Source organism: Modestobacter italicus (assembly GCF_000306785.1).
GTDB classification, from domain to species: Bacteria; Actinomycetota; Actinomycetes; order Mycobacteriales; family Geodermatophilaceae; genus Modestobacter; species Modestobacter italicus.
In genome coordinates this window covers 1,357,543-1,412,099 of the sequence record NC_017955.1, presented here as the reverse complement: position 1 = coordinate 1,412,099, position 54,557 = coordinate 1,357,543, and the positions used below count along the sequence as shown (strand labels likewise).

General features: G+C 75.0%; 61 protein-coding genes and 1 tRNA gene (2 of these 62 only partly in view). 24 read left to right on the top strand and 38 right to left on the bottom strand.

Annotation, left to right across the window (positions count from 1 at the left end; all coding sequences use genetic code 11):
• Together MODMU_RS06890 and MODMU_RS06885 are read left to right on the top strand one after the other, a co-directional pair.
• A protein-coding gene (locus tag MODMU_RS06890) for a biliverdin-producing heme oxygenase (protein ID WP_014739482.1) crosses the window boundary here: on the top strand, positions 1–397 show its 3' portion. The gene continues 233 nt to the left of window position 1, outside the view; 397 of the gene's 630 nt are visible here — the last part of the coding sequence; the start codon falls outside the window, past its left edge; its stop codon occupies positions 395–397.
• The gene (locus MODMU_RS06885) at positions 394–2,748 is read left to right on the top strand and encodes a SpoIIE family protein phosphatase (protein ID WP_041795030.1); all 2,355 of its coding nucleotides are present in this window, start codon (positions 394–396) and stop codon (positions 2,746–2,748) included. The genes MODMU_RS06890 and MODMU_RS06885 overlap by 4 nt, the downstream gene beginning before the upstream one ends.
• Before the next feature lie 8 nt (positions 2,749–2,756).
• Here MODMU_RS06885 and MODMU_RS06880 read toward each other — a convergent pair whose 3' ends face one another.
• The 4 genes from MODMU_RS06880 to MODMU_RS06865 all read right to left on the bottom strand — a co-directional run bounded on the left by MODMU_RS06880 (position 2,757) and on the right by MODMU_RS06865 (position 6,013).
• The gene (locus MODMU_RS06880; RefSeq protein WP_014739480.1) at positions 2,757–3,026 is read right to left on the bottom strand and encodes a hypothetical protein; all 270 of its coding nucleotides are present in this window, start codon (positions 3,024–3,026) and stop codon (positions 2,757–2,759) included.
• Positions 3,027–3,062: 36 nt separating this feature from the next.
• Entirely contained in the window at positions 3,063–4,109 is a 1,047-nt protein-coding gene (locus MODMU_RS06875; protein ID WP_014739479.1) for an FAD-dependent oxidoreductase, read from the bottom strand.
• A gap of 96 nt (positions 4,110–4,205) precedes the next feature.
• A complete protein-coding gene (locus MODMU_RS06870; RefSeq protein ID WP_197537393.1) occupies positions 4,206–4,970 on the bottom strand; it encodes a class I SAM-dependent methyltransferase in 765 nt (254 codons plus the stop codon).
• The gene (locus tag MODMU_RS06865; protein WP_014739477.1) at positions 4,967–6,013 is read right to left on the bottom strand and encodes a methylenetetrahydrofolate reductase C-terminal domain-containing protein; all 1,047 of its coding nucleotides are present in this window, start codon (positions 6,011–6,013) and stop codon (positions 4,967–4,969) included. Before MODMU_RS06865 ends, MODMU_RS06870 begins: the two co-directional genes overlap by 4 nt.
• A 131-nt stretch (positions 6,014–6,144) precedes the next feature.
• On the opposite strand from MODMU_RS06865, the gene MODMU_RS06860 reads away from it, so the two are divergent.
• Positions 6,145–7,095: an anti-sigma factor RsbA family regulatory protein gene (locus tag MODMU_RS06860; protein ID WP_014739476.1), complete on the top strand. Its 951-nt coding sequence runs from the start codon at positions 6,145–6,147 to the stop codon at positions 7,093–7,095.
• Positions 7,096–7,104: 9 nt separating this feature from the next.
• Here the strand turns inward: MODMU_RS06860 and idi are convergent, their stop codons facing one another.
• Positions 7,105–7,644 carry an isopentenyl-diphosphate Delta-isomerase gene (gene idi, locus MODMU_RS06855; RefSeq protein ID WP_231851777.1) on the bottom strand — a complete coding sequence of 180 codons (540 nt, stop codon included), beginning with the start codon at positions 7,642–7,644 and terminating at the stop codon, positions 7,105–7,107.
• Positions 7,645–7,737: 93 nt separating this feature from the next.
• Between idi and MODMU_RS06850 the strand changes: the two genes are divergently transcribed.
• The 3 genes from MODMU_RS06850 to MODMU_RS06840 are packed head-to-tail and all read left to right on the top strand — an operon-like array spanning position 7,738 to position 10,795.
• On the top strand, positions 7,738–8,571 hold the full coding sequence (locus MODMU_RS06850) for an alpha/beta fold hydrolase (RefSeq protein ID WP_014739474.1): 834 nt from the start codon (positions 7,738–7,740) through the stop codon (positions 8,569–8,571).
• Positions 8,572–8,599: 28 nt separating this feature from the next.
• Entirely contained in the window at positions 8,600–9,685 is a 1,086-nt protein-coding gene (locus MODMU_RS06845) for a winged helix DNA-binding domain-containing protein (RefSeq protein ID WP_014739473.1), read from the top strand.
• Between the two features lie 30 nt (positions 9,686–9,715).
• On the top strand, positions 9,716–10,795 hold the full coding sequence (locus MODMU_RS06840; protein WP_014739472.1) for an NAD-dependent epimerase/dehydratase family protein: 1,080 nt from the start codon (positions 9,716–9,718) through the stop codon (positions 10,793–10,795).
• 61 nt (positions 10,796–10,856) lie between these two features.
• Here the strand turns inward: MODMU_RS06840 and MODMU_RS06835 are convergent, their stop codons facing one another.
• Positions 10,857–12,011: an acyl-CoA dehydrogenase family protein gene (locus MODMU_RS06835; RefSeq protein WP_041795025.1), complete on the bottom strand. Its 1,155-nt coding sequence runs from the start codon at positions 12,009–12,011 to the stop codon at positions 10,857–10,859.
• Positions 12,012–12,069: 58 nt separating this feature from the next.
• Positions 12,070–12,924, bottom strand: a complete 855-nt coding sequence (locus tag MODMU_RS06830) for an aldo/keto reductase (protein WP_041795023.1) — start codon at positions 12,922–12,924, stop codon at positions 12,070–12,072.
• Positions 12,925–13,175: 251 nt separating this feature from the next.
• Between MODMU_RS06830 and MODMU_RS06825 the strand changes: the two genes are divergently transcribed.
• A complete protein-coding gene (locus tag MODMU_RS06825; protein WP_014739469.1) occupies positions 13,176–13,775 on the top strand; it encodes a histidine phosphatase family protein in 600 nt (199 codons plus the stop codon).
• A 10-nt stretch (positions 13,776–13,785) separates the two neighbouring features.
• On the opposite strand, the gene MODMU_RS06820 is transcribed toward MODMU_RS06825, so the two are convergent.
• Both MODMU_RS06820 and MODMU_RS06815 read right to left on the bottom strand, forming a co-directional pair.
• On the bottom strand, positions 13,786–14,430 hold the full coding sequence (locus MODMU_RS06820; protein ID WP_014739468.1) for a dihydrofolate reductase family protein: 645 nt from the start codon (positions 14,428–14,430) through the stop codon (positions 13,786–13,788).
• Between the two features lie 81 nt (positions 14,431–14,511).
• Positions 14,512–15,591, bottom strand: a complete 1,080-nt coding sequence (locus MODMU_RS06815; RefSeq protein ID WP_014739467.1) for an EAL domain-containing protein — start codon at positions 15,589–15,591, stop codon at positions 14,512–14,514.
• A gap of 124 nt (positions 15,592–15,715) precedes the next feature.
• On the opposite strand from MODMU_RS06815, the gene MODMU_RS06810 reads away from it, so the two are divergent.
• A complete protein-coding gene (locus MODMU_RS06810) occupies positions 15,716–16,336 on the top strand; it encodes a TetR-like C-terminal domain-containing protein (RefSeq protein WP_231851776.1) in 621 nt (206 codons plus the stop codon).
• Between the two features lie 3 nt (positions 16,337–16,339).
• Here MODMU_RS06810 and MODMU_RS06805 read toward each other — a convergent pair whose 3' ends face one another.
• The 6 genes from MODMU_RS06805 to MODMU_RS26810 form a co-directional block, all read right to left on the bottom strand.
• Positions 16,340–18,499 (bottom strand): heavy metal translocating P-type ATPase, encoded by a 2,160-nt coding sequence (locus MODMU_RS06805; protein ID WP_014739465.1) that lies wholly within the window; start codon positions 18,497–18,499, stop codon positions 16,340–16,342.
• A 68-nt stretch (positions 18,500–18,567) separates the two neighbouring features.
• Entirely contained in the window at positions 18,568–18,774 is a 207-nt protein-coding gene (locus MODMU_RS06800) for a heavy-metal-associated domain-containing protein (RefSeq protein WP_014739464.1), read from the bottom strand.
• 26 nt (positions 18,775–18,800) lie between these two features.
• Positions 18,801–19,094, bottom strand: a complete 294-nt coding sequence (locus tag MODMU_RS06795) for a metal-sensitive transcriptional regulator (protein WP_014739463.1) — start codon at positions 19,092–19,094, stop codon at positions 18,801–18,803.
• Between the two features lie 30 nt (positions 19,095–19,124).
• The gene (locus MODMU_RS06790) at positions 19,125–19,622 is read right to left on the bottom strand and encodes a DUF427 domain-containing protein (RefSeq protein ID WP_014739462.1); all 498 of its coding nucleotides are present in this window, start codon (positions 19,620–19,622) and stop codon (positions 19,125–19,127) included.
• A gap of 34 nt (positions 19,623–19,656) precedes the next feature.
• Positions 19,657–19,890, bottom strand: coding sequence for a DUF3618 domain-containing protein (locus MODMU_RS06785; protein ID WP_014739461.1), 234 nt, complete (start codon positions 19,888–19,890; stop codon positions 19,657–19,659).
• 90 nt (positions 19,891–19,980) lie between these two features.
• Complete coding sequence (locus tag MODMU_RS26810; protein ID WP_014739460.1) at positions 19,981–20,484, bottom strand: hypothetical protein; 504 nt, start codon at positions 20,482–20,484, stop codon at positions 19,981–19,983.
• Between the two features lie 62 nt (positions 20,485–20,546).
• On the opposite strand from MODMU_RS26810, the gene MODMU_RS06775 reads away from it, so the two are divergent.
• Together MODMU_RS06775 and MODMU_RS06770 are read left to right on the top strand one after the other, a co-directional pair.
• A tRNA-Leu gene (locus MODMU_RS06775) sits at positions 20,547–20,627 on the top strand.
• Between the two features lie 47 nt (positions 20,628–20,674).
• Positions 20,675–21,286, top strand: coding sequence for a class I SAM-dependent methyltransferase (locus MODMU_RS06770; RefSeq protein ID WP_014739459.1), 612 nt, complete (start codon positions 20,675–20,677; stop codon positions 21,284–21,286).
• A gap of 2 nt (positions 21,287–21,288) precedes the next feature.
• On the opposite strand, the gene MODMU_RS06765 is transcribed toward MODMU_RS06770, so the two are convergent.
• From MODMU_RS06765 to rph, 4 genes are read right to left on the bottom strand one after another with little or no spacing between them, the layout of a single operon-like run.
• Positions 21,289–22,209, bottom strand: a complete 921-nt coding sequence (locus MODMU_RS06765) for a DUF6910 family protein (protein ID WP_014739458.1) — start codon at positions 22,207–22,209, stop codon at positions 21,289–21,291.
• A 42-nt stretch (positions 22,210–22,251) separates the two neighbouring features.
• A complete protein-coding gene (locus MODMU_RS06760; RefSeq protein WP_014739457.1) occupies positions 22,252–22,515 on the bottom strand; it encodes a hypothetical protein in 264 nt (87 codons plus the stop codon).
• Positions 22,508–23,131 (bottom strand): RdgB/HAM1 family non-canonical purine NTP pyrophosphatase, encoded by a 624-nt coding sequence (gene rdgB / locus MODMU_RS06755; protein WP_014739456.1) that lies wholly within the window; start codon positions 23,129–23,131, stop codon positions 22,508–22,510. Before rdgB ends, MODMU_RS06760 begins: the two co-directional genes overlap by 8 nt.
• Positions 23,128–23,850 carry a ribonuclease PH gene (gene rph / locus MODMU_RS06750; protein ID WP_014739455.1) on the bottom strand — a complete coding sequence of 241 codons (723 nt, stop codon included), beginning with the start codon at positions 23,848–23,850 and terminating at the stop codon, positions 23,128–23,130. The genes rdgB and rph overlap by 4 nt, the downstream gene beginning before the upstream one ends.
• A 38-nt stretch (positions 23,851–23,888) precedes the next feature.
• Here rph and MODMU_RS06745 point away from each other — a divergent pair, with 38 nt between their 5' ends.
• From MODMU_RS06745 to gndA, 3 genes are all read left to right on the top strand, one after another.
• The gene (locus MODMU_RS06745) at positions 23,889–24,293 is read left to right on the top strand and encodes a YjbQ family protein (protein ID WP_014739454.1); all 405 of its coding nucleotides are present in this window, start codon (positions 23,889–23,891) and stop codon (positions 24,291–24,293) included.
• Between the two features lie 47 nt (positions 24,294–24,340).
• The gene (bcp, locus tag MODMU_RS06740) at positions 24,341–24,838 is read left to right on the top strand and encodes a thioredoxin-dependent thiol peroxidase (protein ID WP_014739453.1); all 498 of its coding nucleotides are present in this window, start codon (positions 24,341–24,343) and stop codon (positions 24,836–24,838) included.
• A gap of 63 nt (positions 24,839–24,901) precedes the next feature.
• A complete protein-coding gene (gene gndA, locus MODMU_RS06735; protein ID WP_014739452.1) occupies positions 24,902–26,338 on the top strand; it encodes an NADP-dependent phosphogluconate dehydrogenase in 1,437 nt (478 codons plus the stop codon).
• An 80-nt stretch (positions 26,339–26,418) separates the two neighbouring features.
• On the opposite strand, the gene MODMU_RS06730 is transcribed toward gndA, so the two are convergent.
• From MODMU_RS06730 to MODMU_RS06690, 9 genes are all read right to left on the bottom strand, one after another.
• Entirely contained in the window at positions 26,419–26,922 is a 504-nt protein-coding gene (locus MODMU_RS06730; RefSeq protein WP_014739451.1) for a monooxygenase family protein, read from the bottom strand.
• 69 nt (positions 26,923–26,991) lie between these two features.
• On the bottom strand, positions 26,992–27,501 hold the full coding sequence (locus MODMU_RS06725; RefSeq protein WP_014739450.1) for a DUF4262 domain-containing protein: 510 nt from the start codon (positions 27,499–27,501) through the stop codon (positions 26,992–26,994).
• A gap of 114 nt (positions 27,502–27,615) precedes the next feature.
• The gene (locus tag MODMU_RS06720) at positions 27,616–28,572 is read right to left on the bottom strand and encodes a DNA polymerase domain-containing protein (RefSeq protein ID WP_014739449.1); all 957 of its coding nucleotides are present in this window, start codon (positions 28,570–28,572) and stop codon (positions 27,616–27,618) included.
• Between the two features lie 113 nt (positions 28,573–28,685).
• Positions 28,686–29,426, bottom strand: coding sequence for an MBL fold metallo-hydrolase (locus MODMU_RS06715; protein ID WP_041795018.1), 741 nt, complete (start codon positions 29,424–29,426; stop codon positions 28,686–28,688).
• Positions 29,423–30,241: a glutamate racemase gene (murI, locus tag MODMU_RS06710; RefSeq protein WP_014739447.1), complete on the bottom strand. Its 819-nt coding sequence runs from the start codon at positions 30,239–30,241 to the stop codon at positions 29,423–29,425. Before murI ends, MODMU_RS06715 begins: the two co-directional genes overlap by 4 nt.
• A 13-nt stretch (positions 30,242–30,254) precedes the next feature.
• Positions 30,255–30,923, bottom strand: a complete 669-nt coding sequence (locus MODMU_RS06705) for an HAD-IA family hydrolase (protein ID WP_014739446.1) — start codon at positions 30,921–30,923, stop codon at positions 30,255–30,257.
• Positions 30,923–31,873: a PLP-dependent cysteine synthase family protein gene (locus MODMU_RS06700; protein WP_014739445.1), complete on the bottom strand. Its 951-nt coding sequence runs from the start codon at positions 31,871–31,873 to the stop codon at positions 30,923–30,925. Before MODMU_RS06700 ends, MODMU_RS06705 begins: the two co-directional genes overlap by 1 nt.
• A gap of 45 nt (positions 31,874–31,918) precedes the next feature.
• A complete protein-coding gene (locus MODMU_RS06695; protein ID WP_014739444.1) occupies positions 31,919–32,197 on the bottom strand; it encodes a MoaD/ThiS family protein in 279 nt (92 codons plus the stop codon).
• A 172-nt stretch (positions 32,198–32,369) separates the two neighbouring features.
• Positions 32,370–32,843 (bottom strand): M67 family metallopeptidase, encoded by a 474-nt coding sequence (locus MODMU_RS06690; RefSeq protein WP_014739443.1) that lies wholly within the window; start codon positions 32,841–32,843, stop codon positions 32,370–32,372.
• Positions 32,844–32,963: 120 nt separating this feature from the next.
• On the opposite strand from MODMU_RS06690, the gene MODMU_RS06685 reads away from it, so the two are divergent.
• A complete protein-coding gene (locus tag MODMU_RS06685) occupies positions 32,964–33,320 on the top strand; it encodes a hypothetical protein (RefSeq protein ID WP_014739442.1) in 357 nt (118 codons plus the stop codon).
• Here the strand turns inward: MODMU_RS06685 and MODMU_RS06680 are convergent.
• Together MODMU_RS06680 and clpS are read right to left on the bottom strand one after the other, a co-directional pair.
• A complete protein-coding gene (locus MODMU_RS06680; protein WP_041795015.1) occupies positions 33,259–33,756 on the bottom strand; it encodes a DUF2017 family protein in 498 nt (165 codons plus the stop codon). The two genes, MODMU_RS06685 and MODMU_RS06680, sit on opposite strands and share 62 nt — an antisense overlap.
• Positions 33,753–34,049, bottom strand: a complete 297-nt coding sequence (clpS, locus tag MODMU_RS06675; protein WP_014739440.1) for an ATP-dependent Clp protease adapter ClpS — start codon at positions 34,047–34,049, stop codon at positions 33,753–33,755. Before clpS ends, MODMU_RS06680 begins: the two co-directional genes overlap by 4 nt.
• 61 nt (positions 34,050–34,110) lie before the next feature.
• Between clpS and MODMU_RS06670 the strand changes: the two genes are divergently transcribed.
• Both MODMU_RS06670 and MODMU_RS06665 read left to right on the top strand, forming a co-directional pair.
• Positions 34,111–35,406, top strand: a complete 1,296-nt coding sequence (locus MODMU_RS06670; protein ID WP_014739439.1) for a nicotinate phosphoribosyltransferase — start codon at positions 34,111–34,113, stop codon at positions 35,404–35,406.
• A 14-nt stretch (positions 35,407–35,420) separates the two neighbouring features.
• Entirely contained in the window at positions 35,421–35,990 is a 570-nt protein-coding gene (locus MODMU_RS06665) for an isochorismatase family protein (protein WP_014739438.1), read from the top strand.
• Here the strand turns inward: MODMU_RS06665 and serB are convergent.
• Together serB and ctaD are read right to left on the bottom strand one after the other, a co-directional pair.
• On the bottom strand, positions 35,987–37,246 hold the full coding sequence (gene serB / locus MODMU_RS06660; protein WP_014739437.1) for a phosphoserine phosphatase SerB: 1,260 nt from the start codon (positions 37,244–37,246) through the stop codon (positions 35,987–35,989). The genes MODMU_RS06665 and serB overlap by 4 nt on opposite strands.
• A gap of 109 nt (positions 37,247–37,355) precedes the next feature.
• Positions 37,356–39,107 carry an aa3-type cytochrome oxidase subunit I gene (gene ctaD / locus MODMU_RS06655; RefSeq protein WP_014739436.1) on the bottom strand — a complete coding sequence of 584 codons (1,752 nt, stop codon included), beginning with the start codon at positions 39,105–39,107 and terminating at the stop codon, positions 37,356–37,358.
• A 296-nt stretch (positions 39,108–39,403) separates the two neighbouring features.
• Here ctaD and MODMU_RS06650 point away from each other — a divergent pair, with 296 nt between their 5' ends.
• Entirely contained in the window at positions 39,404–39,679 is a 276-nt protein-coding gene (locus tag MODMU_RS06650; RefSeq protein WP_014739434.1) for a GlsB/YeaQ/YmgE family stress response membrane protein, read from the top strand.
• 79 nt (positions 39,680–39,758) lie between these two features.
• Here MODMU_RS06650 and MODMU_RS06645 read toward each other — a convergent pair whose 3' ends face one another.
• Positions 39,759–40,616: a putative RNA methyltransferase gene (locus MODMU_RS06645; protein ID WP_041795013.1), complete on the bottom strand. Its 858-nt coding sequence runs from the start codon at positions 40,614–40,616 to the stop codon at positions 39,759–39,761.
• On the bottom strand, positions 40,613–41,131 hold the full coding sequence (locus MODMU_RS06640) for a metallophosphoesterase family protein (protein WP_041795011.1): 519 nt from the start codon (positions 41,129–41,131) through the stop codon (positions 40,613–40,615). The genes MODMU_RS06645 and MODMU_RS06640 overlap by 4 nt, the downstream gene beginning before the upstream one ends.
• A gap of 77 nt (positions 41,132–41,208) precedes the next feature.
• Between MODMU_RS06640 and MODMU_RS06635 the strand changes: the two genes are divergently transcribed.
• Positions 41,209–42,741: an MFS transporter gene (locus MODMU_RS06635; protein ID WP_014739431.1), complete on the top strand. Its 1,533-nt coding sequence runs from the start codon at positions 41,209–41,211 to the stop codon at positions 42,739–42,741.
• Positions 42,742–42,850: 109 nt separating this feature from the next.
• On the opposite strand, the gene MODMU_RS06630 is transcribed toward MODMU_RS06635, so the two are convergent.
• Entirely contained in the window at positions 42,851–43,867 is a 1,017-nt protein-coding gene (locus tag MODMU_RS06630; protein WP_014739430.1) for a M23 family metallopeptidase, read from the bottom strand.
• Between the two features lie 278 nt (positions 43,868–44,145).
• Here MODMU_RS06630 and MODMU_RS06625 point away from each other — a divergent pair, with 278 nt between their 5' ends.
• From MODMU_RS06625 to MODMU_RS06615, 3 genes are all read left to right on the top strand, one after another.
• On the top strand, positions 44,146–45,327 hold the full coding sequence (locus MODMU_RS06625; protein ID WP_014739429.1) for a zinc-dependent alcohol dehydrogenase: 1,182 nt from the start codon (positions 44,146–44,148) through the stop codon (positions 45,325–45,327).
• Positions 45,328–45,482: 155 nt separating this feature from the next.
• The gene (locus MODMU_RS06620; RefSeq protein ID WP_014739428.1) at positions 45,483–46,721 is read left to right on the top strand and encodes an MFS transporter; all 1,239 of its coding nucleotides are present in this window, start codon (positions 45,483–45,485) and stop codon (positions 46,719–46,721) included.
• A gap of 39 nt (positions 46,722–46,760) precedes the next feature.
• Positions 46,761–47,651 (top strand): oxidoreductase, encoded by an 891-nt coding sequence (locus MODMU_RS06615; RefSeq protein WP_041796101.1) that lies wholly within the window; start codon positions 46,761–46,763, stop codon positions 47,649–47,651.
• Between the two features lie 106 nt (positions 47,652–47,757).
• Here the strand turns inward: MODMU_RS06615 and MODMU_RS06610 are convergent, their stop codons facing one another.
• From MODMU_RS06610 to MODMU_RS06600, 3 genes are read right to left on the bottom strand one after another with little or no spacing between them, the layout of a single operon-like run.
• Positions 47,758–48,975: an MFS transporter gene (locus tag MODMU_RS06610; protein WP_014739426.1), complete on the bottom strand. Its 1,218-nt coding sequence runs from the start codon at positions 48,973–48,975 to the stop codon at positions 47,758–47,760.
• The gene (locus MODMU_RS06605; RefSeq protein WP_051143940.1) at positions 48,972–49,577 is read right to left on the bottom strand and encodes a TetR/AcrR family transcriptional regulator; all 606 of its coding nucleotides are present in this window, start codon (positions 49,575–49,577) and stop codon (positions 48,972–48,974) included. The genes MODMU_RS06610 and MODMU_RS06605 overlap by 4 nt, the downstream gene beginning before the upstream one ends.
• 1 nt (position 49,578) lies before the next feature.
• The gene (locus tag MODMU_RS06600; RefSeq protein WP_014739424.1) at positions 49,579–50,907 is read right to left on the bottom strand and encodes a D-arabinono-1,4-lactone oxidase; all 1,329 of its coding nucleotides are present in this window, start codon (positions 50,905–50,907) and stop codon (positions 49,579–49,581) included.
• A gap of 109 nt (positions 50,908–51,016) precedes the next feature.
• Here MODMU_RS06600 and MODMU_RS06595 point away from each other — a divergent pair, with 109 nt between their 5' ends.
• The 3 genes from MODMU_RS06595 to MODMU_RS06585 all read left to right on the top strand — a co-directional run.
• Complete coding sequence (locus MODMU_RS06595; protein WP_014739423.1) at positions 51,017–52,237, top strand: amino acid deaminase/aldolase; 1,221 nt, start codon at positions 51,017–51,019, stop codon at positions 52,235–52,237.
• Between the two features lie 132 nt (positions 52,238–52,369).
• Entirely contained in the window at positions 52,370–53,347 is a 978-nt protein-coding gene (locus MODMU_RS06590; protein WP_014739422.1) for a glycosyltransferase family 2 protein, read from the top strand.
• Positions 53,344–54,557 carry the 5' portion of a GMC family oxidoreductase gene (locus MODMU_RS06585; protein WP_014739421.1) on the top strand. 421 nt of this gene lie beyond the right edge of the window, so the window shows 1,214 of its 1,635 coding nt (coding positions 1–1,214); its start codon is at positions 53,344–53,346; its stop codon lies beyond the right edge, outside the window. Before MODMU_RS06590 ends, MODMU_RS06585 begins: the two co-directional genes overlap by 4 nt.

The window sequence follows — 54,557 nt, the reverse complement described above, 5'->3', positions numbered from 1 at the left end:
CCTGTTCGCCGACGACCTGACCGCGCTCGGTGCCGGGCCCACCGAGGACGTCCCGGCCCTGCCGGACGTGCCCGGCACCGACGCCGCGCTCGGCCGCCTCTACGTGCTGGAGGGCTCCTCGCTCGGCGGGGTGTTCATCGACCGGCACCTGGCCACCCTCCCCCAGCTGGCCGCCGCCGGGCGGCTGACCAGCTTCTCCCCCTACGGTGAGCAGACCGGCGCCATGTGGCACGCCTTCCGCACGGTGACCCGCGCCCGGGTCGCCGGGGGTGGGGACGCCGACCAGCTGGTCGGAGCCGCCCGGGAGACCTTCAGCGCGCTCGCCTCCTGGTGCGGCGCGCCGTCCTCCGTCGAACAGCGGCGGTCAGCCCCAGCGGGGAGCAGTGCCCAGTCATGACCGACCAACTGCAGACCAGCACCTGGCTGGCGCCCGGCGAGCCGGTCGACCTCACCAACTGCGAGCGGGAGCCGATCCACGTCCCGGGCAGCATCCAGCCGCGGGGCGTGCTGCTCGCCGTCAGCGAGCCGGACATGGTCGTCCGCCAGGTCTCCCGCAACCTGGCCGACGTCGTCGGCACGGCCTGGGACGACGCCCTGGGCCGGCCGCTGGCCGAGGTGGTCGGCACCGTGCCCGCGCAGGCGATCGCCCGGTCGGCCAGCGCGTTCGGCGACCTGCGCGAGCGCAACCCGGTCGAGCTGATCCTCGACTGCGCCGGCAGCCCGTGCCCGGTCGACGCGATCCTGCACCGGGTGAGCCACGCGCCGGAGGGCACCCGCACCGCCGCCGGTCTGCCGGCGGCCAGCACCCTCGTCGTCGAGCTCGAGCCGGCCTTCGGCCCGCGGCCGTTCTCCTTCCCGAACACCTACCAGGCGGTGCGCGGGACGATCGCCGAGCTGAACCGGGCCAGCTCGCTGCAGGAGCTCTACGACATCACCGCCGAGGCGGTCCGCGCGCTCACCGGGTTCGACCGGGTGATGGTCTACCGCTACGACGCCGACTACAACGGCGAGGTCGTCGCCGAGGCCAAGCTGCCCGAGCTGAACTCCTTCCTCGGGCTGCACTACCCGGCCTCGGACATCCCGGCGCAGGCCCGGGCGCTGTACGAGAAGAACTGGGTCCGGCTGATCTCCGACGTGCGCTACACGCCCTCGCCGCTGGAGCCGGTCGACCTGCCCGCCACCGGGCAGCCGCTGGACCTGACCTACTCGACGCTGCGCAGCGTCTCCCCGATCCACTGCGAGTACCTGCAGAACATGGGCGTGGGCGCCTCGATGTCGATCTCGCTGCTGCGCGACGACAAGCTCTGGGGCCTCATCGCCTGCCACCACTACTCCGGTCCGCACGCCCCGCCCTACGCCACCCGGGCGGCCGCGGAGTTCCTCGGCTCGACCCTGTCGCTGCGCCTGGTCGACCGGACCGAGGACGAGGAGCACCGCCGCGCGCTGCGGGTCCGCTCCACCATGGCCTGGCTGACCGCGGCCGCGCTGGACGAGGACCGACCGCTGGCCGAGACCGTGCTCGGCCGGCCGGGGCTGCTCGACGTGGTGCCGGCGGACTCCGTGGTGGTCAGCCTGCAGGGCTCGACCGGCAGCGCCGGGGTGCCGCTGTCGGCGGAGGTCAGCAACGTGCTGGCCGCCTGGGCCGGCCAGCACGGCGGTGACGTGGTGGGCACCGACCGGCTGCCGCTGGTCGCCCCCACCCTCGGCGTCCCCGGGGAGGTCGCCTGCGGCGTGCTGGCACTGCCGCTGCCGGAGGGCCAGTACGTCATCTGGACCCGCGTGGAGAAGGTGCACGCGGTCGACTGGGGCGGCGACCCGCACAACAAGGCGATCGCCGAGCGCGAGGGCGACACCATCCGGCTCTCCCCCCGCAAGTCCTTCGACCGCTGGCGGGAGACCGTCCGCAACCGGGCCGAGCCCTGGACCCCGGCCGAGCTCACCGAGGCCGGCGAGCTGCGCACCCACCTGCTGGAGGCGCTGTACGCCCGGACCCGCCGGGTCGCCCGGACGGCGCTCACCCTGCAGCGCAGCCTGCTGTCGGAGCCACCGGACCCCGACCACCTGGACTTCGCCGTGCGCTACGTGCCGGCGGCCCGGGACTCCCAGGTCGGCGGCGACTGGTACGACGTCTTCCAGCAGCCCGACGGCGCGACCGTGCTGGTGATCGGGGACGTCGTCGGTCACGACACCGAAGCGGCGGCCTGCATGGGGCAGCTGCGCGGGCTGCTGCGCGGCATCGCCTACGACAGCGACGACAGCCCGGCCGGGGTGCTCACCCGGCTGGACCGGGCCGTCGCCGGCCTGCAGCTGACGACGATGGCCTCGGTGCTCGTCGCCCGGCTGGAGCAGACCGACGAGGAGCGGGCGGCCGGGCTCACCCGGCTCCGCTGGTCCAACGCCGGGCACCTGCCGCCGGTGATCGCCGGCCCGGACGGCACCATCTCGGTGCTCGACGACGCCCGGCCCGACCTGCTGCTCGGGGTCGACGCCGGCTCAGCGCGGCAGGACCACGTGCTCACGATCCCGCGCGGGTCGACGGTGCTGCTCTACACCGACGGGCTCGTCGAGCGCCGGGACCAGCTCTTCGACGACGGGATCGCGCAGCTGCGCACCGAGTTCGGCGCGCTGTGGCAGGAGCCGGTCGACGGGCTGGTCGACCAGCTCCTCGCCCGGTTGGTGCCCGGTGGCGCCGACGACGACGTCGCCCTGGTCGCGGTGCGGCTGGACCCGGAGGAGCCCGGCAGCTGACCGCGGGCTCAGCGGTCGGTGAACTCCGGGTCCAGCCCGTCACCGGCCTGCCCGTCGCCGCCGGTGGCCGCCGGCAGCGGCGCGTCGTCCCCGGCCGCCGCGGCCATCTCGGGGCCGTCCTCGACCGCCGGCTCGCCGGACCCGTCGGCCGACCTCTGGAGCTGCGTGAGCAGCTCGCGCTCGTCCTCGGCCAGCGGACGGGTGTCGGGGTGGCCCGGCTCGCCCTCGTCGTTGCCGGTGGCCATCGCGGTGTCGGGGAGTTCGCTGCTCTCGCTCATGCCCCTGTCCTACCTGCGAGGAGCTGCGCGCAACCGTCAGGCCGCGGCGTCGGTGCCGACCAGCGTGCGCAGCAGCTCGCGGGCCGCCCGGGGGCCGGCGCGGTTGGCACCGATGGTGCTCGCCGAGGGGCCGTAGCCGACCAGGTGCAGCCGGGGCTCGGCGACCACCCGGGTGCCGTCCATCGCGATCCCCCCGCCGGGGCCGCGGACGTGCAGCGGCGCGAGGTGGTCCAGCGCGGCCCGGAAGCCGGTCGCCCACAGGACGACGTCGGCGCGGACCGACCGCCCGTCGTCCCAGGCGACCCCGTCGGCGGTGAGCCGGTCGAAGACCGGCAGCCGGGCCAGGACGCCGCGCGCCCGGGCGGCGAGGACGGCGTCGGTCTCCACGAGCCCGGTCACGCCCACCACGCTGCCCGGCGGCAGGCCGGCGCGCACCCGCTGGTCGACCAGGGCGACCGCGGCCCGGCCGGCGTCCTCCCCGAAGCCACTCGCGCGCCACAGCGGCGGCCGGCGGGTCACCCAGGTGGTGGTGGTGACCTCGCTGATCTCGATCAGCTGCTGCACCGCCGAGGTCCCGCCGCCGACGACGACCACGTGCCGGCCGCGGAACTCCTCGGCACCGCGGTAGTCGGCCGCGTGCAGCTGGCGGCCGGTGAACAGCTCGCGGCCCGGGTAGGCCGGCCAGAACGGGCGGGTCCAGGTGCCGGTGGCGTTCAGCAGGCCGCGCGCCGTCCACTCCCCCTCGCTGGTGTCCAACCGGAAGCCGTCGTCGGTGGCGTGCACCGCACGGACGGCGACCGGGCGGCGCACCGGCAGGTCGAAGCGCCGCTCGTAGTCGGCGAAGTACCCGGCGACGACCTCGCTGGCGGGATCGGTGGGGTCGGCGTCGGGCAAGGGCAGTCCGGGCAGCGGGTGGACCCGGTGCGCCCTGTCCAGCCGCAGCGAGGGCCAGCGGTGCTGCCAGGCCCCGCCGGGGGCGGCGTTCCCGTCGAGCACCACGAAGTCCGCCCCGGCCCGGCGCAGCGCGTACGCCGCCGACAACCCGGCCTGCCCGGCCCCGATCACGACGACGTCTGCGTGCACGGCCCCTGCAACACCGCGTCGTCCCGCACCATGCCCCCGGCCCCCTCCAGAGGCTCGCCCCGAGCCTGCGAGGGGTGAGGAGGAGGGGGTCCTTCCTCAGGTGGCGACCGCGGAGACCAGGCGGGGGCGCAGCGCCCCGGAGCCGAGCAGCCGGCCGACGCGGCCGGACTGCTCCTCGGCCTCGGCCCAGGCGGGGTCGTCGCCGTGCCGGCGCTGCACCTCGGCGTCGACGGCGTCCGCCCGGGCCTTCCACTCCGGCGGGCTGTCGGCGAGGTCGGCCTCGGCGGTGCCGGTGACCCGGAAGCCGGCCTCGCCCAGCAGCCGGCTCACCTCGTCGGAGGTGGGGAAGCTGTTGCCCTCCGGCAGCGGCGGCGGGAGCGGCTCGTCGGCGACGAAGACCAGCAGGCCCAGCCGGCCGCCGTCGACCAGGACCCGGCGCAGCTCGGCGACCAGGGCTGCCTTCTCCTCGGTGGTGCACAGCACGCCGAGGCACCACGCTGCGTCGAACGCGTCGTCGGCGAAGGGCAGCGCCTGGCTCAGCGCGACCACCGACGGCAGCCCGAACAGCGTCCGGCCGGCGTGCACCGCCGGGGCCATCGGCTCCGCGCAGACCGGCCGCACCCCGCGCTCGGCGGCCAGCCAGCCGGCCGGGCCGCCGACCCCGGCGCCGGAGTCGAGCACCCTGTCCCCGGGCCGGACGGCGAGGGCGTCGGCCAGCCAGCGCAGCGCCCCCTCGCTCCCGCTGCCCCGGCAGCCGGCCGGGACGGCGTGCTCGGGCCCCAGCGCGAGCACCGCCTCCTCGGTCCAGCCGGCGACGGTGCCGAACTCGGACTCCATCGCCTCGCTCGCCAGCTCGCTCACGCGACGCCCTCCCGGATCCTCGTGGCCACCTCGGCCTTGACCGCTGCCGCCGTCTCCTCGCCGTGCGCCGAGGCGAGCCCCGACAGGTTCACCCCGACCACCCCCGGCACCGCGAGCAGCGCCCGCGCCTCGGCGACCGCCGCCTCGATGCCGGCGGCGACCGTGTCCGGGGCGGTGAGCACGCGCTCGACCTGGTCGTCGTCCAGGTGCAGGCCGGGGAACCGCTGCAGCACCCGGGCGGACCGCTCGTCGGTGTAGACGGCGACCGCCGCGACGAACGGCAGCGTCGCCCCGGCGGCCCGCGCCGCGGCGAGGAACTCGGTGAGCCGGGCCGCGCTGCCGACGTGGTTGAGCACGCAGAGCTGGGCCCCGGCGCGCTGCTTCTGCGCGACCCGGGCCGGCCGCTGCGGCACCGGCGGCGCGTCCGGCGACTCCGCCACCGCCGCAGACAGCCCCAGGGCGGTCGCCAGCGCCGTCAGCCGGGTGCCGTCGAGGTCGAAGACCGACGTCACCTCCGGGCGCGCGCCGGCCCGCCGGCCGTCGCCGGTCACGCAGAGCACCCCGTCGACCCCGACGGCGGCCAGCCCGGCGAGCTCCTGCTCGAGCACCAGCCGGTTGCGGTCGCGGCAGGCCAGCGTCGTCCACGGCCGGCCCCCGGCGGCGAGCACCTCCTGCGCCATCAGGGTGGGCGGCAGGTCGGGCCGGCCCTGGTGCTCACCGACGAGCAGGCCGTCGCTGACCGGCGCCAGGGTGCCCACCACCGACCGCACCGACGCCGGGTCGAAGGGCGCCACGGTGAGGTCGGCGAGCACGACGGGCCGGGTGCGGGCTCGGTCCAGCAACCCGCCCGGCCGGGGTGCGGGCGCCGGCAGGGTGGGGCCGGTCCAGCGGGGCAGCGGCGGGGCCAGGAAGACGCAGGCGTGCTCGGCGACCTCGCACCGGCCGTCGTCCCGGACGCCGCCGCAGGGCCCGAACACCATCCGCTTCGGGCAGCCCTCCCGGGGCCCCGCCGGGGCTGTCAGGTCGTCCGCGAGCGGGCTCACCCCCTGTCGCTGTCCCGCCACCGGAGGCCCGAAACGCGCCGCGCCGCTGTGACCTGGGTGACCCATGTGTCCCACGCGCCTCAGTGGGCACAGGGAGTGGTGTCGAAGCAACCGACAGGAACAGGGGCTCCGTGGTGCAGCAGAGCCAGGACCAGCAGGTGTACCGGCACGTCGGCTACGTGATGAACGACCGTGAGGACGTCGCCACCCTGGTGGGGCCGTTCCTGCAGAGCGCGCTCGCCGCGGGGGAACCGGTGGTGCTCGCCTGCCCCGATGCGATGGCCACCGCCCTGGCCGCCGTGCTGGGCAGCGACCGGCAGGTCCACGTCGTCCCGGCCGAGCCGCAGGAGGACCGCCCGCCAGCCGCGCTCGCCGCGATGGCCGACCTCATCGACCGCGACCTGCCCGGTGACGGTCGCCGCCTGCACCTGGTCACCGGCCCCGGCCGCCAGGACGACGCCTCGGCGTGGCTGCAGACCGAGGCGCTGCTCAACCACGTGCTGGCCGCGCGGCCGGTCGACCACCTCTGCCTGATGGCCGGCGGCGAGACCGCGGACACCGCCGCGGCCGCCCGGGCGACCCACCCCTGGCTGCTCACCGCCGAGGGCCTGGTGCCCAGCCCCGGCTACCGGGCCCCCGCCGACCTGCTCCGGGACCTGCAGCGGGCCGGGCTGCCCGACCCGCTCGAGGCCACCGAGCCCACCCTGGCCATGGTCGACCTCGACGACATGCGGGTGCTGCGCCGGGCGCTGAACCGGGTGCTGGCCGAGAGCGCGCTGTCCGCCGACGCCGCGCAGGACTTCGTGCTGGCCATCGACGAGGTCACCGCCAACGCCGCCGAGCACGGGATCCCGCCGGTCGACGTGCGGCTGTGGTGCACGCCGGAGCGGCTGCTGTGCGCCATCACCGACCACGGCGCGTGCTTCGACGACCCGCTGGTCGGCTACGGCCCGGCCCACGGGGACATGGCCGTCGGCGGGATGGGGCTGTGGCTGGCCCGCCGCTCGGTCGACAGCCTGACCGCGTCGCCGGCCGACGACTCCGGCGACGGCTGCACCGTCCGCCTCGTCGTCAACGCCTGAACGGTCCCGCTAGGGCACCAGGCCGGCGGCCTCGATGAGCCGGGCCTGCTCGCGGCACCACGGGGACCAGTCGTCGTGCTGCTGGGCCTCCTGCCGGTCGCGGAATGTGGCCCAGTCCAGCAGCTCCCACGCCCCGACCTCGGTCGGGTCGGGCTGGGGGGTGCCGGTGAACCGCCCCAGGTACACCGGGCAGATCTCGTTCTCCACCACGCCGCGGAACTCCGCCCGGTACCGGTAGGAGGGCACCGCGGGCCGCAGGTCGGCCACGCCGAGCCCCAGTTCGTAGTCGGCCCGCCGGGCGATCGCCGCGGCGTCGCCCTCCCCCGGCGCGGGGTGCCCGCACACCGTGTTGGTCCACATGCCCGGGAAGGTCGCCTTCGTCTCCGCCCGACGGGTGACCAGCAGCCGGCCCTCGTCGTCGAACAGGTAGGCGGAGAAGGCCCGGTGCAGCGGTGTCTCGCCGTGGTGGACCAGCGGCTTCGGCATCGCGCCGATCGCCGTCCCGTGCTCGTCGACCAGGACGATCAGCTCTGCCGTCGGGGATGCCACCACGCCCTCCATCGTCCCCGACGCGTGCGGGGCGTGCGCGGACGGCCCCGGACGCCGGGTGCGCGGGCCCCGTGCACCGGGCAGGGTGGGTGCATGGACAGCTTCTCCCGCGGCGGCCTCGTCTTCGACGTCCGTGACTCCGGGCCGGCCGACGGCGTGCCCGTCGTCCTGCTGCACGGCTTCCCGCAGGACTCCTCGGCGTTCGACCGGCTGAGCCCGGTGCTGCACTCGGCCGGGCTGCGCACGCTCGCCCCCGACCAGCGCGGCTACTCCCCCCGCGCCCGGCCGGAGGGCCGGTCGGCCTACGCCCTGCGGGAGGTGGTGGACGACGTGCTGGCGCTGCTCGACGCCGCCGGGCTGCCGAGCGCGCACGTCGTCGGGCATGACTGGGGCGGCATCGTGGCGTGGGCGCTGGCCGGCTGGCACCCGTGGCGGGTGCGCACCCTGACCGCGCTGTCGGTGCCGCACCCGGCCGCGATGAGCCAGGCCCTGGTGCACAGCGACCAGGCGCTGCGCTCGTCCTACGTCGGCCTGCTCCAGCTGCCGGCGGTCCCCGAGGCCGTGCTGCTGGCGGGCAACGGCGCGGCGCTGCGGCGGGTGCTGCGCTCGGGCGGTCTGCCGCCGGACCTCGTCGACTCCTACGTCGCCCGGATGCAGCAGCCGGGTGCGCTGACCGCCGCGCTGAACTGGTACCGGGCGCTGCCCTACGGGGCCCGGACGCCGCTGGGCAGAGTGCGGGTGCCGACGCTGCACGTGTGGGGTGCCGCCGACGCCTTCCTGGGCCGGGCCGCCACCGAGGCGACCGCCGGCTTCGTCGACGCGCCCTACACCCTGGAGGTGCTCGAGGACGTCAACCACTGGATCCCCGAGCTGGCCGCCGAGCGCACCGGGGAGCTGGTCACCGCGCACGTCCGCACCTCCTCCTGACGTCGGTGGGCGGCCCTACGGTGTCGGGGTGGCCGTGGAGCTGACCCGAGCGGACGTGCTCGGCTTCCGCGTGCGCGCCCAGCAGCTGGACCGGACGGCGGGCACGCTCGCCGACACCGCCGTCCTCGACCTCGGCGTGCAGGACACCGGCGCCGACGCCGGCCGCTGGGCGCTGGCGGTCCGCGGCGTCGACGACCCGGACCCCGCGGACCTGGCGCTGGTGTGGACCCTCCGCGGCGCCCCGCACCTGTACCGCCGGGCCGACCTCCCCGGGGTGGCCGCGGCGACGGCGCCGTTCTCCGACGCCGACGCGGCGAAGCGGGTGTTCGACGCCGCGGCGCCGCTCAAGGCCGCCGGCATCCCCGTCCTGACCGCGCTGGACACGGTCGCGGCGGCGATGCGGGAGGTGGTCACCGCCCCGACGGTCAAGGGCGAGATGTCCCGGCAGCTCACCGCGATGGTGGACCCGCCCTACCTCCGGTACTGCCGGCCGTGCGCGGCCACGCACGTGTACGAGCAGCCGTTCCGGCTCGCCGCGCTGCGCGCCGGGCTGGAGCTGCAGCCGGACACCTCTCCCCCGGTGCTCCGGCCGATCCCCGGCTTCCGGCCGGCCGCGTCGGTGCCCGAGCACCTGGACGTCGTCCGGGGCTACCTGCGGCTGCACGGGCCCGCCACCCGCCAGCAGGTCGCCGGCTACCTGGACGCGGCGGTCAAGGACGTGACGGCGCACTGGCCCGAGGACGCCGTCGAGGTCACCGTGGCCGGCGAGCGGCGGTGGGCGCTGGCCGCCGACCTCGACCGGCTGCAGGCCGGCCCGGCCCGCAGCACCCGGCTGCTCGGCCCGTTCGACCCCTACCTGCAGACCCGGGACCGCGCGCTGCTGGTGCCCGACGGGGTGCGTGCCAAGGACCTCTGGCGCACCCTCGGCCGCCCCGGCGCGGTGCTGGTCGACGGTGAGGTCGCCGGCACGTGGCGGCCCCGCAAGCGCGGTGACCAGCTGACCGTGCTGGTCGAGCCGTGGTCCGAGGTCCCGCGTGCCGCGCTGGAGGAGCAGGCCGGCCGGCTGGCCGCCGTCCGCGGGAGCCGGCTGGCCGGGGTGGAGGTCAGCGGTTGAGCGGTGTGCGTGTCCGGGTAGCGGGTGACCATGGCTGAGCTGACCAGCGGACTCCTCCCGGGCATGACCGTGGCCGTCACCGGCGCCAGCGGCAACGTGGGCACGGCCCTGCTGCGCGCCCTCGCCGACGCGGGCGTGGGCGAGGTGCGCGGGCTGGCCCGGCGCCGTCCGCCGGAGACCGAGCCGTACGCCGGGGTCCGCTGGACGACCGCCGACCTCGGCTCCCCGGACAGCGAGCCGGTGCTCGCCGAGTTCCTCGCCGGCGCCGACGCGGTCGTCCATCTGGCCTGGGCGCTCATCCCCGACCGGCAGCCCGACCTGCTGCACGCGGTGAACATCGAGGGCACCCGGCGGGTGCTCGCCGCGGCCGGCGCGGCCGGGGTGCCGCACGTCGTGCACATGTCCTCGATCGGCACCTACGCCGCCGGGCCGCAGGTGCACCCGGTCGGCGAGGACTGGCCCGCCACCGGTGTGCCCAGCTCGCAGTACAGCCGGCAGAAGGTCGAGTGCGAGCAGATGGTCGCCGCCTTCGCCGCGGAGCACCCGACGACGACCGTCTCGGTCACCCGGCCCACCCTGGTGCTGCAGCCCGACGCGGCCAGCGAGATCGGCCGGTACTTCCTCGGGCCGCTGCTGTTCCCCGCGGCCCGGGCGGTGCCGGGGGCGGTGGCCAAGCTGCTGCCGCTGCCGCTGCCGAGCTCGCTGCACCTGGGCTTCGTGCACAGCGACGACGTCGCCGACGGGATCGCCCGCATCCTCGACCGGCAGGCGCCGGGCGCGTTCAACTTCTCCGCGCCCCCGAACTTCGACGCCGACGGGATCGCGCACGCGCTCGGGGTCCGCCGGGTGCCGGTGCCCGCGGTCGTGCTGCGCACCGGGATGCAGGCCGCCTTCCTGGCCCACGTGCTGCAGATCGAGCCCGGCTGGCTGGACCTCGGCATCGGGGTGCCGCCGCTGGACACCACCCGCGCGCGCTCTCTGCTCGGCTGGCGGGCCACGCACAACGGCGGCGACCTGCTGCGGGAGTTCGTCGCGGCGCTGGGCAGCGGCGCGGGCCACACGGGCCCGCTGCTCCACCCCGGCACCGGCCCCGAGCACACCCCCGCCTGAGGAAGGACCCCCTCGCCCCCCACCACTCGCGAGCTCGCGGCGGGCCCCTGCGAGGGGGCCGTCAGGGCTTGGGCATGCCGGCGGCGCGGAGCAGCGCGCCGCCGATGATGACCTTCTGCACCTCGCTCGTCCCCTCGTAGAGGCGGTACAGCCGGGCGTCGCGGTAGAAGCGCTCGACCGGGGTTGTCCGCAGGTAGCCCAGCCCGCCGTGCACCTGGACGGCGCGGTCGGTGGCCCGGCCGACCATCTCGCTGCAGAAGAGCTTGGCCGAGGACGGACCCACCGAGGTGTCCTCGCCCGAGTCGTAGCGGGCGGCGACGTCGAGGACCATGCTGCGGGCGGCGAGCAGCTCGGCGTGGGTCTCGGCGATCATCGCCTGCACCAGCTGGAACCGGCCGATGGGGGCGCCGCCCTGCTTGGCGGTGGCTGCGTAGGCGACGGACTCGTCGAGCACCCGCTGGGCCATCCCGACGCAGAGCGCGGCGATGTGCAGCCGGCCGCGGGAGAGCACGGTGAGCGCCTTGGCGTAGCCGCGGCCCTCCTCGCCGATGAGGGCGTCGGCGGGCACCCGGACGTCGTCGAAGAAGACCTCGGCGGTCCAGGCGCCGGACTGGCCCATCTTCTTGTCGTGCGGCCCGACCGTCACCCCGGGGGCGGTCGCGTCGACGACGAAGCTGGAGATGCCGCGGCCGCCCTTCTCCTGCGGGTCGCTGCGGGCGAAGACGACGAACAGGTCGGCGATCGGCGCGTTGGTGATGTAGCGCTTGCCGCCGGTGATCACCCACCCGTCGCCGTCCCGCCGGGCGGTGGTGCGCAGGCCCGCCGGGTCCGAGCCCGCCTCGGCCTCGGTGAGCGCGAACGAGCCGATCAGCTCGCCGGCGGCCAGCCGCGGCAGGTAGGCCTTCTTCTGCTCCTCGCTGCCGAACCGGGCGATGACCTGACCGGCGATGCCGTTGTTGGTGCCGAACAGCGACCGGAACGCCGGCGTCGTGTAGCCGAACTCGAAGGCCAGCTGCACGTCCTCGCTCATCGAGACGCCGAGCCCGCCGTGCTCCTCGGGCAGGGCGTAGCCGAACAGCCCCATCTCCGCGGCCGCGCTGCGCAGCTCATCGGGGATGCGGTCGTCGAGGTCGATCTCCTCCTCGCGGGGCACCACGACCTCGCGGACCAGCCGGCGAACGGCGTCCTTGACCTCGGCGAAGACATCAGCGTCCATGCCGGACATGCTGGACCCCCGGCCGCATCGATCGCGACCGGGGGTCCGGGGTCCTTCGTCAGGCGAGGGCGTCGAGCTTGGCCATGTCGTCGGCGGACAGGGTCAGCCTGGCGGCGCCCAGGTTCTCCGTCAGGTGCTCGACGGACTTGGTGCCCGGGATGGGCAGGATGACCGGCGACTTCTGCAGCAGCCAGGCCAGCGCCACCTGGGACGGTGTGGCGTCGAGCTCCTGCGCCACCGCCGCGACCGGGCTGTCGGGCTTGGCCAGGTCGCCGGTGGCGATCGGGAACCACGGGATGAAGGCGATGCCCTGCGCCTCGGCGTACTCGAGCACGTCCTGGCTCTGCCGGTTGGTCAGGTTGTAGAGGTTCTGCACGCTGACGATCTCCGTGATCGCCTGGGCGGCCCGGAGCTCCTCGACGGAGACCTCAGAGACGCCGATGTGCCGGACCTTGCCCTGCTCCTTCAGCTCGGCGAAGGCACCGAGCTGGTCGGCCAGCGGGACCTCGGAGTCGATGCGGTGCAGCTGGATGAGGTCGATCCGGTCGACCTTCAGGTTGCGCAGCGACAGCTCGACCTGCTGCTTGAGGTAGGCCGGGCGGCCCACCGGCGGCCACTCGCCCGGGCCGGTGCGGGTGAGGCCGGCCTTGGTGGCGATGACCAGCCCGTCGGGGTACGGGAAGGCGGCCTCGGCGATGATCTGCTCGCTGACCTGCGGGCCGTAGGAGTCCGCGGTGTCGATGAAGTCGACGCCCTGCTCGAGCGCGGCCTTGACGACGGCGAGGGCACCGGCCCGGTCGGCCGGCTCGCCCCAGACACCGGGACCGGTCAGCTGCATGGCGCCGTAGCCGAGGCGGTGGACGGTGAGGTCGCCGCCGAGGTCGAAGGTGAGCTGCGTGGTGGACGTGGTCATGCGGGTCCTCCTGGTGTCGTCGTCGCCCCGGGTCTGTGCCACCGGGGTCCCGTTGCGCACAAGGAGGTGCGGACGCCGGGGCTTCCCGCATCGGCCCGATGTGACCGGCGGCACAGCGCGGTGCGCCGACGGGCGTGGTGCAGGGTGGGCGCGGTTGGACGGGTCTGCCGCGGGACATCCCCTGGGGCGTCGGCCCGGTCGGGAGCAGGCACAGGCGGGGCCGCCGGCGGTCACCGCGGGAGAGGACAGACGTGGGTGAGCTGGTGGTCGTCCGGCACGGGCAGACCGAGTGGAGCACGAGTGGGCAGCACACCGGGCTCACCGACCTGCCGTTGCTCCCCGGCGGGGAGGACGACGCCCGCCGGCTGCGCCCGGTGCTGGCGGAGCGGCACATCACGCACGCCTTCGTCAGCCCGCTGACCCGGGCCCGGCGCACCGCGGAGCTCGCCGGGCTGTTCGACGACGGCATCGAGACGGCGGTCGACCCGGACCTGGTCGAGGTCGACTACGGCCGCTGGGAGGGCCGGACGACCCCGGAGATCCGCGCCGAGCTGGGCCACCCGTGGTCGCTGTGGGCGGACGGCACCGAGCCCGGCGAGACCCCCGGGGAGAGCCTGGACCAGGTGGCCGAGCGGGTCGACCGGGTGCTGGAGCGGGCCCGCCCGCTGCTGGCCGACGGTGACGTCGCCCTCGTCGCGCACGGGCACGTGCTGCGCATCCTCACCGCCCGCTACCTCGGCTTCGGCCCGGAGAAGGGCGCGCTGTTCCCGCTGGCCACGGGGCGCTACGGCGTCCTCGGCGCCGAGCACGACTGGCCCGCGCTCACCGGCTGGAACACCGGCTGCCCCTGACCGGGGCGGGCTACGCCTCGCGCGCGACGCCGCGGTCGGGTGCGGACATGTCCCCCGTCGCGGGCACGCCCTCGGCGAGCCCGTAGCGCAGGTACACCGTGCCCCTCCCCCCGGCCGCGGGCGGTTCGAGGAGGGTGAGGTTGGTCGGCACCGCGCCGCCGGCGAAGACCTTCTTGCCGACGCCGAGCACGATCGGGTGCACCCAGAGGTCGAGGCGGTCGAACAGCCTCTCCCGCAGCAGGGTCTGCACCAGGTCCAGGCTCCCGACGACGCTCACGTGCTGGTGCCGGTCCCGGACCTCACGTACCGCCGCAGGCAGGTCCGGGCCGAGCTGGCTGGACCCGGCCCACGACAGGTCGGGCGTGCCGCGGGAGGCCACGTACTTCGGGATGCGGTTGAAGAGGGCGGCGAACGCGTCGTCCTCGCCGCCCTCCTGGTGCGGCCAGAAGGCGGCGAAGATGTCGTAGGTCCGCCGGCCGAGCAGCAGGGCGTCGGTGCCCTCGTACGCGGCACCGACCTGCGCGCCGGCGACCTCGTCGAGCAGGGGCGCCTGCCAGCCGCCGAACGGGAACCCCTCGGGGTCCTCCTGGGGCCCACCGGGCGCCTGCCCGACGAGGTCGAGGGTGGCGAAGAGCTCGATGTGCACGAGTCCCATGTCCTGCTCCCGGGGTGTCGGTCGTGTCCGTCGGGAGGAGGACCGGCGGGGGCCGGCGAACTCATCGCCGGGGCACCACCGTCAGGCGAGGACGAGCTCCGGCTCGGACTCCGGCTCGGGGCGCACCGGCCGGCCGAACAGCCAGCCCTGGCCCAGGTCGGCGCCGATGGCCCGCGCCTGGTCCGCCGTCTGCTCGCTCTCGATCCCCTCGGCGACGACCAGGCCGCCCTGCACGTGGGTGAGCTCGGTCAGCGCCCGGGCGATCGCGTTGGGGCCCGGCTCGTGCAGCCGGGCGACCAGCGTCTTGCTCAGCTTCAGCACGTCGGGCCGGACGACCGACACCAGCGCCAGGCTCGACCAGCCGACGTGCACGTCGTCCAGCGCGATCCGCCAGCCCAGCGACCGGTGGTGCTCCAGCACCGACAGCAGGTGCTCCCGGTCGGTGACCGCGTGCGAGGCGACCACCTCGAAGACCAGCTGCCGCGGGTCGATGCCGCTGTCGTGCACCACCGCCTCGGTGCTGGCCAGGCAGACCGACGGCCGGTGGACGGCGGCCGGGTTGGAGTTGACGTACAGGTCGGCGCCGCCCAGCCAGCCGGCGGCGCCGGTGATCGCGGCCTCCCGGGCCAGCCGGTCCAGCCGGCGCAGCCAGCCGGCCCGCTCGGCGAGGAAGAACAGGTCCCCGCCACCGACCTCGCGGCCGTCGACGCGGCCGCGCAGCAGCGCCTCGTGCCCCACCATCCCGCCGCTGGTCAGCGACATGATCGGCTGGTACACCGGCCACAGCACGGCGTCGGTGAGCAGCGACATCTCGACCGTGACCCCCCGGCGGGCGAGCTCCACCGCCAGCGTCGGCGCGGTGAGCAGCCGGGTGGCGAGGGCGACGCCGTCCGACGGCGGGTCGGTGGTCACCCGCACGGCCTCGGTCTCGGCGGTGGTGAGCTCGCGCGCCAGCCGCTGCAGCAGCCGGTCGATCCGCCGGCCGCCCTCGTCGTCGACGATGTCCAGCAGCCCGGGGGCGGTGCCGATCCGCAGGCCCATCGCCCCGGCGACCCGGGAGATGCTGGGCAGCACGTGGCTGAGCGTGGAGGCCAGCAGCAGCCGGCGGGCACGCTGGGGGGTCTCCCAGGAGGGACGCACGACGTCGACAGGACCGGTCACGGCAGCAGGATGACCGACCACCGGGCCGCCGCCCGGCAGGCGCGCGGGCGGGACCGTACCGTGCTGTTCCCACTGGCCGGGACCTGGGCTGAGACGCGAAGATCAACACAGCTACTGTTCAGCTGTGCCCAACCAGAACGGCTCCGACGGTGGACGACCGGGTCGCGGAGGCCGCCCGCGCGACCCGTCGCGCGACGGCGCCATCCGGGGGGCGATCCTGCAGGTGCTGGCCGAGTCCGGCTACGCGGGCCTGACCATGGACGCGGTGGCCGCCGCGGCCGGCGTGGGCAAGGCGACGATCTACCGGCGCTGGCGCACCAAGTCCGACCTGGTCGCCGACGCCGTCGCCGAGCTGAGCTCGATGTCGATCGACACCCCGGACACCGGGTCGCTCGAGGGCGACCTGCGGGTGCTGCTGCGCTGGCTGGTCGCCGCGGTCAACGGTCCGCTCGGCGCGGCCACCTTGTCGCTGCTGTCGGCCCTGCCGCACGAGCCGGGGCTGCGCGAGGCCTTCCACAGCGGCCCGATGGGCGTGTGGAGCACGACGTTCCGGGAGGTCTGGGAGCGGGCCGAGGCCCGCGGTGAGGTGCACGAGCCGATCGCCGGGACGGCGGTGTCCGCGACCGCGAGCGCGCCCATCCTGCAGCGCTGGCTGTTCAGCGCCGAGCCGGTGCCCGAGGCCTTCGCCGACGAGCTGCTCGCCGACGTCGTCATGCCGCTGATCACCGCGCGCAACGCCGCCTGAGGGTCAGCCCGCCTCGACCGCCGACCGGAAGCCGCGCAGCCGCAGGCTGTTGGCGACCACCAGCACCGAGGACGCCGCCATCGCCAGCCCGGCCAGGACCGGGTTGAGGAAGCCGAGCGCGGCCAGCGGCACCAGGGCGACGTTGTAGGCGAACGCCCAGAACAGGTTGCCGCGGATCACCGCGAGCGTCCGCCGGGACAGCCGGACCGCGTCGACCGCGGCGTCGAGGTCGGCCCGCACGAGGGTCAGGTCGCTGGCCTCGATCGCCACGTCGGTGCCCGAGCCCATGGCCAGCCCGAGGTCGGCCTGGGCCAGCGCCGGCGCGTCGTTCACGCCGTCCCCGACCATGGCGACGACCCGGCCCTCCGCCTGCAGCCGGCGGACGACGTCGACCTTGCCCGCCGGCAGCACCCCGGCCACCACCTCGTCGCCGTCCAGCCCGACGGCCCGGGCGACCGCCGCGGCCGCGCCGGCGTTGTCCCCGGTGACCAGCACCGGCGACAGGCCGAGCGCACGCAGCCGCCGGATCGCCGCGGCGCTGCTCGGCTTCACGGTGTCGGCGACCACGAGCACGCCGCGCACCTCGCCGTCCCAGGCCACCCGCACGGCGGTGCGGCCCGCGGCCTCGGCCGCCTCGGCGACGTCGGCCAGCGCGACGGGGAGCTCCTCCCGGCCGCCGACCACCACCTGACGGCCCTCGACCGTGCCGCTGACGCCGATGCCCGCCTGGCTGGCGAACACCTCGACCGGCGGCAGCGGCCCGCTCGCGGCGGCGACGATCGCGCGGGCGATCGGGTGCTCGGACCCGGCCTCGACGGCGGCGGCCAGCCGGAGCGTGTCCGGGTGCCCGGCGACGTCGACCAGGCTCATCTGCCCGGTGGTCACCGTGCCGGTCTTGTCCAGCAGCACGGTGTCGACCCGGCGGGTGCTCTCCAGCACCTCCGGGCCCTTGATCAGCACGCCGAGCTGGGCACCGCGGCCGGTGCCGACCAGCAGCGCCGTGGGCGTGGCCAGGCCGAGCGCGCAGGGGCAGGCGATGACCAGGACGGCGACGGCCGCGGTCAACGCCGCCGTCACGTCGCCGGTGGTGAGCAGCCAGCCGAGCAGCGTGCCCAGGGCGATCACCAGGACGACCGGCACGAAGACCGCCGACACCCGGTCGGCCAGCCGCTGGACCGGCGCCTTGCCGCTCTGCGCGGCGGTGACCAGGCGGCCGAGCTGGGCCAGCGTGGTGGCGTCGCCGACCCGGGTCGCCTCGACCACGAGCCGGCCGCCCACGTTGACGGTGGCGCCGGTGACCCGGTCGCCGGCGGTGACCTCCACCGGGACGCTCTCGCCGGTCAGCATCGACAGGTCGACGGCGCTGGTGCCGCTGACCACGACGCCGTCGGTGGCCACCTTCTCCCCCGGCCGGACGACGAAGCGGTCGCCGACGACGAGCTGGTCGATCGGCACCCGGTGCTCGGTGCCGTCGCGGAGCACCGCGGCGTCCCGGGCACCCAGCTCCAGCAGCGCGGTGAGCGCGGCTCCGGAGCGCCGCTTGGCCCGCGCCTCGGCGTACCGGCCGGCGAGCAGGAAGACGGTGACGGCGGAGGCCACCTCGAGGTACAGCTCGTCCCCGCCGGTGCCCCGCTCGGGCAGCAGCTGGAAGGCCATCGTCATGCCGGTCGTGCCGGCGTCGCCGAGGAACAGCGCCCACACCGACCACAGGTAGGCGGCGGTGATCCCGATCGAGACCAGGGTGTCCATGGTGCTGGCGCCGTGCCGGGCGTTGAGCACGGCGGCGCGGTGGAAGGGCCAGGCGCCCCACACCGCGACCGGGCTGGCCAGCGTCAGCGCCAGCCACTGCCAGTCGTCGAACTGCAGCGCGGGCACCATCGACAGCAGCAGCACCGGCAGTGCGAGCGCCGCGCTGACCAGCAGCCGCTGCCGCAGCCCGGCCTCCGGGTCGGCGGCGACCGGGTCCTCCTCGGCCGCCGTCGGGGCCGGGAGGGCGGCGGAGTAGCCCGCGGCCGCGACGGTCTCCAGCAGCCGGTCGGTGCCGACCCGGGCCGGGTCGAACCGGACGGTGGCCGCCTCGGTCGCGTAGTTGACACTGGCCCGCACGCCGTCGAGCTTGTTGAGCTTGCGCTCGATGCGGTTCGCGCAGCTGGCGCAGGTCATCCCGGTGATGTCGAGCCGGACCTCGTCCGGGAGCGGGGCCTCCGGACGGGCCTGGGCAGGCCCGGCGGTCACGCGGGCTGCGCGGTGTAGCTGCCGGCCTCGGCGACGGCGGCCTGCACCTGCTCGGCGGTCACCTCGCCGACCACGTGCAGCCGGCCGGTGGCCAGGTCGACGTCGACCTCGCTGACGCCGGGGAGCTCGGTGACCTCCTCGGTCACGGAGGCGACGCAGTGCTGGCAGGTCATGCCGCTGACGGTGAAGTCCAGGGTGGACACGGGGGTGCTCCTCTTCGGGTGTGCGGTCAGGACCGGACGAGCCGGGCGATGGCGGCCGAGGCCTCGGCGATCTTCGCCTCGGCGGCCGCGCCGTCGTCGTCGGCGCTGCTGGTCACCGCGTCCCGGACGCAGTGCCCGAGGTGGTCGTCGAGCAGGCCGAGGGCGACCGCCTGCAGGGCCTTGGTCGCCGCGGACACCTGGGTCAGGACGTCGATGCAGTACGTGTCCTGCTCGACCATCCGGGCGATGCCCCGGACCTGGCCCTCGACGCGCTTGAGCCGCGCGAGGACCTGCTCCTTGTTGTCGGCGTAACCGGTCATGCAGCCGAGGGTACCCCCTGGGGGTACCCGTCACCAGCCGCGGGTTCCCGGCTCCCCCTTGAACGGGCCGACGACCTCGGCGGTGATCCAGCCGCCGTAGAAGTCCCCGGCCTGGGCGCGCACCGGTTCACCGTCGACGGTCGCCCGCTCGACCCGGCTGGGGTAGAAGGCCAGCGCGCCGCGCAGCTGCTCGTAGCCGGCCGTGGGCCGCTCGTAGGACCACGCGACCGCGGAGTGCCGGACGCCGTCGACGACGGCGTCCCAGTACGTCGCCGTCCCCTTGAACTCGCACCACGACGAGCCGGCGGCGCGCTCCAGGACACCGGGGGTGACGTCGTCGCGGGGCACGTAGAAGACCGGAGGGTGGCTGGTCTCGCAGACCCGGACGGCGCGGTCGGTGCTGGCGACGACGCGGCCGCCGAGGAACACCTCGACCCGCCGTCCGGTCACCTCGGCCGAGGGCGGGCGCGGGTAGTCCCAGACGGACTCCTGACCGGGGCCGACGGGGTCGGGTTGTGGGGGGCGCACCCCCCGAGTGTGCGCCCCTCGGCGCGACCGGGGGTCAGCGCCGGACGCGGCGGACGATCTTCCGGGTGACGACGAAGGTGACGGTCAGGCCGACGACGCCCATGACGGCCATGCCGGGCGGGCTCTGCAGGAACGCCTGCGCCTTCTCCTTGGCCTGGTCCCTCAGGCGCTGGGGGCTGGCTCGGAACGCCAGCTCGTCCAAGGTGGCCGCCAGCGACTCACGGGCGGCGTCGATCTCGTTCTGGATCTGCTCAGGGCTGCGCGGCACGCGCGACAGCCTGCCAGATCGCGTGGCGAGCGGCCCGGTCAGCGGTCCGCGAGCACCCGATGGGGTGGTCGGCCGGGCGACCGGGCAGGCTCAGCGACACCGTCGCCGGCTCCCCCGGGGCACCACCCACTCGACCACCTCGACCTCTCCCGGTCGCAGTGCGGCCCACGCCCGGGCCGCCTCCCGGAGGTCCGCGGCGGCGGCCGCGAGCCGGTCGGGCGGGTGGCCGGCGCCCGCCGTCTCGGCGGGCAGCACCTCGGCGCCGCGGGCCAGCCGCGCGACGACGTCCGCCAGCGCCTCCGCCTGCTGGATCCGGGCCGCCCGCTCCCGCTTGAGCGCGGCGGACCGCTCGGCCGCGTGCGGCGGCTGCCGGCCGGACACGTGCCGCATGCTGTGCCAGACCACGCCGTCGGCGACGCAGCCCCAGATGCCGTCGGGCACCTGCAGCCGGCTCTCGACCAGCGCGTGCACCAGGTCGTGCGGCAGGTCGGCGCCACCGCCGGCCCCGCGCATCTCGAACACCACGCCGTCGTCCCGCTCGACCGTCGTCTCGACGGGACGGCGGTCGGCCAGCCGCCGGAAGGTCAGGCGCACGCCTCGAGGGTCCGGGGACGGTCAACCGGTTTCCGGCGCGCGCCTCCTAGACTCCCGGCCACGCGGGAGTGGTGTAACGGCAGCCACGCCAGACTTAGGATCTGGTGCCTTCGGGCGTAGGGGTTCGACTCCCCTCTCCCGCACGCGGGGTCTTGCCCGCCGCCGGGGTCCCGGAGGAACCTGCCTCGGCATGGGCGTCTACAGCCGCCACCTGCGGCCGCGGCTGCACGACCGGCTCCTCGACGACGCGGCCGTCCACGACGTGCGGGCACGGGTCTGCGCGGGGCTGGCCGGGGACGTGCTGGAGATCGGCTTCGGCTCCGGGTTGAACCTCGGCCACCTGCCGCCGGAGGTCACCGGGGTGTGGGCCGTCGAGCCCTCGGCCACCGCGCTGCGGCTGTCCGCTCCCCGCCGGGAGGCCTCGCCGGTGCCCGTGCACCTCGCCGGCGACGACGCCCAGGCGCTGCCCTTCCCCGACCACCGGTTCGACACGGCCCTGTGCACCTGGGTGCTGTGCAGCGTCCCCGACCGCCGTCGGGCGCTCGCCGAGGTGGCCCGCGTGCTGCGGCCCGGCGGGGCGCTGCACCTGGTCGAGCACGGCCTGGCACCGGACCCCCGGGTCGTCCGGTGGCAGCGGCGGGCCAACCCGCTCAGCCGCGCGCTGTCCGGGTGCGAGCTGGACGTCGACGTCGCCGGGCTGCTCGCCGTCTCCCCGCTGACCGTGGCGGAGCTGACCAGCTGGTACCTGCCCGGGGCGCCGCGGTCGACCGGCTTCCTCACCGCGGGCCGGGCGACCGCCTGAGCTCAGCCCAGGACGACGCGCAGGTCCAGCTGGACCGACGGCGCCCCGGGGTCGTCGGCGTCCACGACCGCCAGCAGCTGCACCGACCCGTCGCCGACCCGGCGCATCGCCAGGCCCTCGACCTTCTGCACCCGGCCGTCGACCTCCGGCACCGGGGCGACGGCCACCACCTGCGCGTCGTCGACGAGCACCAGGGCGGTGGCCACCACCGGCCCGTCGTCGACGGCGTTCGGGGTGTCCTCGGCGGCGGCGCTGAGCAGCAGCCGGCCGTCGGGCAGCGCGACGGCGTCGGTGACGGCCAGCCCGACGCCGCCGACCTCGCCGAGGTCGTACGTCCGCGGGTCGGCGACGGCCACCGCGTCCGGCTGCGCCCGGCCGAGGAGGACCTCGACCAGCGCGGCGACGGGCACGTCGACGCTCGCTGAGGGCACCCCGGCGGCGAGGTTGCCGCGCTGGAACCAGCGCAGCGTCGTCCCGGTGCGGGCGGCCCCCTCGAGGTTGAGCTGGTCGAGCGGGAGGCCCAGCCGGTCGGCGACGCGCGCGTAGAGCGGGCCGAGGTCGGCGACGGAGACGACCGGCCGGCCGTCGGCCAGCTCGACGAGCACCCCGCGCATCCGCCGCCCGGTGGAGCCGGACCCCAGCAGCAGGACCGCCGGCCGCCCGTCGACGTCGGTCGGGCAGGCGACCTCGAGGTCGGGCTTGAGGCGCTTGGTCCCGGCCGCCTCGGTGAACCGGTCGTGGCCCTCCACGGGCGGCAGCAGCCGCAGCGGGTCGATCCGGCCGGCGCGCTGCCAGGCGGCCGCGGTCGAGTCGTCCTGCGCGACCAGCCAGCCCCCGCCGAGCGGGGCGACGGCCGACGCCGCGGTCACCGGCGTCCCGTCGTCGAACCGCAGCACCCGGACGTCGTCCACGGAGACCTGCACGCGGTCCACTGTGCCCGGCCGGACGCCCGGTCGCGCGTCGGGTCAGTCCAGGTCGTCGTCCGCCCAGCCCTGCATCGCCTCGGCGCGGAACTGGGCCATGAACTGGTCGCGGGTGATCCCGCGGCGCTCCGCCTCGCGCTCGCAGAGCATCGCGATCACCAGCGAGGCGTGCCGGACGACGTCGGCGCGGGTGTCCTGGTCGAGGCCGGCGAACACCGTGGTCCAGGCCCGCCAGTCGCCGTCACCGGCCGCCTCGGCCATCTCCAGCACCAGCCCGAACCGGCGCAGCGCCTCCAGGTCAGCCACCGGCGGCCGCCGTCCCGCCGAGCACCTCGGCGACCACGGGCAGCAGTGCGGTGAACGCCTGGCCGCGGTGGCTGACCGCGTCCTTCTCCGCGGGCTCCATCTCGGCCGCGGTGCGCGCCGACCCGGCGGGCAGGAACACCGGGTCGTAGCCGAAGCCGTGGCTGCCCCGGCTCTCCCGCAGCACGGCGCCGCGCCACTCGGCCCGCAGCACGTGCTCGACCCCCTCCGGCGTCACCAGCGCCGCGGCGCAGACGAACCCGCCGCCGCGGCGCTCGTCCGGGACGTCGCGGAGCTGTCCCAGCAGCAGGGCGGTGTTCGCGTCGTCGTCCCCGTGCCGGCCCGACCAGCGCGCCGAGAAGATGCCGGGCATGCCGTTGAGCGCGTCGACGGTGAGGCCGGAGTCGTCGGCGACGGCCGGCAGGCCGGTGTACCGCACCGCCTCCCGGGCCTTGAGCAGCGCGTTCTCCTCGAAGGTCGCGCCGGTCTCGGGTGCCTCGGGGTACTCGGGCACGTCGCGCGGGCCGATCACCTCCACGCCGGGGACGGCGCTGGCCAGCAGCCGCTGGAGCTCGGCCACCTTGCCGGCGTTGCGGGTGGCCAGCAGCAGCCGGGTCATGCCGACAGCGCCTGCTGCTGCAGCCGGGTCAGCGCGGTGCAGCCGGTGACGGCGAGGTCCAGCAGCTGGTCGAGGGTCGCCCGGTCGAAGACGGCGCCCTCCGCCGTGCCCTGCACCTCGACGAAGTCGCCGGCCCCGGTGCAGACGACGTTCATGTCGGTGCCGGCCTTGACGTCCTCCTCGTAGGCGAGGTCCAGCCGGGGCTCGCCGTCGACGACCCCGACGCTGACCGCGGCGACCGACTGGGCGATCGCGGTGGGCCGGGCCAGCTTGCCGCGGGCGTCGAGCCAGCCCACCGCGTCGGCCAGCGCGACGTAGGCGCCGGTGATGGCCGCGGTGCGGGTGCCGCCGTCGGCCTGCAGCACGTCGCAGTCCAGCGCGATGCTGTTCTCGCCCAGCGCGGCCAGGTCGATGGAGGCGCGCAGCGACCGGCCGATCAGCCGGCTGATCTCGTGGGTGCGGCCGCCGATCTTCCCCTTGACCGACTCGCGGTCGCTGCGGGTGTGGGTGGCCCGGGGCAGCATCGAGTACTCGGCGGTGACCCAGCCCAGCCCCGAGCCCCGCCGCCAGCGCGGCACGCCCTCGGTGACGCTGGCCGCGCACAGCACGCGGGTGCGGCCGAACTCGACGAGCACCGAGCCCTCGGCGTGGTCGAGCCAGTTGCGGGTGATGGTCACCGGGCGGAGCTGGTCGGCCGCGCGGCCGTCGGGGCGGGTCACGGGTGCCGACAGTAGTGCGGCTCTGCGAGGCTCCTGCCATGCGTTCGGAGCTGCGTGCGGTCCGCACCGGAGGAGTCCCCTCGATCGTCGACCTGACCGACGAGTGCGCGGAGTTCGTCCGCAGCGAGGGCGACGGCCTGTTCCAGGTGTTCGTGCCGCACGCCACGGCCGGCATCGCGGTCATCGAGACCGGCGCGGGCAGCGACGACGACCTGCTCGCCCAGCTCGACGTGCTGCTGCCCCGCGACGGCCGTTGGCGGCACCGGCACGGGGCGGCCGGGCACGGGCGGGACCATGTGCTGCCGGCCTTCGTGCCGCCGCACGCCAGCGTGCCGGTGCTGGAGGGGCGGCTGACCCTGGGCGCCTGGCAGCGGATCTGCTTCGTCGACACCAACGTCGACAACCCGTCCCGGCACGTGCGGTTCACCTTCCTGCGCGGGTGATCCCGCCCGGGTTGGGCACCGCCGCCGGGGTGTAGGACCATGCGGTCATGACCGAGACCGACAGCGGCATCAACACGGCGCCCGTCCGCCTCGCCCCCGGTGACCCGGCCCCGCCGTTCACCCTGCCCGACGCCGACGGCAGGCCGGTGTCGCTGGCCGACCACCGGGGCCGGCGGGTCGTCGTCTACTGCTACCCGGCGGCGCTGACGCCCGGCTGCACCACGCAGGCGATCGACTTCACCGCCGCCGCCGGCGACCTGGCCGAGGCCGGGCTGGACATCATCGGCATCTCCCCCGACGCCCCCGAGAAGCTGCACAGGTTCCGGGAGCAGGAGCAGCTGTCGATCACCCTGGTCTCCGACGAGGACAAGCAGGTGCTCACGGCCTACGGCGCCTACGGCCCGAAGAAGCTGTACGGCAAGGAGGTGGTCGGGGTGATCCGCTCGACCTTCGTCATCGACGGCGAGGGCCGGGTGGAGAAGGCCGCCTACAACGTCAAGGCCACCGGGCACGTCGCCAAGCTCCGCCGGGACCTCGGCCTCTAGGAGGGCCGGCCCTGGGACCGGCAGGGCCTGGCAGCGGCTCGCCCGATCGGGCAGGGTCGTGGCATGAGTGATCAGATCGGCGTCACCGGACTCGCGGTCATGGGCGCCAACCTCGCCCGCAACCTCGCCCGGCACGGCCACCAGGTGGTGCTGCACAACCGCAGCAGGGGGCGCACCGACGCCCTCGTCGAGCAGCACGGCAGCGAGGGCGACTTCGTGCCGACCGGGACGGTGGAGGAGTTCGTCGCCGCGCTGCAGCGGCCGCGCAAGATCATCATCATGGTGCAGGCCGGTGCCGCGACCGACGCGGTCATCGACGAGATCGCCCCGCTCCTGGAGGAGGGCGACGTGCTGATGGACGGCGGCAACGCGCGCTTCACCGACACCATCCGGCGCACCGACGCGCTCACCGCCCAGGGCCTGCACTTCGTCGGCACCGGGATCAGCGGCGGTGAGGAGGGCGCGCTGAACGGGCCGAGCATCATGCCGGGCGGGTCGAAGGAGGCGTACAAACTGGTCGGCCCGCTGCTGGAGTCGATCGCCGCGGTCGTCGACGGCGAGCCGTGCTGCACCCACGTCGGGGCCAGCGGGGCCGGGCACTTCGTGAAGATGGTGCACAACGGCATCGAGTACGCCGACATGCAGCTGATCGCCGAGGCCTACGACCTGCTGCGGCAGGGGCTGGAGCTCACCCCCGCCGAGATCGGCGACGTCTTCGCCAGCTGGAACGAGGGCGACCTGGACAGCTACCTCATCGAGATCACCGCCCAGGTGCTCCGGCACACCGACGCCGAGACCGGCCGGCCGTTCGTCGACGTCGTGGTCGACGAGGCCGAGCAGAAGGGCACCGGCCGCTGGACCGTGCAGTCCGCGCTGGACCTGGGCGTGCCGGTGAGCGGCATCGCCGAGGCGGTCTTCGCCCGCGCGCTGTCCGGCCACCGCGAGCAGCGGAGCGCGGCGCAGGCGGTGCTGCCGGGGCCGGGCCGGGAGTGGGACGAGCAGGTGGAGGACCGCGAGGCGTTCATCGAGTCGGTGCGCCAGGCGCTCTACGCCTCCAAGGTCGTGGCCTACGCGCAGGGGTTCGACCAGATCACCCAGGGCGCCGACCAGTACGGCTGGGACATCGACCGGGCCGCGCTGGCCCGGATCTGGCGCGGCGGCTGCATCATCCGGGCGAAGTTCCTCGACCGGATCGCCCAGGTCTTCACCGACGAGCCCGACGTGACGACGCTGCTGACCAACGACTACTTCCGCGGCGCGGTGAGCGAGGGCCAGGAGGGGTGGCGCCAGGTGGTCGCCGGCGCGGCCCGGCACGGCGTCCCGGCGCCCGGCTTCGCCAGCGCGCTGGCCTACTACGACGGGCTGCGGGCCGAGCGGCTCCCGGCCGCGCTGATCCAGGGGCTGCGCGACCTCTTCGGGGCGCACACCTACCGGCGCACCGACAAGGACGGCGCGTTCCACACCATGTGGGGCGAGGACGGCCGGGAGATCAGCGCCTGACGGGACGCGACCTGCTCCCACCTCCCCCTCCGGGAGACGACCGGAGGGGGAGGTGGAGAGGGCGGCGGCTGACCCGGCGGTCAGGACGCCGGTGCGCCGCCGCTCTCCGCGACCTGCTCGCCCCGCAACCGGATCCGGGCCGAGCTCCGGCCGGCGAGCGGGGCGGCTCGACCGGCGGCGGCCAGGCCCGCCTCCGGGACGCTGTCGTAGATCGCCTCGTACTCGCCGGCGCGGACGAGGAACGTCTCGTGCCAGATCCCGGTCCGGCCGCGGGGATCGCGCTTGAACCACTCCACCCAGGTCGGCCGGTGCAGGTCGCCGGGGTCGCGGGCGAAGGCCTCCAGCTGCTCGAAGCTCCGCCAGTACTGGACGATCACCGGGAACCCCATCCGGTACCCGAGCAGCCCCTTCTCGGGGTGCGCCATCAGCTCGGCGAGCATCGCCTGCATCCCGCGCCGCCGACCGCCGAGGTCGCGGACGCTGGCCAGCAGGTGCCGCGGCTTGTTCAACCGGGCCCCGATCAGGAAGACGACGAAGTCCCCGTCGATCTCGGCGCCGTAGCGCCCGGTGCGGATCTCGGCCATGCAGCCTCCTCGGTGTGGCCCCCGCCGCCGCCCATGGTGGCCCCGTCGGCGCTGCGGCGACAGCCCCGCTCATGCGCGCCATGTGCCGGGCCGGGGCTGGCACTCCGGGCCGCACGGGTAGCCCGGGTCCCAGGGGAAGGTGCCGTCGCGGTGCTGCCAGGCGAGCTGGTACGCGGGCACCGAGTGCTCGTCGGGTCGCCGATAATGCCGGTTGGCCACGAACAGCACCTCCCCGGGGTCGGGCAGCTCCTCCACGACGAGCCCGTCGGGCCGGTCGGGGAAGGTGAGCAGCTCTCCGGGCACCAGGTCGCGGCCACCGGCGACGAGCGCCGCCACACGCTGCAGGATCGCGTGGGTGTTGCCATGCCCCAGCCCGACCACCACCAGCTCGGGGTGCCCGAGCCCGAACAGGCCCACGGTGTAGCCGAACGGCGGCCCGCCTTCGTCGTCGCACGGGTCGTCGCACTCGGCGCAGCCGCCGGGGACGACGTACTGCACCGCCCACTGGTGGGCGCGGATGAGCTGGGCGAGGTGGGTGTCCTCCTGGTCGAGCCAGGCCGTCGTCTGCGGGTCCGTCATGACCGGGACGCTGCCGGGCGGCACCGACACGACCGGGGTGGCGGGACGTGCCTGTGGATGGGGCCTCGACCTGGGGACGAGGGTCGGCACCCGGGCACCGGCCGTGCTAGGTGCTCAGCCTGCGTCCTCCGCCGCCCGCGCCCGGGCGCGCCGCTTGCCCTCGTGCATCGCCTGGACGCGGGCGATCGGGATGGTGTGCCCCTCGGCCACCAGGTCCGCGGGCAGCTCCTGCGGCTCGGGCAGCGCCGCCGCCCACGGATCGGCGTCGCCGAACCGCCCGGCCGCCGTCCGCACCGTGACGTCACCGGGGCGGACGTCGGCGAGGTCCGCCCAGCTCACCGGCGCGGACACCGGCAGGCCCGGCCGCACCCGCGGGCTGTACGCGGCGGCGATCGTGCCCCGCCCCGAGCGGGTCGAGTCGACGAACACCCGCTCCCCCCGCTCGGCGACGACGTAGACCGTGGTGGCGAGGTCGGGGTCCAGCCGTTCGGTGCGCGCGGCCAGGGCGCGGGTGGCCGCCGCGACGTCCTCCGCCGACGAGCCGTGCACCGGGACGACGACGTGCACCCCGGTCGACCCGCTGGTCTTCACCGCGGCCGTCAGCCCGGCGTCCGCCAGCGCCTGCCGGCACAGCAGGGCGGTGCGGACGACGACGTCGAAGTCGGCGCCGTCGGGTGGGTCGAGGTCGAGCACCAGACCGGTGGGCTGCTCCTCCCCCACCCGGCTGAACGGCACATGGAACTCCACGGCCCGCTGGTTGGCCAGCCACAGGAGTGTGCGCCGGTCGTCGGCCAGCACCTGGTGCACCTCGCGCCGGGCCCGGTCGGACCAGGTGGCGACGGTCCGCACCCAGTCCGGGGCGCCCTTGGGCACGTCGCGCTGGATGAACGGCGCCGCCCCCGGCCGCACGCGCTTCACCGTCAGCGGCCGGTCGGCCAGCAGCGGCACCAGCCGGTCGGCGAAGGCGTCCACGTGGTCGACCAGCTCGCGCTTGGTGACCTCCAGCCCGTCACCCAGCGGCGAGTCCAGGCTGGTCAGCCGGACGCCGTCCCGTTCCTCGTCAGCGGCCACCCGACCACCGTGCCGTGCAGCGGTGCTCGGAGCAACCTGCAGCCACGTGCCTCGGCCCTCTCGCAGGGGCCCGCCGCGAGCGTGCGAGCGGTGGGGGGCGAGAGGGTCCTTCGTCAGATGTCGTGGACCATCGCGTGCTGGGCGAGCTCGGCGTCGGCGAAGACCTCGCGGGCCGCCGCCAGCTGGGCCCCGGCGTCGACCCAGGCGGGCACGTGGGTGACCAGCAGCCGCCCCACGCCGGCCTTCGCGGCCAGCTCCCCGGCCTGCCGGCCGGTGAGGTGCAGCCCCGGCGGGAGGTCCGGACCCTCCGGGTAGGCGGCCTCGGCGAGCAGCACGTCGGCGCCACGGGCCAGTTCCACCACCGCGTCGCTGGGGCCGGTGTCGCCGGTGTAGACCAGCGACCGCCCGCCGACGGTCAGCCGGACGGCGTAGCACTCGACGGGGTGCGCGGTGCGTGCGGTCGTCACCGCGAACGGGCCGAGCGTCCAGCTGCCCGGGCCGATCGGGGTCACGTCGAACACGTCGTCGATGGGGGCGCCTGCGGGGTCGTAGGCGGTCGCCAGCCGGCGGTCGGCGCCGACCGGGGCGTACAGCGGCACCGCCCGGCCGTCGGAGCGCCCGGAGTAGCGGTGCCAGACGATGAAGGGGGCGGCGTCCAAGCAGTGGTCGGCGTGCAGGTGGCTGAGGTAGACCGCGTCGACGTCGGCCGGGTCCATCAGCCCCTGCAGGGCGCCGAAGGCGCCGTTGCCCAGGTCGAGCACGAGGCAGAACTCCCCGTGCTGCACCAGGTAGCACGACGCGGGCGAGCTCGGCCCGGGCGCGCTGCCCGCGCAGCCGATGACGGTCAGCCTCACGCCGCGGCCCCGGTCCGGGTGACCACGTCGACCTCGGGGCCCAGGAAGCGGCGGCCGAGCCGGGCGAACGGCTCGGGGTCGCCGGTGGCCAGGAAGCGGTGCACCGGCGGGGGCCCGTCGGGGTCGCGCAGCAGGTCGGTGCGGGTGAGCACGCGGTACACGTCCTTCGCCGTCTCCTCCGCGCTGGACACCAGGGTCACCTCCTCGCCCAGCACCAGCGACAGCACGCCGGTGAGCAGCGGGTAGTGCGTGCAGCCGAGCACGACCGTGTCGACCCCGGCGGCCAGCAGCGGGTCGAGGTAGGACTGCGCGAGCCCGACCAGCTGGCGGCCGCTGGTGACCCCGCGCTCGACGAAGTCCACGAAGCTGGGGCAGGCGGCGCTGGTGACGGTGATCTGCGGGGCGGCGGCGAAGGCGTCCTCGTAGGCGCCGCTGGTGATCGTCGCCTGGGTGCCGATCACCCCGACCCGGCCGTTGCGGGTGGCGGCGGTGGCCCGGCGCACGGCGGGCAGCACGACCTCGACCACCGGGACGTCGTAGCGCTCCCGGGCGTCCCGCAGGCAGGCGGCGCTGGCCGAGTTGCAGGCGACGACGAGCATCTTGACGCCGGCGGCGACCAGGTCGTCCATCACCGCCAGGGAGTGCCGGCGGACCTCGGCGATCGGCAGCGGGCCGTAGGGGCCGTGGGCGGTGTCACCGACGTAGCGGACCTGCTCGGTCGGCAGCTGGTCGAGGACGGCGCGGGCCACCGTCAACCCGCCGACGCCGGAGTCGAAGATCCCGATGGGCGCATCGGCCCCAGCTGCAGTCGTCATCTCGCCGGTCAGGCTAACCGGCGGTACCGACACCCCGGAGCAGCGCCGCGTCCGGCAGCAGCAGGCCCGTGCCGGTCCACCGGGCGCCGGTGAGGTCGCCGACGACGACGTCCGCCGTCGTCCGGAGTGCTCCCCGCCCGATCCCGACGACGCGGCAGCCGGCGGCCTGACCGGCGGCGATGCCGCTGACGCTGTCCTCCAGGACCAGCACGTCGGCCGGGTCGAGCCCCAGCCGCTGGCAGCCGGTGGCGTAGCCCTCCGGGTCCGGCTTGCCCGCGGTGACGTCCTCGGCGGTGACCAGGATCTCCGGCAGGGGGACGCCGGCGGCCCGCAGCCGGCCGGTGGCCAGCTCGCGGACGCCGGAGGTGACGACGGCCCAGGGGACGCCGGTCAGCTGCGGCACGAGGTCCAGCACCCCGGGGACGGCGGTGGTGCCGTCGACGTCCTCGAGCTCGTAGCGGGTGATCTTCTCGGTCGACGCGTCGACGTCGCCCGGTGGGACGAACAGCGCGACGGTGTCCGCGGCCCGGCGTCCCGGCACCGCGGCGAGGACCTCGGCCGGGTCGAGGTCGTGGTCGACGGCCCACCGACTCCATGAGGAGACGACGCTGACCTCGGAGTCGACCAGCACGCCGTCGTTGTCGAAGAGCAGCCCGCGGGCGGGCAGCAGGGTGTCCGCCATCAGGCCCAGAGCTGGCCTTCCAGCGCGGACGAGGCCTCCTCCAGCGTGCCGGCGTAGGCGCCGGTGGACAGGTACTTCCACCCGCCGTCGCAGACGATGAAGACGATGTCGGCCTTGCGACCGGCCGCCACCTCCTTGTCCGCGATGCCCAGCGCCGCGTGCAGGATCGCCCCGGTCGAGATGCCGGCGAAGATGCCCTCGCGCTCCACCAGCTGGCGGGTGCGGTGGATGGCGTCGTCCGGGCCGACCGAGAAGCGGGAGTCCAGCAGCTCGGCGTCGTACAGCTCGGGGATGAAGCCCTCGTCGATGTTGCGCAGCCCGTAGACCAGCTCGCCGTAGCGCGGCTCGGCGGCGATCACCTGGACACCGGGCTTGTGCTCGCGCAGGTAGCGCGAGACGCCCATCAGCGTGCCGGTGGTGCCCAGCCCGGCCACGAAGTGGGTGATGGAGGGCATGTCCGCGAGGATCTCCGGACCGGTCCCGGTGTAGTGCGCGTCGGCGTTGGCCGGGTTGCCGTACTGGTACAGCATCACCCAGTCTTCGTGCTCGGCGGCGAGCCCCTTGGCGACGGCGACGGCCTGGTTGCTCCCGCCGGCCGCCGGCGAGCTGATGATCTGCGCGCCGTACATCTCCAGCAGCTGGCGCCGCTCGATCGAGGTGTTCTCCGGCATCACGCAGATCAGCCGGTAGCCGCGCTGGCGGGCGACCATGGCCAGCGAGATGCCGGTGTTGCCGCTCGTCGGCTCCAGGATCGTGCTGCCCGGCTGGAGCCGCCCCTCCTTCTCGGCCGCCTCGATCATCGCGATCGCGGCCCGGTCCTTGATCGACCCGGTGGGGTTGTGGTCCTCGAGCTTGGCCCACAGCCGGACGTCCGGGGTGGGTGACAGCGACGGCAGCCCGACGAGCGGGGTGCCGCCGAGCGAGTCGACGAGCGAGGCGAAGCGGGCCATGACGGTCTCCTGGAGGTGCTGCGGTACCGGGCGGGGAGGCTCCGGTCAGCAGCCGCCGGCGACGGCCGGGAGGATGGTGACCGAGTCGCCGTCCTTGACTGCGGTGTCCAGCGCACCGGTGAACCGCACGTCCTCGTCGTTGACGTAGACGTTGACGAAGCGGTGCAGCTTGCCCTCCTCGGTCACGAGGCGGTTCTTGATGCCGGGGTGCTGGCTGTCGATGTCGTCGACCAGGGCGCCCAGGGTCGCGCCGCTGCCCTCGACGGTCTTGTTGCCGCCGGTGTGGGTGCGCAGGATGGTCGGGATGCGGACCTCGATGGCCATTGCTGGGGAACTCCTCGAACCGGGGTGACAGGGGAACCGCGTGCGGGCACGCGGGCAGTACGACTGATCGGGGCAACGCCAGGCCGCAGCAAGCTGTTCCGGCCTCGGCCCCGGCCCCCTTGCATGGCCCCGCCCCGAGCCTGCGAGGGGTGGGGGGCAAGGGGGTCCTTCGTCAGTCGTAGACGACGGTGGTCGGCGAGTGGCCGAACAGGTAGGACTCGACGACCTCGACGTCCTCCTCGGTCACCTCGCCCTCGACGATCCGGAAGCTGCGGAACTCCACGGTGTCCCCGGCCAGGCCGGTCTGCGCGCCGTGCTCGCGGGTGGAGACCAGCACGTAGTGCGCCTCGGGCTCGGAGGCGTAGCTGATGTCGGTGCGGGAGGGGCGGGCCTCGGTCGCGGTGTGCGAGTGGTAGACGACCACCGGCACCTCGTCGCGGGCGTCCATGTCCCGGTAGAGCCGTAGCAGGTCGGCACTGTCGAACTCGTAGAACGTGGGCGACCGGGCGGCGTTGAGCATCGGGATGAAGCGCTCCGGGCGGTCGCTGCCCTCGGGGCCGGCGACGACGCCGCAGGCCTCGTCCGGGTGGTCTTCCCGGGCGTGGGCCACGATGGCGTCGTAGGTCGCGCGGTCGATGCGCAGCACGCGGTCAGTCTAGGCGCCGCCCCGGACGCCGGTCCGCCTCCCCCTCGGGTGCACCGCCCGGCGGACGGCGATGGGAACGGACTGTGTCGATCGGGTGTCCTACCGATAACGTCGCGGACCGTGGTGATCGAGGTGCTCATGATCGTCGGCGTGGTGGCGCTGCCACTGCCGGCGCTCGTCCTCGGCTCACGGCGGCTGCTGAGCCGCACCGGCCGGGCCAGCACCGACCAGCGCACCGACCGGGTGGAGCTGGTGCTGCTGGTCACCGGCCGGCTGATCGGCCTGGTGCTGCTGTTCCTGCTCTCCGCCGTCACCCTGGTGTCCTGCATCGGCGGGCTGGTCAAGGGTCTGTCGGTGCCCAGCCTGGTCTACGTGTTCTTCGTCGCCGACCTGCTGGTGGCCACCCTGGTGTTCCTCACCGTCGGCCGCCTCCGCCCGCCACCAGCGCGTCGACGAGCGACCCCTGCACGGCGGTGAGCCAGTAGTAGACCGCCAGCTGGGAGCCCTCCTCCTCGGTCGGGTCCTCCGGCGGCTCGGTGTCCGCGGTCACCCCGAGGCGGGTGCCCAGCGCCAGGCGCAGGTCGTTGGTGGTGCGCAGCCAGGCCCGGGCCTGGTCGTCGTCCAGCCGGACCTCGCCGCCCTCCGGGGGCAGCGTGGCCCGGACGATCGCCAGGTCGTCGGCCTTGCCGCTGCGCAGCGCCGCCTCGGTCAGGTCCCGGTAGTCGGCGGCGAGCTCCGGGTCGCTGGCGTGCCCGGGCGGCAGCAGCCGCTCCACCACCGGGTCGCCCCCGGAGTCCGCCGGGTCGGCGGCCAGCAGCTGCTCCAGCTGGTCGAGCAGCAGCCCGACGATGCTGGCCTCGGCGTCGACGAGCCGGGCGACGACCACGTCGCCGCGACGGCGGAAGGGCTTCATGCGTCCCGCTGGTAGGAGGCCCAGAGGCCGTAGGCGTGCAGCCGGCTGGTGTCGTGCTCCATCCGCTCGCGCGGGCCGGAGCTGACGATCGCCTTGCCCTCGTGGTGCACCTGCAGCATCAGCTCGGTCGCCTTCGCCTCGTCGTAGCCGAACAGCTCCTGCAGCACGAAGGTCACGTAGGTCATCAGGTTGACGGGGTCGTCCCAGACGACGGTCACCCACGGCCGGTCGAGGTCGTGGTCCTCGTCCGGGGTCGTGTCGGGCGTCCGTTCGGGCGCGAGCGGTCCGGCCACGTGATCACTCTAGGACGGCCCCCCGGGCGGTGCAGTCGGCGGCCACCTATCGTGCTGGTCCATGCCGAGCCCGACCCCGCTGAGCCCCGCGCTGCTCACCGACCGCTACGAGCTGACGATGCTGGCTGCGGCGCTGGCCGACGGCACCGCCGACCGCGACTGCGTGTTCGAGGTGTTCGCCCGCCGGCTCCCGCACGGGCGCCGCTACGGCGTGCTGGCCGGCACCGGCCGGTTCCTGGAGGCGCTGGCCGACTTCCGGTTCGGCGACGCCGAGTTGGCGGCGCTGCGGGCGCAGGGCATCGACGACCCCCGGCTGCTGGAGCACCTGGCCGGATTCCGGTTCACCGGTGACGTCGACGGCTACGCCGAGGGCGACCTCTACTTCCCCGGCTCCCCGGTGCTCACCGTGCGGGCCCCGTTCGGGCAGGCCGTGCTGCTGGAGACGCTGGTCCTGTCGGTCCTCAACCACGACAGCGCGATCGCCGCCGCCGGCGCCCGGATGGTCGGCGCCGCCTGCGGCCGGCCGTGCATCGAGATGGGCTCCCGCCGCACCCACGAGGAGGCCGCCGTCGCCGCCGCCCGGGCCGCGGCGCTGGTCGGCTTCTCGGCGACCTCCAACCTGGCCGCGGGTGCCCGCTATGGCATCCCCACGACCGGCACCAGCGCGCACGCGTTCACCCTGCTGCACGACGAGGAGGCCGCCGCCTTCCGCGCCCAGCTGGACACCCTCGGCGTGGGGACGACCCTGCTGGTCGACACCTACGACACCGAGCAGGGCATCCGGACGGCGGTGGAGGTGGCCGGCCCCGAGCTCGGCGCCGTCCGGCTGGACTCCGGTGACCTCGCCATCCAGGCTACCTCGGCCCGGGAGCTGCTGGACTCCCTCGGGGCGACGAAGACCAGGGTGATCGTGACCAGCGACCTCGACGAGTACGCGATCGCCGCGCTCGCCGCCGCCCCCGTCGACGGCTACGGCGTGGGCACGTCCCTGGTCACCGGGTCGGGGGCACCGACCGTGGGCATGGTCTACAAGCTGGTGGAGCGGGACGGCGTGCCGGTGGCGAAGAACTCCGAGGGGAAGCGCTCGGTGGGCGGCCGCAAGCACGCCGTGCGCCGGCACGACGCCGCCGGGACGGCGACCGCCGAGGTGGTCAGCCCCGCGCCGGTCACCGCCGGGGAGCACGACCGGCAGCTGGTCGTCCCGCTGGTGCGCGGTGGGCAGCTGGTGGAGCCCCGCACCCCGGCGCAGGCGCTCACCGCCGCCCGGGAGCTGCACGAGCGGGTGCGCGGGACGCTGCCGCAGGAGGCCTGGTCGCTGTCCCGCGGCGAACCCGCCATCGACACGGTCACCGCCTGACGGAGGATGGGGTCATGACCCGGGCGCTGGTGATCGTGGACGTGCAGAACGACTTCTGCGAGGGCGGCAGCCTCGCCGTCGCCGGCGGGACCGCCGTCGCGCGGGCGATCAGCGCGCACGTCGGTGCCTCCGGGTACGCGCATGTGGTCGCCACCCGGGACCACCACGTCGACCCGGGCGGGCACTTCGCGGAGCAGCCGGACTTCCTCGAGACGTGGCCCGCGCACTGCGTCGTCGGCACCTCCGGGGTCGAGCTGCACGCCGACCTGGACCGCCGTCCGATCGAGGCGGTGTTCGACAAGGGCGAGTACGCCGCGGCCTACTCCGGCTTCGAGGGCTCGTTCGACGGGCAGGGCCTGGCGGACTGGCTGCGGGCCCGGGAGGTCGACGCGGTGGACGTCGTGGGCATCGCCACCGACCACTGCGTCCGGGCCACCGCCCTGGACGCGGTCGGCGCCGGCTTCTCGACCCGGGTGCTGCTGCACCTGACGGCCGGGGTGGCGCAGGCCTCCACCGACGCGGCCCTCGACCAGCTCCGCTCCGCCGGCGTGGAACTCGACGGCGAGGTCGCGCAGGCCGGCTAGGGGGCCGCATCGAGGACGTCGTCGCGGGTGAAGCCGAGCACCTGCAGGACGGCGTCGAGGTAGGGCTGGTTGAGCGCCGCGTGCGCCTGCTCGCGGACGAACGGCTTGGCGTTGAAGGCGATGCCCAGCCCGGCGGCGTTGAGCATGTCCAGGTCGTTGGCGCCGTCCCCGACCGCGACCGTCTGCTCCAGCGGGATGCTGTGCTCGGCGGCGAAGCGGGCCAGCGCGCGGGCCTTGCCGGCCCGGTCGACGACCTCGCCGACCAGCCCGCCGGTGAGCCGGCCGTCGGCGACCTCGAGGGTGTTGGCGGCGGCGAAGTCCAGCCCGAGGGCCGCGGCCAGCGGGTCGGTGATCTGGGTGAAGCCCCCGCTGACGATGCCGCAGCGGAACCCGAGCCGCTGCAGCGTGCGGATCAGGGTGCGCGCGCCCGGGGTGAGCACCAGGTGCTCGCGGACCTCGTCGAGCACGCTCACCGGCAGCCCGGCGAGCACGGCCACCCGAGCCCGCAGCGACTGCTCGAAGTCCAGCTCGCCGTTCATCGCGGCGGCGGTGATCCGGGCGACCTCCGCGGCCCGGCCGGCCCGGGCGGCGAGCTCGTCGATGACCTCCCCGCGGACGAGCGTGGAGTCGACGTCCAGCACGATCAGCCGCTTGCTGCGCCGGGCGAACCCGGCCTGCTCGACCGCGACGTCGGTGCCGGTCTTCGCGGCAACGGTGGCCAGCGCGGTGCGCAGCTCGGTCGATCCGGCCCCGGACACGGTGAGCTCGAAGCTGGTGACCGGGTAGTCCGACAGCCGGCGGATCGCGTCGATGTTGCCGCCCACCCCGGCGATGGCCTGGGCGGCGCCGGCGACCGCGGCGGGGGGCACGGGTGCGCCCAGCACGATCACCTGGTGCCGCACCGTGCGCCCGGCGCCCGGCCCGACCTCGGCCGCCGCCTCCGCGGTGGGCACGACGGTCACGTGCATCCCGGTGCGCCCGGCGACGTCGGCGGCGACCGGTCCCAGCCGGTCGGCGAGGGTCCCGTCACCGGCGGGTGCGGTGCCCCGCACCACGACCCCGAGCACCAGCTGGCCGTGCACGATCACCTGCTCGACGTCGACCACCTCCACCGGCTCACCGGCCGCGGCCTCCAGGGCGGCGAAGAGCGTGGCGGTGACCCCGGGGCGGTCGGCCCCGGTGACGGTCAGCAGGGCACCGGCCGGCGCGGGGGTCCCGGTCGGGTCGATCGGCGCGGGGTGGGCAGCGTCGGTCACGACGCCATCGTGCCGGACCGCCGTCCGCCGTCCGCACCAGCCCCAGGCACGCGGACGCCCCGCCGACCGGTGGCCGACGGGGCGTCCGTGGTGACGTGCTGGTTGCGAGTTACGTCGGGTCGGGGTCGTTCGCCCCGGCCCGGCCACCGCCGGTCAGCCCAGCCTCCTGGGCGTAGGGCTCGTGGCGCTTGCCTGCGTGCGCCTCGACCTGCAGCCGGTCCTTCAGGTGCGGGTAGTGCAGCTCGAACGCCGGGCGTTCGGAGCGGATCCGCGGGATCTCCAGGAAGTTGTGCCGCGGCGGCGGCGACGAGGTCGCCCACTCCAGGGAGTTGCCGTGGCCCCAGGGGTCGTCGCGCAGGGCGAGCTTCCCGTGCTTCCAGGACTTGACCACATTGTAGACGAACGGGATCACCGAGGCGCCCAGCACGAACGACCCGATGGTCGAGATCGTGTGCATCGTGGTGAACCCGTCGGTGGCCAGGTAGTCGGCGTACCGGCGCGGCATGCCCATGTTCCCCAGCCAGTGCTGGATGAGGAACGTGGCGTGGAAGCCGATGAAGGTCAGCCAGAAGTGCAGCTTGCCGACCCGCTCGTCCATCATCCGGCCGCAGAGCTTCGGGAACCAGAAGTACAGCCCCGAGTAGGCGGCGAAGACCACGGTGCCGAAGACGACGTAGTGGAAGTGCGCGACCACGAAGTAGCTGTCATTGACCTGCCAGTCCAGCGGCGGGGAGGCCAGCAGCACACCGGTCAGCCCACCGAGCAGGAAGGTGATGAGGAAGCCGATCGCGAACAGCATCGGCGTCTCGAACGTCAGCTGGCCGCGCCACATGGTGCCGATCCAGTTGAAGAACTTGATGCCGGTCGGGACGGCGATCAGGTACGTCAGGAATGCGAAGAACGGCAGCAGCACCGCGCCGGTGGCGAACATGTGGTGCGCCCAGACCGCCAGCGACAGGGCGGTGATCGCGATGAGCGCGAAGACCATGCCCTTGTAGCCGAACAGCGGCTTGCGGCTGAACACCGGGATGACCTCGGAGATGATCCCGAAGAACGGCAGGGCGATGATGTAGACCTCGGGATGGCCGAAGAACCAGAACAGGTGCTGCCACAGCATCGGCCCGCCGTTGGCTGCGGTGAAGACCTGCGCCCCCAGGTGCCGGTCGGCCAGGAGGGCCATCAGCGCCGCGGTGAGGATCGGGAAGGCGAGCAGCACCAGGATGCTGGTGACCAGCGTCGCCCAGGTGAAGATCGACATCCGGAACATCGTCATGCCGGGCGCGCGGAGGCAGACGATCGTCGCGATGAAGTTGACGCCACCGAGGATGGTGCCCAGCCCGCTGACCGCCAGACCGGCGATCCACAGGTCGCCGCCGGCGCCGGGGCTGTGCGCGCCGGTGGACAGCGGGGTGTAGGCGTACCAGCCGAAGTCCGCCGCACCACCGGGGGTCAGGAAGCCGGAGACCGCGATCGCCGAGCCGAAGAAGAACAGCCAGAACGAGAAGGCGTTCAACCGCGGGAAGGCGACGTCCGGCGAGCCGATCTGCAGGGGCATGATCAGGTTCGAGAACGCGAAGAACATCGGCGTCGCGAAGAACAGCAGCATGATCGTGCCGTGCATGGTGACCAGCTGGTTGTACTGCTCGGGCGAGAGGAACTGCAGCTCCGGGCGGGCCAGCTCACCACGCATCAGCAGCGCCATGAAGCCACCGACGAAGAACCAGATGAAGGCCACCGTGGTGTACATGAGGCCGATGGTCTTGTGGTCGGTGGTGCGCAGCAGACCGAGGAGCCGCGACCCCTTCTCGGCTTCGTGTGCCGGGCTCGGCCGGCTCACGATCGGGGCGGGTGCGATCGTCACGCCCGGAGCTTAGACCGTGCCCAGCCGCCTCACGCGGCGGGAGAGGCAGCCGGTGCGCCGCCTGCGGGGGCGGACGGGCTCGGCAGTGCTGACCGCCACACCGGCAGCGCCGCGGCGGCCTCGCGCGGGCGGGTGGAACTGCAGGTGAGAGGCCCGTCGTGCGTCACCCGATCGGGTGCAGTGCATGAAACCTGTTGGTCTCGGAAGTTTGGCGACGATCATGACGGGGCACAGTTGATCTTGCGCTGGACGGCCCAGCGCACGACGGCAGCTGCCGTCATGCGTAGGAGGCTCACGTGGACGTTCTCTGGAACATCATCGTCCTGATCATCATCGGTGCGATCGCAGGCTTCATCGCCCGGGCGGTCATCCCCGGCAAGCAGGACCTCGGCATCGGCCTCACCATCGCGCTCGGCATCGTCGGGTCCGTGGTGGGCAACCTGCTCGGCAGCCTCATCTTCGAGGGGAACTTCGAGCTGGGCACCTCCGGCATCATCGGGTCGATCATCGGCGCGATCATCGTGCTCGGGATCTACGTGGCGGCCACCAACAAGCGGCGCGTCACCCGCTGACCCACCGCCCGCGACCCGCGGGCAGCACTCCCCCACGAGGGCCCGGCCGCTGCGGCCGGGCCCTCGTGGCGTCCCGACCTCAGGTGGCGGGGTCTTGCTGCCAGCTGCCGACGTCGACGGCCACGGTCACCCCGACCTGCGGGGGCAGGGCGGCGATCCGCGCGGCGAGCTCCTCCTCCGCGAGGTGCCGCGCGTGCGGCCCCATCCCGACCAGCGTGCGCACCGCGGCGTGGTCGAGCACGAGGCGTTCCCGGTGCGGGGTCGTCCCGACCGGTCGCAGGTGCGGACCCAGGCTCGCCGCGAGCCGGTCGGCCTTCGCCGGGTCGACGGTGAGCAGCCCGAGCGGACCGACCAGCTCGGTCAGGTGGTCGGCGGCCGGGGTGACGACGACGAGCCGCCCGCCGGGCCGCAGCACCCGGGCGGTCTCGGCGCCGTTGCGCGGGGCGAAGACCACCAGCACCCGGTCCACCGCGGCGTCCCGCACCGGCCAGCGGGCCCAGCTGTCCGCGACCACGGCCATCGCGCGGGGGTGCGCCCGGGCCGCCCGCCGCGCCGCGTAGCGGGAGGCGTCGAGCACCACCCCGACCGCGTCCGGTGTCCGGTCCAGCACGCCGGCCAGGTGGGCGCCGGTGCCGCCACCGGCGTCCAGCAGCGTGCCCGGCGGGCCGCCGGCCAGGACGGCGTCGGCCAGCGCGGCGGTGATGCCGGCGTAGTGCCCGGCCGCCAGGAAACCTGCGCGGTCGGCGACCATGGCCGCGGAGTCACCGTCGTGCGGGGACCCGTTAGGCGGCAGCAGGGTCACGTGGCCCTGCCGCGCCCGGTCGAACCCGTGCCCCGCCGCGCACCGCAGCCCGGCCGCGTCGGCGTGGAGCGCCGCGCCGCAGACCGGGCAGGCGAGCACCGCGACCGCCGCCTCCGGGAGGGGTGGCGCGCTCACCGGCGAGGAGGTCGCACCGGCAGCCGGTGCAGCGTCACGTCGGAGAGCGAGCCGGCGGCCACGGTGGCCGTCAGGTAGGTGCCGGTGGGCTGCCGCCGGCGGTCGGTGGGCGACCCGGGGTTGAGCAGCCGCAACCCAATCGCCGTGGTCGTGTCCCAGGGGATGTGGCTGTGCCCGAACACCAGGACGTCGACGTCGGGGAAGCGTGCCGCGCACCGCGCCTCGCGTCCCTGGGCCGACCCGGTCTCGTGCACGACCGCGAACCGCACGCCCTCCAGGTCGACCCGGGCGACCTCGGGCAGCCGCTCCCGCAGCGCGCCGTGGTCGTTGTTGCCGTGCACCCCGACCAGCCGGCGGGCCCGCCGCTCGAGCTCGTCGAGCAGCGCGACGTCGACCCAGTCGCCGGCGTGCATCACGACGTCGCAGGCCTCGATCCGCTCCCAGAGCTGAACCGGCAGGTCCCGTGCCCGCGCGGGCACGTGGGTGTCTGAGATGAACACCACGGAAACCGGCACGACGACATCGTCCCAGGCCGATACCTTCACCCCTTGGCCGACGACCCGGCCGACCGGAACGAACGAACGAGGACCCATTGAGCGACGCCGCCCCCACCACCCGGGCCGGGGAACCCACCGCATCGACCGAGCCCTACCCGAAGCGCTGGCTGGCACTGGCGGTCATCGCGGTGACCGTGCTGATGGTCATCCTGGACGCGACCATCGTGAACATCGCCCTGCCGGCCGTGTCGACGGACCTGGACATCTCCGCCGCCACCCAGCAGTGGATCGTCACCGCCTACACGCTGACCTTCGGCGGCTTCCTGCTGCTGGGCGGGCGCATCGCTGACTTCTGGGGCCGCAAGCGCACCTACCTGGTCGGGGCCGTCGGCTTCGCCGTGGCCTCCGCGCTCGGCGGCCTGGCGCAGAACGAGGCGATGCTCTTCGGCGCCCGCGCGCTGCAGGGTGTCTTCGGCGCCCTGCTGGCGCCGGCCTCGCTGGCGCTGCTGACCGTGCTCTTCACCGACGCCAAGGAGCGGGCCAATGCCTTCGCCGTCTACGGCGCGATCGCCGGTGGTGGCTCCGCCGTCGGCCTGCTGCTCGGTGGCGTGCTGACCGAGTACGCCGACTGGCGCTGGTGCTTCTGGGTGAACGTGCCGGTGGCGATCGTCGCCGTCGCGGCGGCCATCCCGATCGTGCCGGAGAGCAAGGCCCCCGGGGACGCGAAGTACGACATCCCGGGTGCGGTGCTGGTCACCCTGGGCCTGGCGTCGCTGGTCTACGGCTTCACCAAGGTGGCGCAGGCCTCACAGGAGGACCCGCAGGCCAACGCCTGGGCCAACGGCCCGGCGCTGGCGTTCATCATCGGCGGCCTGCTGCTGGTGGCCGCGTTCGTCGTGGTGGAGCTGCGGGTCCGCAACCCGCTGCTGCCGATGCGGCTGGTCCTCGACCGCAACCGCGGCGGTGCGTACCTGACCTCCACCCTGGTGGGAGCCGGGCTGATCGGGGCCTTCTTCTTCCTCAGCCTCTACTTCCAGCAGGTGCTGGGCTACAAGCCGGTCGAGGCCGGGTTCGCCTCGCTGCCGACCACCCTCGGCGTGCTCGTCTCCGCCGGCGCCGCCAGCGCCCTGGTGCCCAGGCTCGGTCCGCGGCCGCTGATGGTGGTCGGTGCGCTGCTGGCCGCCGCCGGGCTGTTCCTGATGTCCTTCCTCGGCGTCGACACCTCGTTCTGGGCGCTGGCCTTCCCCGGCCAGCTGATCCTCGGCCTGGGTCTGGGCTTCACGTTCGTGCCGCTGTCCAACCTCGCGCTGATCGGCGCCGGCGAGCGCGACGCCGGCGCAGCCAGCGCGATGCTGAACGCCACCCAGCAGGTGGGCGCCTCGATCGGCACCGCGCTGCTGGCCACCATCTCGGTGGGGGCCATCACCGACGCGATCACCTCGCAGGTGGCCGCCGGCGCCGACCCGAACGACCCCGCGGTCGGCCTGGCCGCGCAGGTCGAGGGCTACACCACCGCCTTCACCTGGGCCGCCGCCCTGCTGGTGGTCGGCGCGGTCGTCGCGGGCCTGCTGATCAAGGCGTCCAAGGAGGACCTGCCCGCCGACGCCGCCGTTGTCCACGCCGGCTGAACGTGCGCCCCTCTCTTCCTGCCAGGGGCGCACCGGGGCGATCCCCGACCTGACGGCCGGTGAGGCCCCCTCCCGCGGCCCGCGAGGGTGGTGAGGACGGAGTCCTTCCTCAGACCTGGACGCCGCGCTCGCGGAGCCACGGGAGCGGGTCGACCTTCTGCCCGTCGATCCCGCCCAGGCGCACCTCGACGTGCAGGTGGGGGCCGGTGGACTGCCCCTCGTTGCCCAGCAGGGCGATCGGGTCGCCCGCCCGGACGACCTGCCCCTCCGCAACGAGGATCTCCTGCATGTGGCCGTAGACGGTCACGTCGCCGTTCTCGTGCTGGACGTACACGGCCAGGCCGAAGCCGCTGGCCGCACCGGCGCGGACCACGACGCCGTCCATGACCGCGTACTCGGGCGTGCCGAGCGGGGCGGCGAAGTCGATCCCGGCGTGCAGCGTGCCCCACCGGTAGCCGAACCCACTGGAGAGCCGCGCGCCCTGCACGGGCAGCACCGCCTTGGGACGGGCCGCCTCCGCGGCGGCGGCCACCGCGGCCGCGTCGGCGTCGGCCTGGACCCGGGCAGCGGCGGCCTCGGCGTCCTCGCGCTCGGCCCGGCTGGCCACCATCTGCTGCAGCCGCGCGGTGGCGTCCTGCGCGCTGGCGGCGGGCTGCTCGGCCTGCACCATGCCGAGCTCCTCGGCGACGCTGACCGGCTCGTCGGCCTGGGCGACGGCTGGGGAGGAGTCGGTCGCGACCGCCGTGCCGGCGATGCCGGCCGCGCCGATCATCGCCGCGGCCAGGTAGAGCGCCGGGCGGCGGGTGCGGGTCGAGGGCTTGCGGTGCCGCGGCCCGTAACCGGCGGCGAGCGCGGCGGCCACGGCGTCGGCGCTGTAGGCCGGGCGGGCGGGGACGGCATCCTCGGCGAGGAGCCGGGGCGCCTCGGCGGAGGGCAGCGGCCAGACGTCCGGGAGGGCGGGGCCGTCACCCCCGACCGGCAGCGGCCAGGAGTCGAGCGCGGGCGCCTGGACCGGCACCTCGGGGGCTCGGGGCGACACGGCGGTGGTGGAGCCACCTGCCGTACCGGTGCGGATGCTGCGCACCGATCCGTCGTCGTCGAGCCGGGCGAGATGTTGCGGGTCCATGCACCTGTCTTCCGTCGGGCGGTCTGGCTCGGGCGGGGCCCATGTAAACACGCCGTGACCGGTTCGTGATCTGCGCGGACAGGGATGCACATGGGGTCAAGTGGGCGAGGTCACAACACTTCCTGCCAAACGAGCACCCTGCGTGACGGCACAGTTCCTGGCAGGTCGTGACTGCAACGCGCCGTGACGGGTAGGAGCGAGGAACGTCACGCCTAGGAGTTCGGCCTGCTGACCGACGCCGCGGCCGTCTCGAGCCCCCGAGAACGAGGAGCACCACCATGCGCGCAGTGACCTGGCACGGCCGCGACGACGTCCGTGTCGACACCGTCCCGGACCCCACCATCACCGACCCCACCGACGTGATCGTCGAGATCACCTCCACCGGCATCTGCGGCTCGGACCTCCACCTGATCGAGGTCATGGCGCCGTTCATGACCGTCGGCGACGTCATGGGCCACGAGCCGATGGGGATCGTGCGCGAGGTCGGCCCCGGCGTCACCGAGCTGCGGGCCGGCGACCGCGTCGTCGTGCCGTTCAACATCTCCTGCGGCACCTGCTGGATGTGCAACCAGGGGCTGCAGAGCCAGTGCGAGACGACGCAGAACCGCGAGCAGGGCTTCGGCGCCTCGCTGTTCGGCTACACGAAGCTGTACGGGCAGGTGCCCGGCGGGCAGGCCCAGTACCTGCGGGTGCCCTTCGGCAACACGCTGCCGATCAAGGTGCCCGAGGGCCCGGCCGACGACCGGTTCGTCTACCTCTCCGACGTCCTGCCCACCGCCTGGCAGGCGGTGCAGTACGCGAACGTGAAGCCGGGCAGCACGGTGTTGGTGCTGGGTCTGGGCCCGATCGGCGACATGGCCACCCGGATCGCCAAGCACCTCGGCGCCGCGCAGGTGCTCGCCTCCGACACCGTGCCCGAGCGGCTCGCCCGGGCCCGCGCCAACGGCATCGACGTCCTGGACTCGACCACCCAGGCCGACGTCGTCGCCTGGGTGCGGGACAAGACCGACGGCCGCGGTCCGGACGCCGTCATCGACGCGGTCGGCATGGAGGCGCACGGCTCCCCCGGCGCGAAGCTGGCCCAGAAGGCCACCGCGATCGTCCCGGACGCGGTGATGGAGAAGGTCATGCAGGTCGTCGGCGTGGACCGGATGGCGGCCCTCAACACCGCGATCGAGGCCGTCCGGCGCGGCGGCACCATCTCGCTGTCCGGCGTCTACGGCGGCGCGACCGACCCGATGCCGCTGATGCGGATGTTCGACAAGCAGATCGAGCTGCGCATGGGCCAGGCCAACGTGTGGCGCTGGGTGCCGGACATCCTGCCGCTGCTCACCGACGCCGACCCGCTGGGCGTGGACACCTTCGCCACGCACCACGTCCCGCTGGAGCAGGCGCCGCAGGCCTACGAGACCTTCCGGCAGAAGCAGGACGGCGCGGTGAAGGTGCTGCTGCAGCCCTGACCGACCTCGCGTCGCGGGCCGTGCCGGAGAGGCGCGGCCCGCGACGTGACGAGGTTCATGCCCGTCGGGTGCAAGGATCAGAGGCCCGCTCCTCTTGGCTGTGGTGGACGCCGACGTCCGCGTCCACCCCCTGCCCCACCTCGAGGAGCTCTGCCTTGCCCCGCGCCCTGCTCGCGCTCGCCATCGGTGCCTTCGGCATCGGCACCACCGAGTTCGTGGTGATGGGCATGCTGCCCCAGATCGCCGACGGGCTGGACGTCTCGGTCTCCGCCGTCGGGCTGCTGATCTCCGCCTACGCCATCGGGGTCGTCATCGGCGCCCCCACGCTGACCGCCCTCGGCGTGCGGTTCACCCCGCGGCAGACGCTGGTCGCGCTGATGGTGCTGTTCACCCTCGGCAACCTGCTGTCGGCCCTGGCGCCCAGCTACGGCTGGCTCGTCGCCGCCCGGGTGTTCGCCGCCCTCGCGCACGGGTCGTTCTTCGGGGTGGGCGCGGTCGCGGCCCGCCGCCTGGTGCCCCGGGAGAAGGCCACCCAGGCCATCTCGCTGATGATCACCGGGCTGACGCTGGCCAACGTCGTCGGTGTCCCGCTGGGCACCTTCCTCGCCCAGCAGCTCAGCTGGCGGCTGGTCTTCGCCGCGGTGGCCGCGATCGGCCTGGTCACCATCGCCGGCCTGCTGGCCTGGATGCCGACGGTCGCCGGCGAGCCGACCGACCTGCGCAGCGAGCTGGGCGCCTTCCGCCGGCGCGGGGTGTGGCTGGTGCTCGGCACGACGATGATCGGCTTCGCGGCGCTCTTCTCCGTCTACAGCTACGTCAGCCCGATCCTCACCGAGCTGGGCGGCATCCCCGAGGGCTGGGTCACCCCGGTGCTGGGCCTCTTCGGCGCCGGCACGACGGTCGGCACGCTGGTCGGCGGCCGGCTGGGTGACCGCTGGGGCATGTCGTTCGTGGCCGTCGGGCTGCTCGGCACCGCCGGCGCGCTCGCCGTCCTGGCGCTGGTGGCGCGCACCCCGGTCGCCGCGGTCACCGTGCTGGTCTTCTTCGGCATGCTCGCCTTCGCCCTCGGCCCGGTCGTGCAGAACCGGGTGATCGAGGCGGCCCGCGTGCCCGGCGGCAGCCTCGTGTCGGCCGCCAACCAGGCGGCCTTCAACGTGGCCAACGCGCTGGGGGCCGCGCTGGGCGCCGCCGCGCTGTCGGCGGGGCTCGGCTACACCGCGCCGATCTGGGTGGGCGCCGCGCTGGCCCTGGTCGGCACCGGGATCGCGGTGCTCACCATCCGGTCCGAGCGCCGCGAGCGCACCGCGCTGGCCTTCGCCGCCCGGGCCGACGTCGACAGGTGGCAGCGCGCCCTGGCGCCCGTCGCCGACGCCACACCCGCCGCCGTCCGCTGACCGTTTGACCGCCCCCGGGGGCGGGGGTAAGCCGTGGTCATGACGACGACGGCGGAGAAGTCCGGCCAGTTCACCCTCGGCGACCGCACGGTGCACCGCATCGGCTACGGCGCCATGCAGCTCGCCGGCCCCCACGTGATGGGCCCCCCGGCCGACCGGGACGGCGCCGTGGCGGTGCTGCGCCGCGCGGTCGAGCTGGGCGTGGACCACATCGACACCAGCGACTACTACGGCCCGCACGTGACCAACGAGATCATCCGCGAGGCCCTGCACCCTTACCCCGAGCAGCTGACCATCGTCACCAAGATCGGTGCCCGCCGGACGCCGGAGGGCGAGTGGCCGGAGGCGCTGGGCGCCGACGAGCTGCGGCAGGCCGTGCACGACAACCTCGACCACCTCGGCGTCGAGGCGCTGGACGTGGTCAACCTGCGGATGCCCGGGTTCGCCGAGCCGGTGCAGCGCTCGCTGGCCGAGCCGATGGAGACCCTGGCCGCGCTGCAGCAGGAGGGCCTGGTCCGGCACATCGGCGTCAGCAACGTGACCCCGCAGATGCTGGCCGAGGCGCAGGGCATCGCCCCGGTGGTCTGCGTGCAGAACCACTACAACCTGGTGCACCGGGCCGACGACCCGCTGGTCGACGCGCTGGCCCGGGAGGGCATCGCGTACGTGCCGTTCTTCCCGCTCGGCGGGTTCAGCCCGCTGCAGTCCGCAGCGCTGGAGTCGGTGGCCCGGACGCTGGAGACCACCCCGATGGAGGTCGCGCTGGCCTGGCTGCTGGCCCGCTCCCCCAACATCCTGCTGATCCCGGGCACCAAGTCGATCGGGCACCTGGAGTCCAACCTCGAGTCGGCCGCGCGGGTCCTCGGCCCGGTGGAGCTGGCCGAGCTCGACCGCATCGGCGGCGACGGCACCCTCGACCCCGACCTGTAGCCCCTCCCGGGGCTTTCGGTACCGAAAGCCCCGAGCTTCCGGTACCGAGAGCCCGGTTTCGGCGCCGAAACCCGTGCGGGGTTCGGCGCCGAAACGGGCACGGGGGTCAGCGGACGGTGCGGATGCGGGCGACCGACAGCGCGCCGAGGACGCTGACGACGCCGGCCAGCGCGAACAGGACGTCGTAGCCCCCGAGCTCGGCGATCACCAGGCTGGCCAGCAGCGGGGCGAGCGCCTGCGGGACCACCACCGCCACGTTCATCACCCCGAGGTCGCCGGCGACGGTGCGGGCGTCGGGCAGCACCTGGGTGACCAGCGCCTGGTCGACCGAGGTGTAGGCGCCGTAGCCCGCGCCCAGCAGCAGCCCGGCGACCAGCGCGCTCGGCCAGCTCGGCACGGCCACCAGCACCGCGCAGGCGAGCGCCTGCAGCACCGCGGCGCCGGCGACGAACACCCGCCGGCGCCCGGTGCGGTCCGACAGCAGGCCGCCGCCCCAGGTAGCCGCCACGGTGGCCAGCAGGTACACGACGGTGAGCACCAGCAGCGAGCCCTCGGGGTCGGCGACCCGCAGCCCGTCGGTGAGGAAGTACAGCAGGTACGTCGTCCCCAGGGCGTTGCCCAGGTTGACCAGCAGCCGCCCGCCGAAGGCCCAGGCGTAGTCGGGGTGCCGGCTGGGCGCGGCCCAGGTGGCCCGGACGGCGGCGGCCAGCGACTGCGGGCGCGCGACCGCCGGGGTGTCCCGGGCCCGCAGCAGCCACGGCAGCGCGGCGAGCAGCAGCAGCACGGCCAGCGCCGGGTAGCCGGCGTCCTCCCCCAGCCCGGTGACCAGGACCAGGCCGACGACGATGCCGAGCGCCTGCGGGCCGTAGACGGCGGCCGAGACGGCCCCGCGCTGCTCGGCCGGCACCTGGTCGGCGATGGTGGCGGTCAGCCCGGCCATCGCGGCGTACATCCCCAGCTGCGCCACCAGCCAGCCGCCGGCGACCCCGGCCACGCCGTCGGCGGCACCGGTCAGCAGCAGCCCGCCGACGTAGACCACCACCCCGGCCGCGACCCAGACCCGGCGCCGGCCGAACGGTGAGCGGGTGCGGTCGCACAGCGCCCCGAACACCGGCAGCGCGACCAGCGCGGCGATCCCGGCCAGCCCGTTGACCAGCCCGAAGTCGCGGACCTTGTGCGCCGGGTCCAGGTCGGCCAGCTGCAGCGGCAGGAGCAGCTGGACCGGGGCGAGCTGGGCCGCCCACAGCCCGAGCCAGACGAGTCCGAACCGGGCGGTCCAGGCCGCTCCGACCGACGGCGCGAGCGGCGCCGCGACCGGCCTCACCGGGCGAGCTCGGAGTGCTCGGCGACGAACAGGCCGACGGCGGCGTCCAGCACGGCCTGGGTGGCGGCGGTGTCCCGGTCGACCAGCCAGGTGGTCGTGGCCCCGTCGACCAGGGCGACCAGCAGGCGGGCGAGCTCGGGCACCGGCCGGCGCCAGGTCGCCCCGGTGGCCGCGGCCGCCTGCTCCAGCAGCCGGGTCGCCGCGGCGGTGTAGGCGCGGTACTGCTGCCGGGCCAGCGGCCGCAGCGCGGGGTCGCGGAGCGAGTGCAGCGCCAGCTCGAGCATCAGCTGCTCGGCGCCCGGCTCCCGCTCGAGGTGCTGCAGGTAGCCCGCGGCGGCCGCGCGCAGGCAGTCGGCCAGGCCGGCGCCCTCGGGCACCTCGGCGGCGGCCGCGGCCGACAGCTCGTGGCCGACCACCCGGTGCACCAGCTCGCGCAGCAGCTCGTCGCGGGAGGCGAAGGCGTAGTGGAAGCTGGCCAGCGACATCCCCGCCTCGGCGACGATCGCCCGGGTGGTGCCGGCGGCCAGCCCGTCGCGGGACATCACCCGCAGGGCGGCCTCGACCAGCGCGGCGCGGCGGGCGTCCGCCGGGAGCCGGGGCACGTCAGCGGCCGCCGGTCCGCGCCCGGGCCGGGCCGAGCACCCGGTCCAGGTGCGCGTTGCCGAACACGCCGGCGGGGTCCAGGCGGTCGCGCAGGGCGGTGAACTCACCGAAGCGCGGGTACCGGTCGGCCAGCGCGGCGGCGTCCAGGCCGTGCACCTTGCCCCAGTGCGGGCGACCGCCGACCGCGCCCGCGATCGCCTCGAAGGCCGCGAAGTACGCGCCCGGCTCGGTGCGCGCGGGCACGTGCACCGCGACGTAGGCGGTGTCCCGCTCGGAGGCGGTGGACAGCGGGACGTCATCGGCGGCGGACAGCCGCACCTCGACCGGGAACGGGACGCGCCAGTCGCTGCGGTCGACCACCCGGCGCAGCTCGCCGAGCACCTCGGCGGCCGCGGCCCGCGGGACGCCGTACTCCATCTCGCGGAACCGGACCCGGCGGCGGGAGACGAACACCCGGTGCGCGGCGTCGGTGTGCGTGCGGGGCGAGAGCGCGCGGGCGGAGACCCGGGCGAGCGGGCGCACCAGCGGCGGGGCGAGCCGACCGGCCCCGACGACCGCGGCCAGGCCGCCGTTGGCCACCACCTCGTCGTCCCAGACCGCCCGCCAGCCCGGCAGCGGGTCCAGCTCGGTGAGCGGCACCCGGGTGTTCCGCTTGGTCAGGCAGCGGTCGGTGTGCGGGAACCAGTAGAACTCGACGTGGTCGGTCGAGCTCAGGAAGGCGTCCACGTCGGCGAGCAGGCCGGTCAGCGACGCCGGCCCCTCCTCGGCGCGCAGCGCGAAGGCCGGCACCGCCTGCAGGGTGACCTCGCTGAGCACGCCGAGGGCACCGAGACCCACCCGGGCGGCGGAGAAGACGTCGGCGTGCTCGGTGGGCGAGCACCGCAGCACCGCACCGTCGGCGAGCACCAGCTCGCACGCCCGGACCTGGCTGGCCAGGCCGCCGAACGCGGCGCCGGTGCCGTGGGTGCCGGTGGACAGCGCGCCGGCGACCGTCTGCCGGTCGATGTCGCCGAGGTTGGTCAGCGCCCACCCCCGGGCCGCCAGTTCCGCGGTCAGCCGGTGCAGCGGCATCCCGGCCTGCACGGTGACCAGCCCGGAGTCGGTCACCCCGACCAGCCCGGCGTGCCGGTCGAGCACGAGCTGGACGTCCTCGGGCCGGCCGATGGCGCTGAAGGAGTGCCCGCTGCCGATCGGCCGTACGCGCCGCCCGGCCGCAGCGGCCGCGCGCACGGCCGCGGCGATCTCCGCGGTGCCCCGCGGGTGGACCGCGGTGAACCCGGCCGCCACCTGGTTGCCCGCCCAGTTGCGCCAGCGCTGCTCCTGCGGCACGGGTCCTCCTCCGGTCGTCGTCGCGCGGCAGCGTGCCGCCCGGGGGCACCCCGGTCAAGCGACTGGGACGCTTGACCCACTCGCCGTCCGACCAGGATGCTGCCGCACCATGACCCTCCCGCCCGGCAGCGACGCACCGACGGAACGGGCCCGGCTGGACGCCGCCACGGCCCACCTCGACCCGCCGCTGGCCGTGCTGGACCTCGACGCGCTCGACGCCAACGCCGACGACCTGGTCCGCCGCGCCGCGGGGCGCCCGGTCCGGGTGGCCAGCAAGTCGGTGCGCAGCCGGTCCGTGCTGCGCCGGGTGCTGGCCCGGCCGGGGTTCGCCGGCGTGCTCGGCTACAGCCTGGCCGAGGCGTTGTGGCTGGCCGGCGGCGACGACCCGGTCAGCACCGACGTGGTGGTCGGCTACCCGAGCGTCGACCGGGCAGCCCTGCGCCGGCTGGCCGCCGACGAGCAGGCCGCCGCCCGGGTGACGCTGATGGTCGACTCCCCCGACCAGGTCGACGTGCTGGACGCCGTCGCTCCTCCCGGCTCCCGGCCACCGGTGCGGGTCTGCCTGGACCTGGACGCCTCGTGGCGGCTGGGCCCGGCGCACGTCGGCGTCCGCCGCTCGCCGGTGCACACCGCCGGGCAGGCAGCGGAACTGGCCCGCGCGCTGGTCGCCCGGCCGGGGGTCGTGCTGGTCGGGGTGATGGCCTACGAGGCGCAGATCGCCGGCCTCGGCGACGCCCCGCCGGGGCGTCCGCTGCGCGGCCTCGCCGTCCGGGGGATGCAGCGGGCCTCGGGCCGGGAGCTGGCCGAGCGGCGGGCCGCGGCGGTGGCCGCCGTCCGGGAGGTGGCGGCGCTCGAGTTCGTCAACGGCGGCGGCACCGGCAGCCTGGAGCGGACGGCGACCGACCCCTCCGTGACCGAGCTGGCGGCCGGCTCCGGCCTCTACTCCCCCACGCTGTTCGACGCCTACCGCGCGTTCCGGGGCCGGCCGGCGGCCCTGTTCGCACTGCCGGTCACCCGGCGCCCCGCCCCGGGGACGGTCACCGTGGCCGGCGGCGGCTGGATCGCCTCGGGGCCGCCGGGGGCCGACCGGGTGCCGACGCCGACGTACCCGGCCGGGCTGCGGCTGGTCCCGACCGAGGGGGCCGGCGAGGTGCAGACGCCGCTGCGCGGGCGGGCGGCGGCGGGGCTGCGGACCGGTGACCGGGTGTGGTTCCGGCACGCCAAGGCCGGCGAGCTGTGCGAGCGGGTCGACGTGTTGCACGCCGTCCGGGGCGACGCGGTCACTGACGCGCTGCCCACCTACCGGGGCGAGGGTCACACGTACGGGTGACAGTCGCGACGGAGCGTCAGGAGATCTGTTGCTGATCGTCACTCGCTGCTAGCTTTCGGCACCGTCCTCCTCCGACGCCGCAGGTGGTCGCACGGCCCGAGCACCCGGGCGCCCCCGACCGAGAGAGAGACCATGCCTGTCGAGAAGAGCACCGCTCCGCTGGCCGACGTGGTGATCTGCACCTACACCGACGCCCGCTGGGACCTGCTGGAGCGGGCCGTCGCCTCCGTCCAGACCCAGTCGGTGGCGCCCGGGAAGATCCTCCTCTGCGTCGACCACAACGACGAGCTGCTCGAGCGCTGTCTGGCCACCTGGGGTCCGGGCACCGACCAGCCGGGGCCGCCGATCGAGGTCTTCCCGAACCGGTTCGCCGGGCGGCTGGGCTCCGCCCGCAACACCGCGGTCGAGCGGGTCACCGCCGAGGTGGTCGCCTTCCTCGACGACGACGCCGAGGCCGACCCGACCTGGCTGGAGACCCTCCTGTCGGTCTACGCCGAGGACGGCGCCGTCGCGGTCGGTGGCGCCCCGCTGCCCAACCACCAGATCGCCCGGCCGGGCTGGTTCCCGCACGAGTTCGACTGGGTGTTCGGCTGCCACTACGTCGGGCTGCCCGAGGTGCGCGAGCCGGTGCGGCACCTGATCGGCGCCAGCATGTCGGTGCGGACCGACGCGCTGCGCGCGGTCGGCGGCTTCCACTCCGACAAGCACGACGACATGGACCTCTCGCACCGGATCGCCGCGGCGCACGGGGCGGCGGCGGTCGTCTACGAGCCCAAGGCGCGCATCTACCACTTCGTCCACCCCGAGCGGCTGACCTGGGACTACTTCTGGCGGCGCTGCTACACCATCAACCGGGGCAAGGTCCGCGCCTTCTCCGACATGGGGGCGGCCGGCAACATCCGAGCGGAGCTGGAGTTCGCCCGCGCGATGGTCGGCAGCGTGGCCCGCAAGCTGCTGCGGGCGGCACGCGGCGACCGGGACGCCGGCCTGCAGGCGGCGGCGATCGTCGGCGGCCTGGCCGCGGCCGGGGTCGGGCACCTGCGCGGCCGGGTCGACCTGCGCACGGGCCGGCTCCCGGTCTCGCTGACCGTCGGCCTCGAACCGCGGTGACCCCCGCCGGAACGCACCTCGTCATCGGCTCGGGTGCCTCGGCGGCGATGGTGGCCTGGACGCTCGCCTGCCGCGGGGACCAGCAGGTGACCGTGCTCGACCTGGGCAGCCGGCTGGACGCACCCCGCACGGCCGCGCTCGCGCGGATGGCCGGCCGGGACGAGGCGTCCTGGCACCCGGTCGACCTGCAGCTGGTCACCGCCCGCACTGCCGGGGGCGGCCGCGCGGTGCCGCAGAAGCGGGTCTACGGGTCCGACCACCCGTTCCGGGACCTCGGCCAGGTGACCGGCATCCGCGGCGCACGGCCGGACACCAACACCGACGTCGTCTCCTCGGCCTACGGCGGGTTCACCAACCTGTGGGGTGCCCAGGCGATGCCCTTCTCGCCGGGTACGTTCCGCGACTGGCCGGTGTCCTGGGCGGAGATGGAGCCGCACTACCGGGCGGCCCTTCAGCAGGTGCCGCTGGCCGCCGAGGTCGACGACCTCGCCGGGTCGTTCCCGCTGCTGGCCCCCCGCAGCGGGCTGCCGCCGCTGGGCGCGCGCACCGAGGCGGTGCTGCAGCGCTACGCCGAGCACCGGACGGCGTTGCGGCGCCGCGGCGTGACCGTCGGCCGGGCCCGGCTGGCGTTCCGCGCGAACGACTGCACCCGGTGCGGGCTGTGCATGACCGGCTGCCCGCACGGGCTGGTCTACAGCGCCGCGCAGACCATGGACCGGGTCCGCCGACTGCCCAACGTCCGGTACGTCGGCGGGGTGCTGGTGGAGGAGGTCGGGCAGGACGACCGGGGTGCCGTGGCGCGGTTCCGCGAGCTGGCCACCGGCGAGCGCCACGAGCTGCACGCCGACCGGGTGTTCGTCGCCGCCGGGGCGATGGGCACGACCCGGCTGGTGCTCGGCTCGCTGCCCCAGCCGCCGGCGAGCGTGCGGATGGCCGAGTCGTTGCAGTTCGTGGTGCCGTTCCTCTCCCGCCGCGGCGTGGCCGACCCCCGCCGTCCGGACGCCCGGGACTTCACGCTCAACCAGTTCAACGTGCTGCTGTCCTTCGACGAGGACGACGTCGACACCGCGCACCTGCACGGCTACCCGTACAACCCGGCCTTCCTCGACGCGCTGCCCGGCCTGCTGCGCTCCCCGGCGCTGTCCGGGCTGACCACCGAGGTGCTGCGGCGGCTGACCGTCGGCTTCGGCTACCTGCCCTCCTGGGCGTC

What these genes read in the sequence shown, in the direction of transcription:
- gndA (WP_014739452.1), top strand. Translation starts at nt 24,902, where the DNA reads ATGAGTGATCAGATCGGCGTCACCGGACTCGCGGTCATGGGCGCCAAC.
- MODMU_RS06695 (WP_014739444.1), bottom strand. Translation starts at nt 32,197, where the DNA reads ATGGCCATCGAGGTCCGCATCCCGACCATCCTGCGCACCCACACCGGC.
- MODMU_RS06590 (WP_014739422.1), top strand. Translation starts at nt 52,370, where the DNA reads ATGCCTGTCGAGAAGAGCACCGCTCCGCTGGCCGACGTGGTGATCTGC.
- MODMU_RS06680 (WP_041795015.1), bottom strand. Translation starts at nt 33,756, where the DNA reads ATGAAGCCCTTCCGCCGTCGCGGCGACGTGGTCGTCGCCCGGCTCGTC.
- murI (WP_014739447.1), bottom strand. Translation starts at nt 30,241, where the DNA reads ATGACGACTGCAGCTGGGGCCGATGCGCCCATCGGGATCTTCGACTCC.
- MODMU_RS06835 (WP_041795025.1), bottom strand. Translation starts at nt 12,011, where the DNA reads ATGGACGCTGATGTCTTCGCCGAGGTCAAGGACGCCGTTCGCCGGCTG.
- rdgB (WP_014739456.1), bottom strand. Translation starts at nt 23,131, where the DNA reads ATGACCCGGCTGCTGCTGGCCACCCGCAACGCCGGCAAGGTGGCCGAG.
- MODMU_RS06595 (WP_014739423.1), top strand. Translation starts at nt 51,017, where the DNA reads ATGACCCTCCCGCCCGGCAGCGACGCACCGACGGAACGGGCCCGGCTG.
- bcp (WP_014739453.1), top strand. Translation starts at nt 24,341, where the DNA reads ATGACCGAGACCGACAGCGGCATCAACACGGCGCCCGTCCGCCTCGCC.
- MODMU_RS06840 (WP_014739472.1), top strand. Translation starts at nt 9,716, where the DNA reads ATGGCTGAGCTGACCAGCGGACTCCTCCCGGGCATGACCGTGGCCGTC.
- MODMU_RS06885 (WP_041795030.1), top strand. Translation starts at nt 394, where the DNA reads ATGACCGACCAACTGCAGACCAGCACCTGGCTGGCGCCCGGCGAGCCG.
- MODMU_RS06805 (WP_014739465.1), bottom strand. Translation starts at nt 18,499, where the DNA reads ATGACCTGCGCCAGCTGCGCGAACCGCATCGAGCGCAAGCTCAACAAG.
- MODMU_RS06670 (WP_014739439.1), top strand. Translation starts at nt 34,111, where the DNA reads ATGCCGAGCCCGACCCCGCTGAGCCCCGCGCTGCTCACCGACCGCTAC.
- MODMU_RS06615 (WP_041796101.1), top strand. Translation starts at nt 46,761, where the DNA reads ATGACGACGACGGCGGAGAAGTCCGGCCAGTTCACCCTCGGCGACCGC.
- MODMU_RS06795 (WP_014739463.1), bottom strand. Translation starts at nt 19,094, where the DNA reads ATGACCGGTTACGCCGACAACAAGGAGCAGGTCCTCGCGCGGCTCAAG.
- MODMU_RS06665 (WP_014739438.1), top strand. Translation starts at nt 35,421, where the DNA reads ATGACCCGGGCGCTGGTGATCGTGGACGTGCAGAACGACTTCTGCGAG.
- MODMU_RS06820 (WP_014739468.1), bottom strand. Translation starts at nt 14,430, where the DNA reads ATGGGACTCGTGCACATCGAGCTCTTCGCCACCCTCGACCTCGTCGGG.
- MODMU_RS06880 (WP_014739480.1), bottom strand. Translation starts at nt 3,026, where the DNA reads ATGAGCGAGAGCAGCGAACTCCCCGACACCGCGATGGCCACCGGCAAC.
- MODMU_RS06745 (WP_014739454.1), top strand. Translation starts at nt 23,889, where the DNA reads ATGCGTTCGGAGCTGCGTGCGGTCCGCACCGGAGGAGTCCCCTCGATC.
- MODMU_RS06770 (WP_014739459.1), top strand. Translation starts at nt 20,675, where the DNA reads ATGGGCGTCTACAGCCGCCACCTGCGGCCGCGGCTGCACGACCGGCTC.
- MODMU_RS06725 (WP_014739450.1), bottom strand. Translation starts at nt 27,501, where the DNA reads ATGACGGACCCGCAGACGACGGCCTGGCTCGACCAGGAGGACACCCAC.
- MODMU_RS06700 (WP_014739445.1), bottom strand. Translation starts at nt 31,873, where the DNA reads ATGGCCCGCTTCGCCTCGCTCGTCGACTCGCTCGGCGGCACCCCGCTC.
- MODMU_RS06625 (WP_014739429.1), top strand. Translation starts at nt 44,146, where the DNA reads ATGCGCGCAGTGACCTGGCACGGCCGCGACGACGTCCGTGTCGACACC.
- MODMU_RS06730 (WP_014739451.1), bottom strand. Translation starts at nt 26,922, where the DNA reads ATGGCCGAGATCCGCACCGGGCGCTACGGCGCCGAGATCGACGGGGAC.
- MODMU_RS06850 (WP_014739474.1), top strand. Translation starts at nt 7,738, where the DNA reads ATGGACAGCTTCTCCCGCGGCGGCCTCGTCTTCGACGTCCGTGACTCC.
- MODMU_RS06705 (WP_014739446.1), bottom strand. Translation starts at nt 30,923, where the DNA reads ATGGCGGACACCCTGCTGCCCGCCCGCGGGCTGCTCTTCGACAACGAC.
- MODMU_RS06630 (WP_014739430.1), bottom strand. Translation starts at nt 43,867, where the DNA reads ATGGACCCGCAACATCTCGCCCGGCTCGACGACGACGGATCGGTGCGC.
- MODMU_RS06830 (WP_041795023.1), bottom strand. Translation starts at nt 12,924, where the DNA reads ATGACCACGTCCACCACGCAGCTCACCTTCGACCTCGGCGGCGACCTC.